The following is a 57,671-nucleotide window of genomic DNA, read 5'->3' as shown; positions in this document are numbered from 1 at the left end:
AATTAAATGTTACCAATAATTTTTCTTACGGAATAAAAAAAGCAATAAAGAACTACTTTTCAACTTCTTACAAAAAAATAAAAAAGCAAAAAAAAGAGGCTGTAATTGGGGATTTACAACCTCTTTATTTTTTTAATACCAAAAGAGAATCGATTTGGGGAAAAATTCTCTTTGGTACTAAATAAAAACCAAAAAAATTAAATTTTTGCAAAAATATTAGTGTAATATTTTTTTCCTGTTGTTTGATTAGATCTAATAGAAATTCCAAAATGAGTATAATTCCCTTCAATATTTTTCTTGTGTGCAGGACTATTCAACCAGGCATTTAAAGCAGATTGTGGACTATTATAATTATAAGCAATATTCTCACCCACTGTTTTAGCTCCTAATAACTTCATAATATTTGTAGAACGATCTACAAAACCATCATGACTTACCACATTATTATCAATCATATAATAATCATGCTCTTCAGATTTATATGAAATATGATTGATAATCTCTAAAGGATTCAAACCAATACTTACTCTATAATCATTAATCAATTTCATAGTTTCTAACTCAGTTGCACTATAGGTATAATTCTCTACAATTACCGCAGAAGTTGAATCAGCAGTTACTTCTGAAGAATCAGATGAACAAGAATCCAATGTAAATATTACTGTTAAAAGCAACATTAATTTGAGTAAATTTACTTTCATAAGCTAGTAGTTTAAGTTTAAAGTAGATTGTGGGGCAAACTCTTTAAATGTGTTAGTTTGTGTTCTTATTTGTTATTCAAACATACAACACTTTATCGGTAAACTACAAAAAAAATCGACGAAATACATCTTTTTTACTTAAAAAAGAAATTTTTCTTACATATCAAGGCGATAATCGTTCTTTTTTCCATGAGTAATCCTCCTGAAGAGAATAACGAATTCTGTCATGCAAACGATTGGCTCTTCCCTGCCAAAATTCAACTTCCACAGGACGAACAAGATAGCCTCCCCAATGTTTGGGTCTTGGAATTACCATACTTTCATATTCACTTTCCAACTGTTTTAAATTTTCTTCTAAAAATTCCCGGGAAGGAATTACTTCGCTTTGATTAGAAACAATTGCTCCTAGTTTGCTTCCATCAGGTCTGGAATCAAAATAATTATCAGAAATAATTTCAGAGGTCTTTTCTGCAATGCCTTTAATGATTACCTGACGTTCGGCCCCATGCCAAAAAAAAGAAAGACAAACATGAGGATTCTTTTCTATTGCTTTTCCTTTTTCCGAATTATAATTGGTATAAAAAACAAATCCTTCTTCATTATACCTTTTCAACAACACCACTCTTGCTTTTGGATAACCATCCAAACCAAAAGTAGAAACCGTCATAGCATTCACCTCTTCTCCTCCACCAAAATCTTCTACCTCATGAAACCAACGATGAAAAAGATTGATAGGATCTTCGGGAATATTAGATTCCAATAATTCACTCTTTTCATAAGATCTTCTATAATTACTTAAATCTTCCATTGTATATTGTAATTAGTATTATAACTATAAATCAAAGCTTACGCCATCATCTGCCAATAAAATAGCAGGAAAAACCGTTTCAGCTTCTTCTTTAAACAAATTGATATTGTCATATCGGGTAGAATAATGACCTAAAATAAGTTGTTTTACCTGAGCTTTTTTAGCAATAGTAGCTGCTTCTATAGCTGTTGAATGCATTGTTTTAGCGGCTAAATTCTCCTCAGATTGCAAAAAAGTAGCTTCGTGGTACAAAACGTCGGCTTTTTCGATTATTAACAAAATAGCTTCATTATAAGCTGTATCTGAACAAAAAGCATAACTTCGGGGAATTTCAGGATCAAATGTCAATTGTACATTAGGAATGAGAGTTCCATTATCCAAAAGAATGTCTTTACCATTTTTTATATTCTGATAATAACATTTCTCGATTTGGTACTTCTGGACCGCTTCAATGTTCAGTTTTCTTTTATCTATTTTTTCCTGAAATAAAAATCCATTGGTATAAATACGATGTTTTAATGGTATGGTTTTCACCAAAACTTTTTCATCCTCATAAATCACTTCACTTTCCTTTGATGTTAATTCATGAAAATGCAGACCAAAATTAGGCCAGGAATTGGATAATCGCAATTGCAACATTATGATTTCCTTAATCCCTTTAGGACCGTAAATATGTAAATCGTTATTGCGATTTAGTAAAGAAAAAGTAGAAATTAAACCGATTAAACCATAAAAATGATCTCCATGCAAATGCGAAATGAAAATTTGGTTAATCTTAGAAAACTTGATTTTGTTTTTCCGAAGTTGGACTTGTGTTCCCTCCCCACAATCAATAAGAAACAATCTGTTTTTTATTTCTAAAATCTGAGCAGTAGGATTGGTAATTGTGCGAGGTGTTGCTGCATAACAGCCTAGAATAGTTAATTTCATTTAAGATTATTAATTTTAGATTGAGCAAGTAACATTTAAGATTCATTCAAAACCTAAAATCTGAACTTTAAAATCTAAAATCCTAAGTCTCTCTCTATTTCTTCCATCTCAATAATATCATGAGCTTCTAACAAAGAGGGAACTACAGTAAATTTTTCAGGTAATGCGTTGTAATCAAAATCTGCTACCACTACAACAAATGATTTTTTGGACTTCTTATGTTTTTTTGACAGAGGCAAAAACAACTTCAACTCGCTTACCGGTATTTCGTCTTTATAACCTAAAAGATCAATAATAATATTATGGTTTTCATAACTCTTATACTGATGTGTAACCTTCATCAAAAAAGAAGTAAAATCACCCTGAGTATCCTTAATTGTAATAGTATGGTCTTTTTGATCTACTTTCATTGCTTTGAAATTTTATTGTTAGATTACAAAAATCTAAAGTTACTAAGTTTTTTTTACTTACTGAATTTTTGATGCCAAAAGATAAATCACCGCCATTCTAATAGCTACTCCGTTTTCTACCTGGTTCAAAATAACCGATTGTCCGGAATCGGCTACCTCAGATGTTATCTCCACTCCTCTGTTGATTGGTCCCGGGTGCATAATTACAATTTCTTTGTTCAAAGACTCTAATAATGCTTTATCAACCCCGTATTGCTGTGCATATTCTCTTGTCGATGGAAAATAATTCACGTCCATTCTTTCGTTTTGAACGCGCAACATATTGGCTACATCACACCATTCTAAAGCTTTTCGTAAATTAGGTTCTACTTTTACGCCAAGAGATTCAATGTATTTTGGAATCAATGTTTTAGGACCGCAAACTTTTACTTCGGCACCTTGCATTCGCAAAGCATAAATATTAGACAAGGCTACTCTTGAATGTAAAATATCCCCAACAATCACCACTTTTTTTCCGGCTACATCTCCTAATTTTTCTCTTATCGAATAGCTGTCTAACAAAGCCTGAGTGGGATGTTCATGAGCTCCGTCACCCGCATTTACAATACTGGCTTTTACATTTTTAGACAAAAAATAAGCAGCACCGGGATTAGCGTGACGCATCACCACCATATCCACTTTCATCGAAAGAATATTATTTACGGTATCAATAAGCGTTTCTCCTTTTTTAACCGAAGATTGTGCTGCCGAAAAACTAATCACATCAGCTGATAATCGTTTTTGGGCTAATTCAAATGACAATTTGGTTCTTGTACTATTTTCGAAAAAAATATTGGCAATGGTAATATCTCGTAACGAAGGCACTTTCTTTATAGGACGATTAATGACTTCTTTAAAATGATCGGCTGTTTCAAAAATAAGGTCAATATCATTTTTGTTGATATATTTTATTCCTAATAAATGATTTACGCTTAATTCGCTCATTGTTTTTTATTTGTTTGTAGTTTATTGTTTTTGGTTTTTAGTTTAAAGTAACAATGAACCATGAACAACAAACGATTCCTTTTTTAACTTAATTAGTAACCAGATAAACGGTGTCTTCGCCATCATTTTCTTTCCAACTCACTTTTACCTTCTCATCATTAATAGCATCCACCTGTCTTCCTCTATAGTCAGGCTGAATTGGTAAATCCCTACTAAAACGACGATCAATCAATGTTAACAATTCAATTCCTGAAGGCCTTCCAAAAGACTGAATAGCTGTCAAAGCCGCTCTAATACTTCTTCCGGTGTACAACACATCATCAATGAAAATAACTTTCTTATTTTCTACGATAAAATTGATATTGGTTTTATTGGCTTCCAATGGTTTTTCGGTTCTTCGAAAATCATCTCTAAAGAAAGTAATATCCAAATAGCCTAATTGTATTTCAGGAGTATTATATTCTTTTTCCAACAATTCCTTAAGACGATTGGCTAAAAAAGTTCCTCTGGGCTGAATACCTATCAAAATAGTATCTTTAAAATCAAGGTGTTTTTCAATTAGCTGACAAGCCAAACGATGAAGAATGATATTGACTTCTTTGGAATTAAGTAAAACTTTTTGAGTCATAGTAAAGTGTTATCTTGGGTCATGCAAAAATAGCACTTTTTTTCAACCCTTTTTTTAATTCTATTCAAAAAGCATAAAAAAACCGTCTCAAATTAGTATCGAGACGGCATCTTCTTATTGTTTTCCCAATCCATTAAAGATTGTACATTTTCTTTCTTTGTTCCTGAATTTTTTCATCATCCAAGTACTCATCAAATGTCATGTAACGGTCAATTACCCCATTAGGAGTCAACTCTACTACTCTGTTACCCACAGTTTGTGCGAACTCGTGGTCATGAGTGGTAAAAATTACAGAACCTTTGAAGTTCTTCAATGAGTTGTTAAAAGCCGTAATCGATTCCAAATCCAGGTGGTTTGTAGGTTCATCCAGCATCAAAATGTTAGCACGTTCCATCATCATTCGGGACAACATACAACGCACTTTTTCTCCTCCTGACAACACATTACTTGTTTTTAAAGCTTCTTCTCCTGAGAAAATCATTTTCCCTAAAAATCCTCTAATAAAAACCTCATCACGCTCTTCTTCGGTTTTTGCATATTGACGCAACCAGTCTACAAGTGATAAATCATTCTCAAAAAACGAATGATTTTCAACCGGCAAATAAGCCTGATTTGTAGTTACACCCCAGTCAAATTCTCCCGAATCCGGTTTTTGATTTCCATTCAAAATTTCGTAGAAAGCAGTTGTAGCACGGGAATCTTTTGAGAAAAGAACAATTTTGTCTCCTTTTGCCATATTCAAATCCACATCTTTGAACAATATTTCTCCATCAATAGAAGCACTTAAATTCTGAACATTCAAAATCTGGTCTCCTGCCTCACGCTCCTGATCAAATATAATCGCAGGATAACGACGACTTGAAGGCTTGATTTCAGAAATATTCAATTTAGAAATCATTTTTTTACGGGAAGTCGCTTGTTTAGACTTCGCCACATTCGCAGAAAAACGACGAATAAACTCTTCCAATTCTGCTTTTTTCTCCTCTGCCTTTTTATTTTGTTGCGCTCTTTGTTTCGCCGCTAACTGGCTAGACTCGTACCAGAACGTATAGTTTCCTGAATAATGGTTTATTTTTCCAAAATCAATATCCGAAATATGCGTACAAACAGCATCCAGGAAGTGACGGTCGTGAGAAACCACAATTACTGTATTTTCGTAATTAGCAAGGAAATTTTCTAACCACGCGATGGTTTCAAAATCCAGGTCGTTAGTAGGCTCATCCATAATCAACACATCAGGATTTCCAAAAAGTGCCTGCGCCAAAAGCACACGAACTTTCATTTTCCCTTCCATATCCGCCATCAACGTATAATGGTGTTCTTCGCCAATACCCAAGTTTGATAACATAGAAGCAGCATCCGAATCAGCATTCCAGCCGTTCATTTCTTCAAATTGCACTTGCAATTCCCCGATTCTGTCGGCATTTTTATCGTTATAATCTAAATAGAGTTCGTCCATTTCTTTCTTAACAGCATACAGGACTTTATTTCCCATAATTACGGTTTCTAAAACCGTATGCTCATCAAACATGTTGTGATTTTGGTTTAAAACCGACATACGTTTTCCAGGCTCTAACTGAACATGACCCGAAGTAGGATCCATATCGCCCGAAATGATTTTAAGAAAGGTAGATTTTCCAGCACCGTTAGCACCAATGACACCATAGATGTTACCGTGAGTAAAAGTGGTATTTACTTCGTCGAATAAAATTCGCTTGCCAAACTGAACTGATAAATTATTTACTGTTAACATGAATATTTTTTATAAAATTTGCTGCAAAAGTACAAAAAAATAGCTATTTATCAGAATGCTTTCTAAAGTTAGTTTTTATCTTTATTTGTAGGAATATTTTAATATATTTGAGAGTTATTAAACTCTATTTCTAAAATTGTATTCCTAAAAAATAACAATCATAATGAATTACTACATCAAGATAATTCTAATCTTAATTTTTTATTGCATAATAAATCCGGTTTTTACATCTTTATATTTAAGTATTTCTGGTTTACCTGGAGGAAACGTGGGAATGATACCTTATGGAATTTTACTAGCTAATATGATTGCCACTCTTATTTCTTTACTGATACTCTACCTAATAAGACTAAAAAAAACGATTGGAATAAATTTATCAATAGCAACAAATAATTTAATTTATATTATCACGCTCATTTATTTTGGACTTAATCCATTTTTTGATGAAATGGGAAAAGATTATGCAAAACTTGATTTCGTAATTCTTTTGTCTTCATTTTTATCCTCGATAATAGCAGTTGTAGTTTTTAAAATAGTACATGCAAGATGCTCAAATTAATTTATACAAAACCAAACTTGTTTAAAATGCTAAAAAAACATCAAAAATTTGCCCTGATTATTTGTGTATTACCAATCTTTGCAAACATCATAGCTCATTTAACACAAAACTACAAATACAATGAAAATCTAAGATATATCTATCTAATTGGAGTTATTACTGTTTACTGTTCTTAGGGAATTTCATTTATATGGGACTTGATAAATTCTGTAGAAATTTCATCCAACAAAAACACTTCAAAATTATTTAAAATAGTTTGGACAACTATTAGCTTAATTCCAATTATATATCTGTTTTCTATGCTATTAATAAGCATAATTTATAAACCTCTATAGCAATGATGTAGTATTCACCTGCTTGCCTAGCTTCAAAATAAAAGCTTTATCCCCGAATGCGCGGAAATTCTTTCCATACCCGCAACGATGAGCAACTTTGTCGAGTTACGTGATGAGATTCCTCTATCGTCGGAATTGACAAAATTGAGGAAGTCTCCCAAAACCAACTTAATTCTCGTCTTTTTTCACAAGAAACACTCAATTGAATATTAAATTAACATTTTTATAAATAATAATTTTCGAATATCAGAAAAATCAGTTTATTTTTTTGTAAATTTACTATACAATATAAAAACACAACACGATACTCATCGTTGTACAGTTTTAAAATACTGGTTTTTCTGATTGAAACGGTTTTTAGGAATGAGTTTTAACTAACAATGAAAGTGCTGAACCGCAACAGAATTTTATGATTTGTTAACCCATAAAACCAATATATCATGAAAATTGCAACCCTAATTATTCGTACATTAATGGGAGCTATATTCCTTTGTACTTCTCTCAGCTACTTTTTTTTACCAAGCCCTGAACCTGTTTCCACAGGTGATTTCAAAGCATTTCAAGTTGGTCTTATTGCATCAACTTACTTGATGCCATTAGCAAAATCAATTGAATTTTTATGTGGACTGTCTTTTCTGTTAGGGAAATTCACCACCTTGGCTAACATTGTAATCTTCCCGGTAATTATTAATATCGTACTCATTAATTACTTTTTAACTCCAAGCAACCTGCCTATCGGTATTGGTATTCTTTTCGGCAACATCTTCTTAATCTATTCGCACTGGGAGAACTATAAAGGATTGTTTAAAATGAATGGTTAAAATAAAAACATAAAAATCGTTTTAAAGACAGAATCCCTGACAAAGAAAGTTAGGGATTTTTTTGAACTAATTTAACAACTTCTCCAAAGGATAATGATCAATTACACTATTTCCATAATGTGCTATTTCAATTTGTTTATCTTTTCCAATTAAAAAATCAGCGGGGATTTGATTGATTGTCCCTTCTACTCTACCCATAATTTTAAATTCATTTTTAAAAGCCAGCTTTAAATTTTGAATTGCTTTTAACGAAAAAGTACGTATTGTTTTAAACCAGGAAGGATGCACTCCATACAAGGTATATAATTCCCTATTTCTATCAGCTATTATTACAAAATCAAAAGAATGACGGTCATAAATACTTGCTTTCAAACTCTCTTCCGAAGATTCAAAAACAGTAATTAATTTCAAATTATGTTTAGCAAAATTTTCTTTTTGCTGCATAATTTTGGCAATTTGAACATTACACATTGGACATTCGGCATACCTAAAAAAACTTAAAATAATTTTTTGATTCTCAATCTGACTAAGATCTATGATGTTTCCAAAAATATCTTTGGTAACAAATAAAGGTGCTTTTTGCCCTGAAACTAATTTCATAATCGATGTTGTTTATATTATACATCCACAAATTTGAAATTAAAACAAGAATTCCTACTTGATTCAAATCAAGAAATTTTAGCCCGAATTCTGCTTAAAGTCTCCGGTTTCATCATCAAATAAGAAGCAATATATTTTAAAGGAATTTTATTTATCAAATGTCCACTTCTTTTAATAAAAACGGCATAACGTTCCTGAGGCTTTAAAGTAAGTAATTCCACCTGTCGTTGAATATGCCCGGTCAATGTAGACTCAAGCATAGATTGATACCATAACGCAATTTCAGAATTGCTTTGAATCAGCGGCAATAAATCCGATTTAGCAATAGCAACTAATTCAGTATCTAAAATAGCTTCTATGCTTATCAACGAAGGCGTTCCTTCAATAAAAGTCTGAAAACAAGTAATCAATGAATTTTCATAACCAAAACCCATATTAATTTGTTCTCCATTTTTATCTATCACAAACAGGCGTACACATCCTTTTTTCACAAAATACAAATTGGAATCTTTTTGCTTAAACCCTAAAAGTAATTCTTTTGTTTTAAGCATTTTATTTTTATTCCAAAACCCTAGTAAAGTCTTCCTTGATTCAGTTCCTAAAATTTTGTTTTCAGACAAAAAATGCGACAATGCTAAACTCATAATAATACAATCCAAAAATTATATTTTAGTAAAAACCAAGCAAACAGGAGCGCACAAATAGATTCTTTTGCCTGTGTCTTCGAGTGCTCCCGTAGTTTTATCAATTTTAAAAATTACTACATCATTCGAATATTGATGAGCAACCAAAAGAAAATTCCCCGAAGGATCAATTGCAAAATTTCGCGGTCCTTTTCCCAATGTACTGTTTTGTCCCAATGATTCCAACTTGCCATTCTTTTTAACTTTAAAAATCGAAATCGTATTGGCTTCTCCTCTGTTAGAAGCATATAAAAATTTCCCGTCAGGCGAAATATGAATATCGGCTGAACTAAAAGTTCCTTTGAAATCTTTTGCCAAAATAGTGGTTTCGTCTATTTTTTTTAATTTTCCATTCAAATAATTAAACGTCGTCAGGCTACCGTCTAATTCTTGCAATAAATAAACGTGGTTTCCGTCATTACTAAACGTTAAATGTCTGGGCCCACTACCTGATTTGACAGCAATACTATCCGAAATCCTCAAAGTTTTATCATTTGAATCCAAATCATAATGATAAGAATACACCTTGTCATTCCCTAAATCATTTACCAAAACAAACTTTTTATCGGGTGAAAAACACACCATATGAACATGAGGTTTCTCTTGTCTTTGTACATTTATTCCTTTACCAAAATGTTGAATTAGCTGTTTAGCGGCTGTAATACTTCCATCTTCATTCTTTCCAAAAACGGCAATATTTCCTCCTGAATAATTAGCAACAATTACATTCTTATCGTCACTAATAATGTAACAAGGATCCGCACCTTTAGAATCCTGCTGATTGATTAAGTTTATTGCACCACTTTTGGCATCAAATTTAAAAGAACTTACTGCACTATTATCGCCATTCTCATTAACAGCATATACAAATTGATTGTCCTTAGAAACCGTCAAATAACTGGGACTAACAACTGTTGAAGAAGTGTTTTTAAAACTAAATTCAGCTATATTTGTATCAAAATCATAAACATAAATACCTTTGCTTTCACAGCTGTTAGTATAAGTTCCTATGAGTAAATTCAATTTATTTTCCTGAGCCTGAACCCCAATACAAAACAATACTATAAATACAATTAGAAGGTCTTTTTTCATTTTCTTATTTTTAGTGAATGCTAAAATACATATTAATCTGTGTAATCTGTCACTAAAAAAATCTCAGAAGCGAAAAGCAAAGTGCATAGTTTTAACTATTTTTGGATATTAAATAAAACCCAAAACAAGAATGCAATTCAAACATCCCGAAATTTTATACTTTCTGTTCTTATTGATTGTACCTGTTTTGGTTCATTTGTTTCAATTTCGTCGGTTTAAAAAAGAATATTTTACCAATGTTCAGTTCTTAAAATCGATTTCCATCCAAACCCGAAAAAGCTCCCAACTAAAAAAATGGTTGCTGCTTTGTTGCCGATTGTTATTGCTTGCTTGTGTTATTTTGGCCTTTGCCCAACCTTTTTTTGATGCTAAAGACCACAACAATCGTTCGAATGAAATGTATATTATTCTGGACAATTCTTTCAGTATGCAAGCCAAAGGAAAAAAAGGCGAATTACTTAAAAGAGCCGTACAGGAATTACTCGAAGAAACTCCCGAAAACACTAAGTTCTCATTGCTTACCAATACCGAAAGCTATTGGAACACCGACATCAAATCGATTAGAAATACACTGCAAAATCTAAAATACAGTGCCATACCGTTTGAATTAGATCATTTGTTAGCCAAAATAAATGCGCATCCTACCAATGCAAAAAAGGACATTATCATTATTACAGATGCTATAGGAATTAACCAAAAACAACTCAAAAGCATTTCTAAAAATGATGTCAGTTATTTTATAATTCCAAAATCGGAACAAAAAAACAATGTGGCTGTCGATAGTGTTTTTATCAATGAAACTACTACTGATTTCTATGATATCAATGTGGCTTTATCAAGTTATGGCGAGGCGATAAAACCGGTTTCTGTTGCCATTTACAATCAAAACAAACTGATTGCTAAAACGGTTTCTAATTTAGAAAGCCCGAAAAAATCATTGCATTTTAGCATCCCTAAGCAAGCTTTTCAGGGTTATGTTTCCATTTCTGATAATAGTCTGGCTTATGATAATAACTTTTATTTCAGTATTTCAAAAGTCAAAAAAACAAATATCATCAGCATTGGCGAAACCTCCAAAAGTAGCTTTTTACAACGCATCTACACCAATGATGAATTCAATTACAGCAATTCCGAATTGGCTCTGTTAAACTATAATAACATTGAAAAACAAGACGGAATTATCTTAAATGAATTAGACGAAATCCCACAGGCTTTACAAATTACCTTAAAAGCTTTTGTTCAAAAAGGCGGTAATCTTATTGTTATTCCTTCGGCAAAAAGTTCGATTACAACACTAAATTCTTTTTTGGGGAATTTTGGAAATATTCAATTCAAATCTTATCAGAATACCGAAAAACTAATTAGTAAAATAAACTTCAATCACCCTTTATTTTCAGATGTTTTTGAAAACAGGATTAGTAATTTCCAATATCCTTCTACCAAAGCTTCGTTTAGATTTTCGGGTTCCAGTCCCGCAGCTTTGTTTTATGATGATCAAAGTGCTTTTCTATCGGCGATGTTTAATCCCGTGTCGGCTGTTTCTGTTTTTTCGGCACCTATAAATACCGAAAATTCCAACTTTCAACAATCGCCATTAATTGTTCCTACATTTTATAAAATGGCATTGTACAATCAAAACAATGGTGTAAACGCACTGACTATTGGAAACCAAACTCCTTTTATCGTTGATGCCACGTTATCAAAAAATGCTATTTTAGAAGTTAAAAATTCGAACGAACAATTTATTCCTATTCAGCAAATCATGAATACTAAAGTCAAAATGACTTTTAATGATTTGCCTTTGGAAGCAGGAAATTTTGAAATTTACAATCAAAAACAATGGGTAGAAAACATTAGTTTTAATTACAACAGAAGCGAAAGTAATCTAAACCCATTGGACAACAACTTCCTATCCCAATACAACACCGCTGAATCTATTGAAAGTGTTTTTCATAGCCTACAAACCGACCGAATGGATAATCAACTTTGGAAATGGTTTGTTATCTTTGCACTGCTCTTTCTGATATGTGAAATGGCAATTATAAAATTCCTGAAATAAAATATTCTCTATATATGAAACTAATTATCCGAAACGCCAAAATTATCGACCCTCAAAGTTCTTTTCACAATCAAACGGTAGATATTTTAATTGTAGATGGATTAATTGAAAAAATCGGAGCTTCTTTACCCAATCCAGAGCAGGTAGAAGAGCTAAAATTAGATAATCTTCATGTATCTCAAGGTTGGTTTGACAGCAGCGTTTCTCTGGGCGAACCTGGTTTTGAAGATCGCGAAACCATCGCAAACGGATTGCTGGTTGCTGCAAAAAGCGGTTTCACCGGAATTGGTTTACAACCCAATTCTTTCCCTGTAATTGACAATCAATCCCAAATTAATTTTGTAAAAACCAAAGCTATTGGTCACGCAACAACACTTTTTCCTATTGGCGCCTTAACTAAAAATGCCGAAGGAAAAGACATGGCTGAATTGTTTGACATGAAACAAGCCGGAGCGATTGCTTTTGGAGATTATAATAAAAGTTTTGAAAATGCCAATTTGTTAAAAATTGCTTTGCAATACACTCAGGACTTCAACGGATTAGTGATTGCTTATTCTCAGGATTCTAATATAAAAGGACAAGGTGTGGTGAACGAGGGAGTAGTTTCTACACGATTAGGGCTGAAAGGGATTCCTAATCTTGCCGAAGAATTACAAGTTGCCCGAAATTTATTTTTACTAGAATATACCGGTGGAAAATTACACATTCCAACAGTTTCCACAGCAAAATCGGTCGCTTTAATCAAAGAAGCTAAAGCCAAAGGATTGAATGTAAGTTGTAGTGTAACGGTTCATCATCTAACAATGACCGATGAAAAATTAGACAGTTTTGATACCCGTTATAAAGTGACTCCTCCTTTAAGAACAGAAGAAGACCGACAATCATTATTAGCCGGAATTCTCGATAATACCATCGACTTGATTACAACCGACCATAATCCTATTGACATTGAGCATAAGAAAATGGAATTTGATATGGCAAAAAACGGAACCATTGGTCTAGAAAGTGCTTTTGGAGCTCTAATGAACGTATTGCCTTTAGAAAAAGTAATCGAAAAATTAACCAGCGGGAAAACGGTATTCGGTATAGAAAGTCCTGCTATCAATGAAGGTGCTACAGCCAACATCAGTTTGTTCAATCCTGAAGGAGAAAGTACTTTTACAAAAGCTGCTATTTTATCGAAATCTAAAAACTCAGCCTTTTTAGGAATGCAAACAAAAGGAAAAGCATACGGAATTGTAAATCAAGGTCAATTAATTTTAAGATAAAAACATCATGAATCCAGATAAAGAAGGTAAAAACATAGCCATCATTAGCTATTTCACTATTATTGGAGCAATCATTGCTCTTTTTATGAACGCCGATAAAAAAAGTCCTTTTGCTTCTTTCCATATCCGTCAGGCCTTAGGCATCTTTTTATCCTTTTTTTTAATTGGATATTTTATTGGGTATTTTGATAGTTGGACTATTTCATCCGCTTTTTATTTGTTTTATTTCATCCTTTGGATCTATGGATTTATGGGAGCCTTACAAGGACAAATGAAACCAATTCCAATTTTAGGAGAACAATTCCAAAAAATATTTAAAAACGTTTAATCTAAAAAATGAATTTATCCCTAGAATACCTCATCAGAGAGCCTAAAATAAAATTAGATAAAAACCCTTTATTGCTTTTATTACACGGTTACGGAAGCAATGAAGCCGACTTATTCTCCTTTGCCTCTGAATTACCGGAAGAATATTATGTTATTTCGGCTCGTGCTCCTTATGACTTGCAATACGGAAGTTATGCCTGGTATGCTATTAATTTTGATGCCAATGAAAACAAATTCTCTGACCACGAACAAGCAAAATTATCTCGTGATTTAATTGCAAAATTCATCGAAGAATTAGTTGCTAATTATCCTATTGATGAAAAGAACATCACTCTTTTAGGCTTCAGCCAGGGTGCTATTTTAAGTAATGCTATAGCATTGTCACACCCTGATAAAGTTCAAAAAGTAATTGCTTTGAGCGGTTATATTAGCGAACCCATATTTGAAGAAAATTATAAAAACAATGATTTCTCTAATTTAAAAATATTCGCAGCCCACGGAACAGTCGATCAGGTAATTCCAATAGAATGGGCACGAAAAACCAAAGCTTTTTTAGACAATTTAGCAGTAAAATCTGTTTATCACGAATATCCAATTGGTCACGGAGTTTCACCTCAGGAATTTAACGACTTTAAAAACTGGTTGATAAAGGAGTAATTCTATAAAGCAGCAATTCCATAAAAAAATCCCGTTTTGTTCATCAGTACAAAACGGGATTTTTTCTATTTGATAAAGCTAGATTTAGTGACAAGCTGAATCTAAATGCTTTTTCTTTCTGCTTGAATTAGTTGTATTCCCACTACAATCAGGAATTGATGCAAAAGGAGTAACAACACCATTTATTGTTATTTCTGATCTGGTAGTAAATTTATCTCCATCATCATCAATATCTAAATAATCAGGAATGCCGTCTTTATCAGAATCATCAGTTTCAGTAACTCTTAAATAGCCATCACCATCAATATCTTCTAGATAAGAAGGAATTCCGTCATTATCTAAATCAGATCTTTTAACTGCGTACAATTTAAAACTAAAAACCAATGGAGAATAACTTGGTATAGACCCTTGCCCTGAACTGTAATAAGCTAATCCCGAAGGCAAAAACATCACTCCTGCCCCATAATTAGTATGCGTTACTGTTCCATCTCCATTTGAAACAGGAGTATCTCCCGTTCTAAATTCTGGAAAAACTTCGCTCCAACCCGTTATAACACCTGTTAAATTAAAAAAAGATTGCGGATATCTTAGTACTTCAAATTGACTTGCTAAAAGCTCAGAAGGCACAGCTGGTTGTGCTGGAGTATCACCTGAAGCAGGCACAGCTTCTTTAGCAACTGTACGATACAAATAATCTCCTCTGTAGGATGTCAAAACCTCATCGACATTAGTTGGTTTCTCTCCTACTCCTTCTCTTAAAACTAGATAATAGATTTCGTATGTTATTTCGTGTAATTCAACAGTTTTTTTCAATAATTTAGGAAAAGTACTGCTGTTCAAATATGACATTATGGATGGTTGAGTATCCGAATTTGTAATTTTTTTAATTATTACATCATTATCTGCAAAATTAGGATCGGCAATATCTATATAATAAGTCTCCAAGTATTCTTTGATAGCAATACTATCTATTGTAAACTGTTCTTGAAAATCTCTAAGAGGTACTTCTTCAATAGAAGAATTATCGTCTTTCGAACATGAAAATAAAGAGAGGCTTGTAATTATTAAAATAAAATAATACTTAAATTTGTTCATTATAGCTGAATTTTAAGTGCGCAAGATACAATATTGATTTATTTTTGTAAACTATTTAACTCTGATTTTACAATTTTTATGCGAATAGATAAATATTTATGGTGTGTCCGATATTACAAAACCCGAAATATGGTTACGGAGGCCTGTAAAAAAAATCACATCACTGTAAATGGCGTGGTTGCAAAACCCTCAAAAGAAGTTTTTCCTACCGATAAAATCACTTTTAGAAAAGACCAAATTACACAAATCATCACAGTTCTAGACATTCCCGAAAATCGTGTGGGTGCAAAACTCGTTGATATTTATCGAAGAAACGATACGCCTGCCGAAGTCTATCAGCATTTGGAATTATTAAAATTATCCAAAGAACATTATCGAAAAACCGGAACAGGACGACCAACTAAAAAAGACCGAAGGGATATTGATGACTACGGAAACGAAATTCATCATGAAGACGAAGAAGATTAAAATTACAAATTCAAACTTTTAGAAACGTATATACAACTTTGTTTTTTTATCCTGAAATTTGGGAATTTGGGATTTAAAAATTGGAATTTAAATTTACCTATATTAGCAAAAAAAATAAATTTATGAGCAAAAATATCATTCTAACCAATCTGGAAATTAAACACAAAACAAAACGTATTGCTTACCAAATCTATGAAACCTTTATAGACGAAGAAGAAGTGGTACTTGCCGGAATTGCCAGTAATGGCTATATATTTGCCGAAAAAATTGCTCAGGAATTAAAAACTATATCCGACTTAAAAATCCTATTGTGCGAAGTGCACATTGATAAACAAAATCCTAATCAAGCCATAACAACTTCCATTCCCGCCGAAAACTATGCCAATAAAGGTTTGATTCTTATTGATGATGTGTTGAATTCTGGCACAACCTTAATTTATGCAGTAAAACACTTTTTGGATGTGCCATTAAAAAAATTCAAAACAGCGGTCTTAGTCGATCGAAACCATAAAAAATATCCTGTAAAAGCCGATTTTAAAGGAATTTCTCTTTCTACTTCTTTATTAGAACACGTTAGAGTAGAATTTGACCAGGACAATGATAATTATGCCTGGTTAAGCTAAAATTGCCAAAATATCCTCCACTGTCTGCGCAATAGTTCTTTGATCTACAACAACACTATGTTGCGCCTGATTGTAATAATAACTTCTTTCAAATAAATGAGTAGCAATAAACTCTTTCATCTCGACATCGTTTTTGTTTGCGATAAGGGGTCTATTGCTTTTATTTAAGGATAATCTACCTACCAGGGTATCTATAGAGGCTTTTAGGTAAATAGACTCTACATCTTCTCTTTTTAATAATTCATGATTATTGGCATAACAAGGGGTTCCCCCTCCTAATCCGATAATAACTGCTTCGGGAAGATTCAGTAATTCCACAAAACATTCATGTTCTAATTTCCTAAAATGGATTTCTCCCTTTTCGGCAAATATGGTTTTGATGGTCATTTTTACCTTTTCTTCGATAAATTCATCCAAATCGATAAAAGGAATCTCCAGTTTTTTAGACAATTCTTTGGCGATAGTTGACTTTCCGCAACCCATATAACCCAACAGTATAATTTTCTTCATAGAATAAAACCCTATAAACTAAGGTGTTAAAATTTATTATTAAAAAAAGACAAATTTATAATAAAATAGCTTGGAAATAATAAAAAAAACGCCTTATATTTGCACCCGCAATCAGGGAACGATGCAAGACTCGATAGCTCAGTTGGTAGAGCACATCACTTTTAATGATGGGGTCCTGGGTTCGAGCCCCAGTCGGGTCACAAATTAAGTGATTCACTTGAAAAACGTTTTCTGATGCATTTGACTCGATAGCTCAGTTGGTAGAGCACATCACTTTTAATGATGGGGTCCTGGGTTCGAGCCCCAGTCGGGTCACAAAAGGTTAAGTAAATATTTACTTAACCTTTTTTACTTTTAGGCCATGTGGAGAAACGGTAGACTCGCCATCTTGAGGGGGTGGTGCTCGCAAGGGCGTGAGGGTTCAAATCCCTCCATGGTCACTTTCAAAAAAAGTGTTAAATCAATTGATTTAACACTTTTTTTTATATTGAAAAAAATATAATTTACCTACAAATACCACGCGGTTCAATAATTCCTGCAAAGTGACAAGACAGGAATTGAACCACTAATAATTATCCCTCTTAAAAGTACTAAATAACAGAATTACATCTACATTCTTAAACATCTCAAGAAACCTTTAAAGGTCAATTAACATCAAAAAAGATTATGGTTTTAAAAAACACACCCTTTCATTATCGCCTAATACAAGACCTTATATTTTTTCTATCAGTTCCGTCAGTTATCTTCCTAATCCAATTTGTAGAGACCTATTATTAACTTAAATTTGCAGTTATTCAATTAGCAAAAAAGACCATGGATATTTTAGATTTAATTCAACGAAGATATACTGCCAAGCAATACAACGCTACTAAATCCATTCCGCAGGAAAAAATAGAGAATTTAAAAGAAATTTTACGCCTTACCCCTTCTTCCATCAACATCCAGCCCTGGAAATTTACTTTTGTACAAAATACCGAAATAAAAGCTAAATTAGCTGCTGTTTCGATGCACAATACCGAGAAAATCAACCAGGCGCAATTGTTAGTCGTTTTTTCGGTGGCAGATGATTTGGACGTTTTTCAAAAAGTAGTGGATAATGAATTGCCGGCATTTAGAAGAGACTGGTACAACCAAATGAAAGCAAGCATGCCGGAAGCCGATTTAAAAACCTGGCTGGCCAAACAAGTCTATATTGCTCTGGGGGTAGGTTTAACTGCCAGTGCAGCATTAGGACTGGATTCGACTGCTATGGAAGGTATTGAAGCAGATAAATACAAGGACATTCTCAATATGAGCAGCTACCAGCCTCTTTTTGCTATGGCCGTAGGTTACGGTGCTGAAGAGGATTTCAACCGATTAGAAACAACACCAAAATCGAGAAGATTGCTGGAAAGTGTAATTGAATCAATCTAAACCGTTATCTGTACCAAAAATACTAAGAGCTTTTTAATTTAGTTTTGTCAGCATGTGCCGAATTTTCGGAATGTCGAGGACTCCGCTTAGTGAATAAATAAGCACTTCGACAAGCTCAGTGTAACAAAAAATAGAATACAAAAATTATAACAAACGATTTAAACCCAATTGTCATGTCTAATATCAACCTCATTATCGAAGAACGCGCTGCCGATATAGGCAATTTTCTGGTAGGCCGATTGCTGCCTTTTCGCCAAAAACGCATGGTGGGTCCTTTTATTTATATCGATCACATGGGTCCTGTAAAAATGAATGAACGCCAGAATTTTGATGTTTTGCCTCATCCGCATATTGGTCTTTCTACACTTACCTTTTTATTCGAAGGCTGTATTATGCACCGCGACACTCTGGGGAATGAAGTCGAAATAAAACCGGGCGAAGTCAACTGGATGACCGCAGGAAAAGGCATTGTACACTCCGAACGCACTCCTGAGTATTTACGCCATTCCGAAAAAAACATGCACGGCTTACAAATTTGGGTTGCCTTACCCAAACATTTAGAGCAAATGGAACCGGAGTTTTTTCATATTGACAGCAGCGAAATTCCTTCGTGGAAAGAAGATGATGTCGAATTCAAATTGGTTGCAGGAGAAGCTTTTGGCAGAAAATCCAATGTACCGGTCTATAGCCCGATGTACATGCTGGAGATAAAATCGGTTACAGAGAAAAAATTAAATATTGGGCAACATCTGTATGGTGAAGCCGGTCTTTATATTCTGAAAGGCGGAATTGAAAACGACGGTAGCGAATACGGTCCTAAACAAATATTAGTGGCAAAAAACAGTAGCCTTTGTGAATTTACCATAAAACCCAATTCGACTATCTATATTTTTGGTGGTGAAGCCTATCCCGAAGAACGATTTATCGACTGGAACTTTGTTGCAACAGACAAAGCATTAATTGAGCAAGCCAAACAAAACTGGACGGAACAAAAATTTGATAAAATAAAAGGCGAAACCGAATTTGTTCCTCTTCCTGTGTATCCTAAAAAGTAAAAAGCGAATGTCGAAACGAGATGAATTAGAACAATTTCCTTTGTATCAAAAAGCAGAGCAAATTTATAAAATTACCCAAGGATTAATAGAAATTATTCCTGCTGACAATGAATATCTTCAGGAAACCACGGTTCGATTTATGATGGAAAACGCCATGATAATCCCTGCTAAGATTGCCGGAGCTCAGGCAATGGAGTTGTATGATTTGAAAATGGAAAACGCAACTATCATTCGGAAAGCTGCACGGGAACTTTATGTTCAGGCAGGAAGTTTGCGCTTTGAAGAAGCTATTTCAGACCAGGATTACATTCATTTATTAAGAAATGAGATCGATGAATTCCGACTCTTGTTTATTGACTGGGTTGCCGGTTTTGATGTTTGGAATTACATCAAAGACGATTGGGGTTTATTCAATCCGCCGGGAGTAAGTGCTCATGACAAAGATCCGGATGACGACATTTCTTTTAATCCAGATGATTTTCTAAATTTTGATGACGAAGAGTAATTTTACATTAAAATTCAATCAAAAAGTAGTAATTTCGCTCTAATAAATAAACAAAAAAAAATTTATGGCATCAGGTTTTTTCGCACTATTAGATGATATCGCAGCAATTATGGATGATGTTGCGGTGATGAGTAAGGTGGCAGCTAAAAAAACAGCCGGTATTTTAGGCGATGATTTAGCAGTAAATGCCGAAAAAGCTTCGGGATTTGTTTCGTCAAGAGAACTTCCTGTTTTATGGGCTATTGGTAAAGGTTCCTTTATCAACAAATTAATTATTTTGCCCATAGCCTTTCTGTTAAGTGCTTTTTCACCAATGGCTATCATTATCATTTTAGTAATTGGAGGACTTTATCTGGCTTACGAAGGTGCCGAAAAAATATATGAATTTCTATTTCATCGCCACCACAGCACAGCGGCCATTACGGACGAAACCCTGAGCGAAGAAGAAATTTTAAATCTTGAAAAAGGAAAAATAAAATCGGCTATTGTAACTGATTTTATTTTGTCGGTCGAAATTATCATCATTGCACTAGGTACTGTAATTGGAGAACCTTTGAGCAAACAAATAATTGTGGTTTCTATAATTGCAATAGTTGCAACCATTGGGGTTTATGGTATTGTAGCGTTAATTGTCAGAATGGACGAAGCGGGTTTAAAACTAATTCAACTGAGTTCAAAAGAACAAAGCTTTACAAAATCCTTAGGTACTGTTCTGGTACAGGCTTTACCAAAAGTTATCAAAAGTTTATCTGTTATTGGAACTATTGCTTTACTTCTAGTTGCTGGCGGTATTTTTGTACACAATATTGATTTTTTACATCATTTTGCTCCACAATTACCAGCAATAATCAAAGAATTTACTGTTGGATTAGTCTTTGGATTTGTAGTATTAGGAATTGTAAATCTGTTGAAAAAAATCTTTGGCAAAAAACAATAAGTAACTGGAATGAAATAATGTCGTTTTTTTTAAACCACATAAGTCATATAAGTTTTTTACTTTATTCTAGTATCTCATTTAATAACAAATAAGACCATATAAGGTATGGCGGTGTTTTATATGACAATAAATTATTCTTATTACTTACTTCTTTATTATCTTCCAATATAATTAGGGCAACCAAAACACTTTTTGTCCAAATTAAACTGATAAGTCAAAGACAATTCATAAACACCACCTGTCTTTCCTATTTTGGTAGTATTCATATCATACGAAAGTCCAAATCGTAAGTGATCGTACTGCAATCCTGTAAAGAAATTCATAGAAGTTAACAAATGACCGTCTATGCCATTTTTAGCAGGATTAGTAACCGCAGTAGCACCAAAAAACATCTTTTCAAATAATATGGAAGCACCTATATCTAAACGATTGTAACGACCTTGCTGCATATAGTTAGCCGTTGCAAACATCTTAGTAGCATAAGGAAAAAATTGGACGTCGATATAATCTGCCAAAAGAAATTCGTATCCTGTACTCAATGAGAAAAAGGTATTCAAAGGTACGTTTCCATCTTTATTAAAAGCAATGTTGGGTTTATTGAGGTGTTTCATAGAAAGACCAATCCATAAATCTTCGGTGTTAAAAACCATAGCTGCTCCAATATCAAAAAAACCTACCTTATCATTTCTTAATGCCAGATCTATTGAAGTTGAATTGTTAATCCCGGTTCGAATATTAATTTGGTCTTCTAAAAGTAAATTCTGAAAAGCAAAAGATTTGAATCCAAATCCTACTTCGATTGCAGGTCTAAAATCCCATTCGTCACTTACTCGAACTCTGTAAGCATAGTTAGCATTCAACTGCGAGAAATTATAATTGGTAGCACTCTCCCTTTGGTTTAAAAAACTAACTCCCAGTCCGCTGTTCATTTCGTCGCTCCAGGTATTGATAAACGCATAATCGGTATCAATTTTTAAATTCAAATCAGGCCATTGTTCTCTGTGAATAATTCCCATGTAAGTAGTTTCCATATAGCCGGTAAAAGCCGGATTTAAGGTTTCAGGAACTAAAAAATATTGAGTAAAAACAGGATCCTGTGCTTTAACATTCGAATAAAAGAAACACGAAATCAAGATAATAACTAATTTAATTTTCATTTGTAATTGTACTCTTTTATTTGATTAATGTAACTGTACCTTCCTGAGTAATGGTATGATTGTAGAATGTTTTTCCCATCATTTTGAAATAATAATTCCCATTTTCGGCATCTAAATCTTTTACTTTTCCATTCCATCCTTTGATGGTTTCTCCTGTTTCGCTGTAAATCATACTTCCCCAGGTGTCATAAATATGCAAAGTCACCTCAACAAAACCTAAGAATACAGGCGCAAAACTATCATTAGTTCCATCATTATTAGGAGTAAAAGCTGTTGGCATTTCGACACTATAGCCTTTTTCTACCTTTATAGTTGAATTATATTCATATTTGCACCCAAAAGGATAAGTCACTATTTGTTTGACTGTATAAGTCCCTACTCGGGTATAAATATGGGACGGATTTTCTTCGTCAGAAAAATTACCATCACCAAAATTCCAAGAGATATTGGTATAATCTCCTGTTGCTAAATTGGTAAACAAAATAGGATCAAAAATAGAATACAAGTTGTAAACATCATGTCCATAAGAAGCAAAAGAAAAATTAGGATTCCCTAAAACAGGTGTATTAACACTAAAAGAGAAATCTTCTTTACAGCCAAAACTATCTTCAACACTAAAAACAATCAATCCGTTGTTATTCGTATTCATGATTTGGTTATTGCTTCCGCTAACCACACCGTCAGACCAACTGAGTGTATAAGGCGGAATTCCTCCCTTTACACGACCTACAAAAGTTTGCTTTACAAATTTAGTATCACAATCATAATCGGTTATCGTTTCCACGGTAGGTGTTAATTGTTCAAATCGGGTGATTTTCCATGAATTGGTAGCTTTACAACCATTGGCATCTATAACATTAACAATATAATTATCGGGTGGCAAATTGATTAAATCTTTGGTTGTAGCTCCATTAGACCAAGCATAAGTAAATGGTGGAGTTCCTCCTGTAACAATTAAATTTATTGCTCCGGTATTTGCATTATTACAACTCAACGGATTGGAAACATCAGCCCTTAACTCAATAGGCAAAGGTTCATTTATAATAAAGCTTTGTTCAATCTTACATAATTTTTTATCTGTAATAACTACGGAATATCTTCCTGGAGGTAGATTGTTTCGTTCTACACCGGCAGTTGAATTATCACTCCAAACTAATTTTATAGGAGCCACTCCTCCTACTAAGTTCAATCGGATGTGACCGTCTTTAGCTCCAAAACAGCTAATTTGTTTCACATCGGGTGTAATCGAAAATTCAGGAACATTCTCAATAATAACGGGAAATACTTTTGGACAACCTAAAGCATCTTCTACAGTAATAATATAAGTTCCTGCCGATAAATTATTTTGTACTCTTCCTGTCCCTAAATTACTCCATTTAATAATATAAGGCTCCCCTGTTGTAAACGGAACACCTCCTGTGATATTAGTAATCGTGATAGAAGCATTGGCATCATTATAACAGGCGATTTCGGTTTTAGTATATGTTAATTTTATTTCACTATTTTGAGTCAAAACAACCACTAAATCATCAGTACAGCGCGAATTATCAGTAACTCTTAATCGATAAGTTCCTGCGGGTACATTGCGTAAATTCTTAGCCGTACTGGTAAATCCGTTAGGTCCCGTCCAGAAATAGCTATAATTAAAAACTCCCGGACTCGTTTCTACCGCTCTTCCTCCTGCTATATTGACATCAATTTCTCCTGTAGCATAACCATAACACAGAATATCCTGCTGTCTGGCCAAAGTAACATCCAATAAAGGCGGATTAACAATGGTATAAGTATCTTCAAGAACATTGCAATTTCGAACCTCAGTAATTTTTACGTGATAAACACCTTCTGCTAAATTTCTAAGATTGTTTGTTCCCGGAAATGGATTTCCGTCTTTAGTCCAGACATAGGTATAAGGTGCTGTGCCTCCGCTTACATTCAAATTAATTTGTCCGTCATTCATATTATGACAAGAAATATCTGTTTTAGAAGCTGTAAAAGCAAATTGGTTTGGCTGATTGACTACATAAGTTGTTGAAAACGGACAATTTCCATTATCAGTAATAGTCAAATTATAAGTTCCGGCTACTAAATTTGAAATATCCTCATCAGTACTTGTAAATCCACTAGGACCAGTCCAAGAAAACTGATAGGGATCTCCTGTAGTAAATGGAATTCCTCCTCTTACTGTTAAATTAATGGCACCATCATTGGCACCAAAACAAGTCGTATTTCTAATAACAGGATTGGAATTAATCAAAGGATCTACAGTTATGGTTACTGTAAAATTTGGTCCGGGACAACTTCCTGCTGTAGGTGAAACAGTATAAGTAACAGTAGCCCGATTACTGGTATTGTTCGTTAATGCCTGACTTATATTGGTTCTGGGACTTGACTGCGCCGATGCACCACTAATTGCACCTAGAGGTGAAACTGTAGGTGTTGACCAAGTATAAGTTGTTCCAGCGGGTACATTATCGCCTCCTCCACTTCTTGGAGTAATTGTAAAAGAACTACCACTACAGATTTTATCTGATTTAGCAGCAATGATAGGCGACAAAACGGTATTTACAGAAAAAGTTCTCGATTTTGTATCTGAACCACAGCTATTGCTTACTGTTAAAGTAGCGGTATAATTTCCACTGCTTGCATAATTAATTGGCCCCGGATCTAAAGAAGTAGAACTCGACGGTGAACCTCCGGGAAAACTCCATAAATAAGTCAACTCCGAATTTGGTGCACAATTTTCAACTACTTTTGCCACAGGTCGTATCGTAGCCGAATTACAAAAATCAGAAATAGGATCTAAAGTAATGATTGGTGGTTTCTTGACCTCAATGATTTTTCTCATTTCCCTTTCAATACCACATGAATTTACCGTTGTTAATCGCAGGGTGAAAGTTCCTGAAACAGTAAAATTAATTACCGGATCTTTTGACCTTGAACCTGTCCCTGCAGTAAAATACCAACCCGGATTTTCATTTTTACAATAAGGATCATAATAATTTATTATATCCCAATAATAACTCTGAGGCCCACAAGCCTGACTTGTATCAGTAGTATTGGTTATTTGCGTATTCGAATTAACACAGGCACTCCCAAAGGTAAAATTAGGTTGTAAAACAGGTTCTACACAAACAGTTCTAGTAAATCTTTGTCCTACTCCACAAGGTGTTACGGCGTCTAAAGTCACAGTATAAGTACCGGGACGAGTGTAAACATGAGCAGGACTAACTTCTCTTGAAACAGCTGTTCCATCACCAAAATTCCAGGTGTAAACATTTTGAGTACTACAACCATTGGTGTAACCTGCAACGGTAGTATTACTAAAAAAAACAGCTGAATTAACACAGGCAATATTGGTTGTACTAAAACTTACTACAGGTTTGTCTAAAATAATAATAGGCCCTGCGGTTAAATTAGTACTTCCACAAGAATTAGAGATTGTCAAAATAACAGTATTTCCGCCAGGACAATTAAAACGGCTAAAAGTATGCGGAATGGGAAAGTTTCTTGAAGCAGTAGGATTTGCAGCATTATAATATACTGAACTTTCTAAATCCGATTGGGTAAAGTTCTTTGCTGTTCCGTCTCCATAACTTATCTGATATCTTGTGTCGGAAGGATTCAATGCCCAGGATCCAATAGCAAAATCCATCGGAGCATCTAAAGGCACACAAAAATTGGTTGTATTTCCGGGAGAAATCAAAGCTCCCACAGGATTATTGGAATTCTTTACAATATACGAAATTCGATTGTTACATCCGCTTGCTCCCACAGCTGTAATCACCATATTAAATGAACCTAATTTAGTGTAAGTATGTTGCTTAGGAAAACCAACATTAGTTTCTGTACTTCCATCGCCCCAATCAATATTATAAGAAGTAATACAAGCCGTGGAAGCTGACCTGTTATCTACATTAATTGTGTAATTGGGATTCGAATTATTATCTCCACATCGCTCAAAATTTGACGAATTTAAGTTAACAAACCTTAAATCGGGCTTTTGCTGTACTGAAACAGATTTAGTAACTGAATTATCAAGTCCGTTTCTATCCCTAACCGTTAGTTTGACACTAAAATTTTGAATTCCACAACCTAAAGCAGTAAAACTATGCGTGGGATTACTATCAACAGACGTGGTTCCATCTCCAAAATCCCATAAATACGTATATGGAGCATCGCCAGTTACGATAGGATTAAAAGTGATTGGCGTATCTGAACAGCTGTTATTATTAGTAAAACTAAAATCGACTGTAGGAGGTGCTAAAACCGTAGTTTCCACAACAGGACTTAGATTACTGGCCATTAAAGAATTAACTCCCGGCATTGTAATTAACACTACTAAAACAGCTGCAATTCGATATATTTTGAGCATAAAAAACAAAATCTATAATTTTCTGACAAAATTATATATAATTTTGAATAACTACACATTTTTAAAAAATAAATGTAAAATCCACTTTTTATTGAAATTCAAATCTCGCAATCCTTAGCAATAGGAACTAAATTTTCATTTCTACTCTTCATAAAAATCCCTACTTTTGCAATCTAAAATTTTTATCGATGCCAAATAAAAAATACAAAATAGCCGTTATTCAGTTGAATTTGAATGATATTGCCGAAAATAACCTAAAAAAATGTATCAGTTGGGTTAGAGACGCAGCCGCACAAGGTGCCGAAGTGATTTCTTTACCTGAATTATATAGCAGTCATTATTTCTGTCAAAGTGAGGATGTTGACAATTTTGCATTAGCAGAACCATTGTACAGTACTTCTTTCATTGCTTTTAGCCAATTGGCAAAGGAATTAGGAGTGGTGATTATTGTTCCTTTCTTCGAAAAAAGAATGGCTGGAATTTACCACAACAGTGCGTACATCATCGATACCGATGGAACAGAAGCTGGTTTGTACCGCAAAATGCACATTCCGGACGATCCTGCTTTTTACGAAAAATTCTATTTCACTCCGGGTGATTTAGGTTTTAAAAACAATCCAACCCAAAAAGGAAATATTGGAACATTAATCTGTTGGGATCAATGGTATCCAGAAGCAGCTCGAATTACCGCCTTAAAAGGTGCCGAAGTATTGTTTTACCCAACAGCAATTGGATGGCATCCACAGGAAAAAGAACAATATGGCGAAAACCAATATGGTGCCTGGATGAACGTTATGAAAGGACATGCCGTAGCCAATGGCGTTTATGTAGCTGCGGCTAACCGAATTGGTTTAGAACAATATTTACCAAATACTCCGGGAATTGAATTTTGGGGAGCTTCATTTATTGCTGGGCCACAAGGTGAAATTTTAGCACAAGCCTCACACGACAAAGAAGAAATTCTAATTGCCGAAGTCGATTTAGACTTACAAGAAAATGTGCGTCAAAACTGGCCTTTCTTTAGAGACCGAAGAATTGATGCTTTTGGAGATATTACTAAAAGAGCGATTGATTAATTTCTTTTATAACAAACAAAAAAATCTACCAATTGTAATTACTTACTTTTGGTAGATTTTTTTTACGAAGCTAAGATACTAAGGCTCTAAGTTTAAACTAAAGCCAAATATAATCTTAGCAACTTAGCATCTCAGACTCTTAGCAACTTTCTTTAATTCAAATCAGGTTGGAAAAACTTCACTGTTCCATCCCCTTCACTACTTACCACTAACAAACTTCTTTTGTTTGGACTTTTAGAAGCAGGAATAAACAGCAAACCTTCTGGAGCATCACCTGTTTTTATACTTTGTAAATATTGTGGTGCCGATGGATTAGTAATATCATACACCATTACCGTATCGGTTCTTTCAAGACCTACAAACAAAATATTTTTGTTTCCCATTTTGGCTACTACCACAGCTTCAGGTTCTGAACCTTTATCATCACTACGAGCGTCATCATAAGTACCAAAATCATTTGAACGTTTATCCAAATCATTTTTACTATCAAAAACCAAACTTCCGGAATTTCCGTTCCAAATAGTAAATGAACGTGCTCCAAAACTAATTAACTCGTCTAAATCTCCATCATTATCTGTATCACCTTCTGTGGAAACTAAATTCAAACGTCCCATTTTAGCATCGGTTTTCAAAGTGGCTGCATCAGGAAAAACAGTTGGATCTAAAGTCAATGATTTTAATCTGGCAACATCCGAATAACCATTATATTCTCTGGCATCACCTTCGTTGGCAGTAATAAAATATGGCGTTCCATTTACTATGTAACTTGCAACAGCATCAGGCATGAACAATCCTTTTAGTTTCCATGGTGTAAATGCAACAGCTAAATCTTTATCACTAACATCAATTCCGTTTTCGACAGTGTTGAAATCTTTGTAACCTAATCCAAAAACAGAACTTATCGTTTTGCTTGCCAAATCAACTTTAGCCACTCCGTTATTTTCTTGTAATGTAACCCAAGCCGTTTTAGAATCATCTGAAATCGTAATGTATTCCGGCTCAATATCGGCAGCAAAACTTTTAGTTGTTTTCGAAACTCTAAATCCTTTGGTTTTCAAGGTAGCTAACTGACTTTCGAAAGCAGCAAAATTTAAAGTTGTTACCGCATAATTATTAGTAACATCAATAATCGAAATTGTCCCATCAGGATCTACCGAATAATCAGCATTAGGTTCACCTTCGTTAGCAGTCATAATATATTTCCCGTCAGGCGAAAAAGTAACCATATCAGGCAACGCTCCCACAGTAATTTCTTTAATTAAAGTATAATCAGAAGTATTAAAGACCAGAACTTTTCCATTTGCTTGCTTATTAGTTGTCGATTCTAAGGCTACAGCCAGCTTACCACCGTAAACAGCCACACTATTAGAAGCTCCGTTGTAATCAGACAAATAAATCGATGCAATTTTTTTAGGACTCGTAGCATCCGATAAATCTATAATGTCAATTTGATTCGTTGCGCTGTTGTTTACTGTAAAAAGTCTTTTAGTTGTTTCGTCATAAGCACTAATTTCAGCCGCTGCTTCACCACCTATTTTTAATGAACCTACTTCTTTAAAACTTGCCACATCTTCGTTAACTTCAATTTCCTTGTTGTTGTCAGCTTTATCATTTTCGCAACTACAGAAAATAAAAAGAGTAGCCAATAATGAAATTCCAAAATTTTTCATGTTTTATAATTTATTTGTTTGGAGCAAAAATATATTTCGAACAAAGCTTTTGAATTAAGCCATCATTATGAAATCTTTAATTTAAACAGGAAAAACAGCAGCTAAAACCTGCTTTAATGTTAAGATATCAGAAACTAATGAAAAAATAAGGTGCAAAAAAAAGGCTGTTTCAACTTTACAGTCAAAACAGCCTTTTTATTATTTAGTTGTAAAAATTAATTCACTTTAAAAGTAACTCTTCTTACGATTTGACGTGCTTCAGCAGAATTTTTATTCACTGATGTATCTTCTCCATTCCCTTTCACAGTTAATCTTGAAGCGTCAATTCCAGCATTAGTTACAATATTTTTAACCGCTTCAGCTCTTTTTTGAGATAATTGTTGGTTATAACTTGTATTACCTACCTCATCTGCATATCCTATGATATCCGCTCTTTTAGATGGGTTATTTTTCAAATATTTAACTAAAAAGTCAACTCCTGATAATGAAGCGTTTGTTGGTTTAGCTGAATTAAAATCAAAATATACATTTACGTATCCTCCATTAATTAACTCTTCAACAGTACTGTTAGTAAGATTACTATTCTTTTGTGCGTATCTGCCATCTAAATAACTTTCCATTTCATCCGGAACTCCATTTTTATTATTATCAATAGATTGTCCTTTTGTATTAACGGCTACACCTGCAATAGAATTTGGTTCCAAATCATATAAATCCGCTACACCGTCTTTATCAGAATCAATAAGAGCTGTTTCGATTAAAGATACTCTATTTTCTAAAGCATCAAATCTGTCAGCTTCACCAATCCAGTCAGCATGTCTTTTATTTTTACCTAAGTAAAAAGTAAGACCTAACGATGCGTTAAAAATACTTCCGTTAAATGCTTTTGCGGTTGTTTGTGACATCCCGTCAAAATTATACGTTTGATTACCATTGATAATTCCTGTGAAATCTGCTGTTAAAGCAACTGAATTAGATAAACGAACTTGAGTAGTTAATCCCGCAATTCCATTTGCCATATAATCTTCACCATTAAATCCATCTGATGTAAGCATTGAAACTCCAAAACCTCCATGCCCTAATAATCCTATTCTATTAGTCCATGTTTCAAAATTCAAAACTCTTCCTAAATTGATTACCCCTTGTAAATCAGTTCTGAAATAATTAGAATCAAAAGCAAAAGACTCTTTTCCTTCTTTTAATTTATCGTATCCAAAATCTAACTTCAAACCAAATTTTGGGTTAAACATATACCTTACTCCTAAATCTGCATGAAATAAATTAGGTGTATCTGTATAAAAACCTGCTGTCATTGCACCAGTTGTTTTATTAATACCACCATTTAATTCGATAGACCATTTGTTATAGGCACTTACATCAACAGTTTTTTCAGTAGAAGCTGTTCCCACATTTTGTGCACTAGCAGCAAATGAAAGTACGAATAAGGATAAGGTTGCAATTTTCTTTTTCATGATTATTTAATTTATATTCTGTTTTTAAAATTTAGCACAAATATAAATCATATTATTCTTATAGTTGTTATTTTAAAGTTATATAATCCCAATATTTTATGGATTCTTCTTCATCTCTTGACCTAATTGGATACATAAAAAAGTAGCACCAATCTGACTACCAAAAAGTTAAATCCCAAAACAACATAAGCTTACAATTTCTTAAAATATTGTTATTTTTAAATTTTGTAAGCTAAATTAGCCTCATCATTTTAAATTCCCATTGAATGTTTATATTTGCGGTCATTAAATTTTAGCTTTTTTATGACAACTACAAACAGAAGATTTCCCGCCGAATGGGAAAAACAAGAGGGAATTTTACTTTGTTTTCCGCACAATGGAAATGATTGGCCTGGAAAATACGAAGCGATCCAATGGGCATTTGTAGAATTCATCAAAAAAGTGGCTACTTATGAAAAAGTGTTTTTGGTTGTTATTGATGAAAAACTAAAAGCCAAAGTAACCGATATGCTCGATAGAGCAAGAGTAAATCTGGAACAAGTTTCATTTATCATCCAAAAAACAAATAGAAGCTGGATGCGTGATTCAGGTCCTATCATAGTGTATAATAACGGAAAAAGAGAGGGATTAAACTTTAACTTCAATGGCTGGGCAAAATACAAAAACTTCCAACTGGACAAGCATGTTCCTACTATTGTTTCAGATTTCTTAAAAATACCATTAACACAAGTAACCTATAAAGGAAAACCAGTAATTGTAGAAGGTGGTGCCATTGATGTAAACGGTCGTGGAACGCTATTAACTTCAGAAGAATGCCTGATGCACCTGAGTATCCAGGTACGTAACGCCGGTTTTACTAAACAAGATTACGAAGCTGTTTTTAAAGAATACTTGGGTGTCACTAATGTAATTTGGTTAGGCGATGGAATTGCAGGAGACGACACTCATGGACATATTGATGATTTAGCTCGATTTGTAAACGAAGACACTATTGTAACCATCGTAGAAACTGACCCGAATGATGCTAACTACAAACCTTTACAGGACAATTTGAAGCGTTTACAAAATGCCAAGTTGGAAAACGGAAAACCACCTGTTATTGTAGCTCTACCTATGCCAAAACGCCTGGATTTCGAAGACTTAAGATTACCGGCTAGTTATGCTAATTTCTTAATTTTAAACAATTGTGTTTTAGTACCAACTTTTAATGACCCAAATGATAGAAAGGCTTTAAATATTCTGGCGGAATGTTTCCCGGACAGAGAAATCATAGGCATAAGCGCAATTGATTTAATTTGGGGATTCGGAACCTTACATTGTCTAAGTCAACAAATTCCAGAATAATTTTATTTTAACCCACAAATTTTAATCTAATCAATATTTACAATTTGTCAGAATCTGCTAAATCTGCGTGAAAATACATAAGCACGCAGATTTTCACAGATCATAAAAAACTTTGCGAAACTTCACATAAATCTTAGCATAACTTTGCGGTAAAATTTACTATATCTGTAAAAGTCCCTTATAAAGCATCGCAAATAAAATTCCGAATCCAAAACTCAACAAAGTTCCTATCAAAATATATTCGGTCAAACGAACGTCTTTGGATTCTTTTAAATCACCAAACCTGAAAATAGATTTCGCAGCCAATAAAAAACCGATTCCTTCCCAAAAATTCATCACCACAAAAAAGAAAATAAAAAGTCGTTCCAGAATTCCAATGTATTTCCCTGCATTATTGGTATTATCATCGGTTTTAATAAGTTGGTCACTCCATTTAGACAACAGTACTTTTAAAACAATAGCACTCACATAAGTTACCGAAACTAAAGCCGTAATCAAAGCTAAATTTTGCTGTGAGTACAAACTTGTTATAGAAATTTCAACTGGAAAATAATAAAATACTACTACTGCAATCACCACCAAATGCAACAGCTGATCGACAAAAAACCAAAGTTTTTCCGTTTTCTTTTTTTCAAAATACAATTTGGCACAATCAATCCCAAGGTGACTCAAAGTCACAAAAGCAACTCCTAATAAATAATCGCTGTTAAACTGAGTTGTAATCAACAATAATATAAAATGTAATCCTACATGAAAATACAAATACTTCGATTTGATTTTTTTCTTCTTCTTGTCTTTTACCCAGGCAGTTGGCTGCAACAAAAAATCACCTAACAAATGAGCCAAAAGCAAACTTAAAAATAATGCTACCATTGTTTTTTGATTTCTTGTTTATAAAATGCAATCATATTTTTCAATTCTTCATGAGCTGCTCTTTTTAACGAAGCACTTATCGAACTTTGGCTTTTTTTATTCAGCACCGTAGCCAATTGATTTTGATTTATTTCAGGATTTTCAAATGCTTTTTTAATAACCTCCGCAGATGTACTTGTCCAGTTATCAACAATCATCAGCATAAAAGAAAGAATAACTTCAAAAGTGGAATTAAATTCTATCCAAGGCGTTTGTATTCCTAATGTTTCTTTTTTCAAACCTTCAAAACATTCCCCTGAATTGATAAAAGCAGTACCATTCGATTCGGTTATCTTATCAGCACTATAATCAACATTACCCACACCTATTGCCATTCGAACATCAAGCGCTTTGTGTTGTTTGATTGTAGCTTTAATCAATAATGCTATTTCGAGGGCATCTTCGGCGGGTACAAGCAACTGAAAACTATCTCCTCGATAAATTTCCCAATCTTTAGGTTCATTGCCATAATTCTTCAAAACTGCCTTCAAATCAGTCAGCCATACTGACGAAAGAACTTTTCTGGAGTGCATAATATCCCCTGTAATTACTGCTTTCATATTTTAAAATTTGATGCAAGATACAAAATTATCGCCAAATAAAACGATATTTTAAATTATCACCAAATAACACGATAATTAAAATTATCATCAAATAAAGCGATAATAAAACCAAAATTTGCATTTTCAGAATTCCCAATTATAAACTATCTTCGTCTTAAAATTGAAAGATGCGACTTTGACGAATTGAAGATTTCTAAGAAATCTAAAATCTAAAATCAGCAATCTAAAATCTAAAATCAATTCATGTCCTCTAACAATCTCCTGCTCACTCCTATCGAATACTTAAAAGGCGTTGGTCCTAGTCGGGGCGAATTGCTTCGAAAGGAATTGGGGATTCATAAATATGCAGATTTACTCAATTTTTATCCAAATCGCTACATCGACCGAACCCGTTATTATAAAATCAACGAGTTACAAAATAATGTAGCCGAAGTACAAATCATCGGGAAGATTATCAATATAAAAACCGTAGAATTTGCCAAAGGCAGGAAACGTCTCGTGGCTACTTTTATCGATGATACCGGTCAGATGGAATTGGTATGGTTTCAAGGGCACAAATGGATCAGAGAATCCTTGAAATTAAATCAAATTATAGTGATTTTTGGAAAATGTACTTCGTTTAACGGCATGTACAACATGGCTCATCCCGAAATCGAATTGTGGAGCGAACACGAACAAAGTTTGCGTTCAGCGATGCAACCCGTTTATCCTTCGACCGAAACCCTGACTAATCGGGGGATTTCAAACCGGGTAATCAACAAAATGATGCAACAATTGTTTTTGGAAACACAAGCCTTGTTTACAGAAACCCTGCCTGATTACTTAACGCAAGAGTTGAAGTTAATTCCGAAGAATGCCGCCTTGTTTAATATCCATTTTCCTAAAAGTGCCGATGCCTTGGCAAAAGCTCAATTTCGATTAAAATTTGAAGAATTGTTTTTCATCCAAATCCAACTGATTATGAAAAACCTGATTCAAAAACACAAAATAAAAGGACATTCATTTACCAAAGTAGGCGAATTTTTCAACGAATTTTACCAAAATCATCTGCCTTTTGAACTGACTAACGCTCAAAAAAGAGTGATTAAAGAAATCCGAACCGATATGGGAACCAATGCCCAGATGAATCGTTTATTACAAGGCGATGTAGGTTCGGGAAAAACCATTGTAGCTTTTATGAGTATGTTGCTGGCGATGGATAACGGTTTTCAGGCTTGCTTGATGGCACCAACAGAAATCTTAGCCAATCAACATTTTATCGGACTTTCTGAGTTAGCTAAAAAACTGAATTTAAATATAAAAATACTGACTGGTTCAACTAAAACTTCAGATAGAAAAATCATCCATGAAGAACTGGAAAATGGTAGTTTACAAATCCTTATTGGCACACACGCTCTGCTGGAGGACAAAGTAAAATTCCATAGTTTGGGCTTAGCCATTATTGACGAACAACACCGTTTTGGAGTAGAACAACGTTCCCGATTGTGGAAAAAAAACGATATTCCGCCACATATTTTGGTAATGACCGCCACTCCTATTCCGCGAACTTTAGCGATGAGTTTGTATGGTGATTTAGATATTTCGGTTATTGACGAATTGCCTCCGGGACGAAAACCCATTCAAACCGTACATCGTTATGACAGCAACCGCTTAAAGATTTGGAAATTCATTCGGGACGAAATCGCTTTAGGCCGTCAGATTTACATTGTCTATCCATTGATTCAGGAATCGGAAAAAATGGATTACAAAGATTTAATGGACGGTTACGAAAGTATTTCCAGAGATTTTCCACTACCAACTTATGCTATTTCTATTGTTCATGGCAAAATGAAACCAGCGGATAAAGATGCCGAAATGAAACGCTTTGCCGAAGGAAAAACCAATATTATGGTGGCTACAACTGTAATTGAAGTGGGCGTAAATGTTCCTAATGCTTCCGTTATGATTATTGAAAGTGCCGAACGTTTTGGACTTTCGCAACTGCACCAATTGCGGGGTCGCGTAGGACGTGGTGCAGAACAAAGTTATTGCATCCTAATTACAGATCATAAACTGAGTTCCGACAGCAAAACCCGAATGGAAACTATGGTTCGCACTAATGATGGTTTTGAAATTGCCGAAGTCGATTTAAAACTTCGTGGGCCAGGAAACCTTATGGGAACCCAACAAAGTGGCGTACTCAACCTTCAAATTGCCGACATTGTTAAAGACAGAGAAATATTATCGCTCGCCAGAGCACATGCTATAAAAATTCTATCAGACGACGCACCTTTACAAAAACCGGAACATACTGTTTTGAGAGCAGTCTATATGGAATTGACTAAGAAAAAAAATATCTGGAATTATATTAGTTAAAAAACTAATAGAATACAACTTAACAGTAATAATACAAAATAACAGCACTTTTTTTTAGTAATTTTAAAAAAAGGAAATAAACCTTTCTTTAAAACAAATGTCATATTAAGATGCGATAATTAAAAACACACTTTCTACTTGTTAAATTTTGTTTAAAATAAAATTGTTGTACCTACAAATATCAAATTTACTTTTAACTTGCAAAGTCTAAAGATTCCCATTAAGAAAGTCTTTTTGACCACAAAATCTACTTTTATGAAAATTAAAAACATAGTTTACGCTTTATTAATCATCGGATTAGGTTCGTTCATTACTTATAGGGTCATCGAAAACAAAAGCGACTCTGAAAACGGTAAAGACAAATCAGATAAAAAAAGTCCAATTGCAGTAAATGGAATTGTAGTAAAACCACAAACTTTTGAGAACAATCTTTCGTTATCAGGTTCTATTGAAGCCAATGAACAAGTAGAAATTCGCTCAGAAGTTTCAGGAATTGTAGAAAGTATTAACTTCAAAGAAGGGAGTAATATCAGTAAAGGACAACTGCTTTTTAAAGTTAATGATTCTGAACTAAGAGCACAATTAAGTCAAACAACTACTAAAGAAAAACTGGCAGCCGAAAATGAAAGAAGAGCTAAGCTTTTGCTACAAAAAGAAGCAATAAGTCAGGAAGAATACGATATTGCCCGAGCAGAATATGCTTCGGCTAAAGCACAAAGTCAATTAATCAAGGCTCAAATTGCTAAAACTGCAGTAAGAGCACCTTTTTCGGGAAAAATCGGATTGCGTTCCATTTCACCGGGAACTTACATAACTCCTACCGTTTTAGTTGCCAAATTAGTCAATGTCGAAAAAGTAAAAATCAGTTTTTCGATTCCTGAAAAATATGCGGCACAAGTAAAAATGGGTGCTGTAATCGATATTAATGTTTCAGGTTCTACAAATAAATATACCGCAAAAATATACGCTATTGAACCCGAAGTAGAAATTACAACTCGAACGTTGAAAATTCGTGCTATTGCTGATAATACTGATGGGAAACTATTCCCTGGAACTTTTGCTGATGTAAATTTACCATTAAGCACCATTAACGATGCTATTGTTATCCCAACAGAAGCTATTGTACCGGTACAGAATGGTAAAAAAGTTTTTATTTCAAATATGGGCAAAGCCAAAGAAGTCATGATTGAAGCTACTACCAGGACCGATTCTTCAATTTTAATACTTTCAGGATTAAATGCAGGAGATACTTTAATAACCAGCGGTGTGATGTCATTAAAAGATGAGGCTCCAATAAAAGTAAAAGTAAGAAAATAGAAATTTCATTTATGTGTTGGGGTTATGATTTATACATCTAAACTCTAAAATCATAAATCATAATTCTAAAATCATAAATCTACAATCTCACATGAGTTTATCCACCACAAGCATAAGAAGACCTGTTTTGACAATAGTTTTGAACCTTTTAATCATATTATTTGGTTTAATAGGATACAGCTTTTTGGGAGTTCGCGAATTCCCTTCGATTGATCCTGCACAGGTTTCTATTCGCACGAATTATACAGGAGCCAATTCGGATATTATTGAATCCCAAATTACCGAACCACTCGAAAAAGCGGTCAATTCCATCGATGGTATCCGAAACATTACTTCGTCCAGTAATCAGGGAAGCAGTATTATTACCATCGAATTTAATTTGGACAAAGACCTTGAAAGTGCTGCCAATGACGTGCGTGACAAAGTATCTCAGGCTGTTCGAAATTTACCCAAAGACATTGATGCTCCACCAGTAGTTTCTAAAGCAGATGCTGATAGTGAGTCCATTATTTCGATGACCCTTCAAAGTGACCGCAGAAACTCATTAGAATTGAGCGATTATGCCGAGAATGTTATTTCGCAACGATTAGAAACCATCCCGGGAGTTAGCGGCGTTCAAATTTGGGGACAAAAACGCTATGCCATGCGTTTGTGGATTGATCCCATAAAATTAGCCGCTTATGGCTGTACTGTTGCCGAAGTTCGCGATGCCTTAAATGCACAAAATGTAGAATTACCATCAGGAAAACTAACCGGAAGCAATACCGAATTAGCCGTAAAAACCATTGGAAACTTATCCAGTGCCGAAGAATTCAACAACATCATTATTAAAACCGAAGGAGACAAAATTGTTCGTTTTAGTGATATAGGAACAGCCAGTCTGGGAGCCGAAAATATTGAAACACAACTAACATCATCAGGACTTCCAATGATTGGTATGGCTATTGTGCCTATGCCGGGAGCCAACTATTTAGATATTTCAACAGAGTTTTATAAAAAATATGAAGCCTTAAAAAAAGATTTACCCGAAGACATCAAACTCAATATTGCACTGGATAACACTGCTTTTGTAAAAAAATCAGTGCTGGAAGTTGCCGAAACTTTAGGGATTTCTATCATTCTGGTAATCATTATTATCTACTTGTTTTTTAGAGATTGGGCCATTGCTTTCCGACCTTTGATTGATATTCCGGTTTCGTTGATTGCTACCTTTTTTATTATGTGGCTTTTTGGTTTTTCAATAAATGTCCTAACCCTTTTAGCAATTGTTCTAGCAACCGGACTTGTAGTTGACGACGGAATTGTAGTTACCGAAAATATCTTTAAGAAAGTCGAAGAAGGTATGTCGCCGATTGAAGCAGCTATAAAAGGTTCTAACGAAATTTTCTATGCCGTAATTTCGATTTCGGTAACTTTAGCAGCGGTATTTTTACCTGTTATCTTCTTAGAAGGTTTTGTTGGGAGACTATTCAGGGAATTTGGGGTTGTCATTGGTGCAGCAGTACTCATTTCGGCATTTGTAGCCTTGACTTTAACCCCTATGCTAAATGCTTATTTGATGAAAGGAGGCGAACAGAAAAAATCCGATTTTTATGTTAGAACCGAACCTTTTTTCGAAAAATTAAATAACAGTTATGCTAATTCGTTAAAGGCCTTTATGGATAAAAAATGGATTAGTTTTCCAATTTTGATTGCTTGTTTTGGAATTATTTATTTATTCTACACTTTGTTACCTAAAGAAACTGCGCCTTATGACGACCGAAGTTCGATTACCATGCGTATGACCACACCTGAAGGTTCTACATACGAATATACCGATCGTTTTATGCAGGAAATTTCAAAATTAGTAGATGATTCCATTCCTGAAAAAAAAGTAAGCTTAGTGATATCATCTCCCGGATTTAGTTCGGCTTCTATTAATAGTGGCTTTGTCAGACTCACCTTGAAAGATGTTACCGAAAGAGAAGCTTCGCAAAAAGATATTGCCGATAAATTATCCAAATGGACTAAACAATATCCAAACGCTAAAACATCGGTTATCCAACAGCCTACAATTGCCGTAAACCGACGTGGTGGTTTGCCAATTCAATATATTATTCAGGCTCCAACATTTGAAAAATTGCGTGAAAAAATTCCCGTTCTCATGGAAGAAGTGGGCAAAAGTGATGTTTTTTCGATTACTGATGTCAATTTAAAATTCAACAAACCCGAAATCAATGTAACTATCGACCGCGACAAAGCCGAAAGTTTAGGCATTTCGATACTTGATATTGCCCAAACCTTGCAACTATCCTTAAGCGGACAGCGTTTTGGTTATTTTATTAAAAACGGCAAACAATATCAGGTTATTGGTCAATTTGACCAAAAAGACCGCTCAAAACCGCTTGATTTAACTTCGATATTTGTTAAAAACAACAAAGGCGAATTGATTCAGATGGACAATGTGGTAAGTGTTGAAGAACAAAGTAACCCTCCACAATTGTATCACAATAACCGCTATATGTCGGCAACAGTTTCAGCCGGTTTGGCTCCCGGCAAAAGCATCAGCGACGGAATTGATGCTATGAACGAAATAAAAGCAAAAGTTCTTGATGATAGTTTCACCACCGATTTAGGAGGAGAATCCAGAGATTTTGTCGAAAGTAGTTCCAATACATCTTTCGCTTTCGGACTGGCTTTATTATTAATCTTCTTGATTTTAGCAGCTCAATTTGAGAGTTTTGTAGATCCGTTAATTATTATTCTTACTGTACCAATGGCGGTAGCCGGAGCCTTATTTTCATTATGGTTATTTGACCAGACCTGGAATATTTTTAGCCAAATTGGAACAGTAATGCTCATTGGTTTAGTAACTAAAAACGGAATTTTAATTGTCGAATTTGCTAATCAATTGCGGGAACAGGGAAAATCCAAATACGAGGCCATTATGGAAGCTTCGGAAGCTCGTTTAAGACCTATTTTAATGACGAGTTTAGCCATTGCGCTGGGAGCTTTACCTATCGCAATGTCGCTTGGAGCAGCTTCTACCAGTAGAATTGGGATGGGAGTAGTTATTGTAGGAGGAACTATATTTTCACTAATATTGACCTTATTTATTATTCCAGCACTTTATTATATGTGGTCCCGAGCTAAGAAACATTATCCTGAATTTGACCGTATTGACGAATACGAAAAAGCTAGTAAATAATTTATTGGTCACAAAATCCTGAAATTGTGGCAAAAGGAAAACATAATATGAATACAAAAACAGTAATCCGTAGTCTCATTTTATTCTTGATTTGCATTGTAAAAACAAATGCTCAGGGAGTATTAACTATTGAAGATGCTCTAAAAACAGCATTAGAAAACAATTACGACATTAAAATTGCGGCTAACAATTTGAAAGTAAACCAAACCAATAATACTATTGGAAATGCAGGAATGCTTCCTACGCTAACCGCAAATGTAGTTGACAACAACAACATTCAAAACCTGTCCCAAATTCGTCTTGACGGAACAGAAAACAGTTTAAACAATGCTAAAAATAACAGTCTGAATTATGGTGTAAGTCTAGGCTGGACTATTTTTGACGGTATGAGTATGTTTGCCAAAAGAGAGCAATTTCAGGAACTTCAAAAACTCGGAGAATCGCAATTAAAACTAAGCATTTTAACTAAAATTGCCGATGTTTATGCCACTTATTTTGATTTAGTACAACAACAACAGCAATTAGCTGCATTAGACTCAACACTGGTTATTTCTAATCAACGATTAACTTTAGCACAAAACCGATTTAGCATAGGTAAGGCTTCAAAACTAGAGGTCTTAAACGCTCAGGTTGATTTGAATACCGACAAAGTAACGCTGTTAAAACAAAAAGAATTATTTGCCAATACTAAAATTCTTTTGAATCAAATACTAGCCAGAGATACTAAAATAGATTTTCAGGTAAGCACTATTTTTAACGTGGATGCTCATTTAAAACTGGATGAATTAAGTAATTTGGCACAAAAACAAAATCCGCAACTGCAGGCACAAATTATCAACAAAAGAGTAGCCGAATTACAATTAAAGCAAGTAAAAGCTACCCGATATCCTACAATAAGAGTCAATACAGCTTACAACTTTAGTGAAACCGAATCCAGTTTAGGTTTTGTCACTCAGTCTTCTTCAAGAGGATTTAATTATGGGTTAAGCGCTTCCTTAAATTTGTTTGATGGTTTTGCCCAACATCGTAATGAAAAAATAGCCAATCTGGCAATTGAAAATGCCAAATTACAAATTGAACAACAAAATCTAAATTTGGAAACCCAATTAGCAACTGCCTACCAAACCTATTTAACCAATTTAGAACTTATTAAATTAGAAGAAACCAATCAAGCAATTGCCAAGCAAAATCTGGCAATTACACTGGATAAATTTCATATTGGCACCATAACCACATTAGAATTCAGAACCGCTCAATTAAATTTTGTAAATGCTACTGTGCGATATACTAATGCACAATTTCAAGCCAAATTATCCGAAATTGCACTAAAAGAATTAGCCGGAAATATGAGTTTTTAATTTATTTTTGTCAAAAAAAATACATCAATGACTTCATACAACCCAAAAGATTGGATTCGTTTTATCTTTTTTATCAGTAAGGCAGATACCATTCGAAAATTATTCCCAATAATGGTCCTTATCGGAATATACTCTGGAATTATTGGCTATTTAGAACTCGTATATTGGCATTTACCCGAAAACAGTTATGTAAAAAACATTTCTGTGATGCACAGTATGCTAGGTTTTGTCATTTCATTATTGCTGGCTTATCGAACCAATACAGCTTATGACCGCTGGTGGGAAGGACGAAAAATGTGGGGGGCTCTGGTAAATAGTAGTCGAAATTTAGCCTTAAAACTATCGGCAATTTTAACTACCGAAAGTGACCGTAGTTTTTTTAGAAAAATAATTCCCGGCTATGCTTCTATTTTGCAGAAACATTTAGACGATAGTGATACCGCAAAACAATTGTTTGATGATGTTGATTTAGAAATTAACCATCACAAACACAAACCTAATCAACTGGCTAAAATGTTGTTCCAAAAAGTCAATGATTTATATGTTACCAAAAAAATTACCGGCGACCAGTTAATCATTATCAATAACGAACTGCAATCTTTCACCGATATCTGTGGGGCTTGTGAGCGAATTAAAAACACCCCCATTCCCTACTCTTACAGTGCATTTATAAAAAAATTCATTTTTATTTATGTACTTACCCTGCCTTTTGCTTATGTTTTTATTTTGGGATATTATGTTATTCCTGTAGTGGTTTTTATATTTTATGTCTTGGCAAGTTTAGAATTAATTGCCGAAGAAATTGAAGATCCTTTTGGATCAGATGCCAATGATTTGCCAACCAAAAAAATATCTGAAAACATTAAAAAACATGTAGAAGAAATAATTTAAAATTATAACATAAGCTTATTAATTACTATAAATTATTTTTATTAAATTTAAGGCACACTTGAAAAGTTTTAAACTTATGAACACCAATCGTGCTTTAATTACTCCTCCCAAATTATCGAATGAGAAATCATTGAAAACTTTGATTGAAAACAGAACCGTTTACAATCTAAATCACTGTGAATTAAACTTATTTGAAACTTATAAATCCTCTACGTTAGTTCCTTTAAAATTTAATGATTTAGTGGTTACAAGTATGTTGAGAGGAAAAAAAGTAATGCATCTTTTTGATGATCCTGGTTTTGAATATTTACCTGGTGAGACAGTAATGATTCCGTCTAATGTAGAAATGAAAATTGATTTTCCTGAAGCTACTAAAAACAATCCTACGCAATGTTTGGCTCTAGCAATTGATCAAACTAAAATTAACAGTACGTTACAATTCTTAAATGAACGTTATCCTAAAGAAGGAAACAATCAGTTTTGGAAATTAAATTACCAAAACTATTATTTTTACAACAATACAGAATTAGCCACAACAATGAATAAACTCATCAAGGAATGCATGAGTACATCAGTTACAAAAGACGCTCTTGCCGACTTAACTTTACAAGAATTATTAATTCGAATAGTCCAAACACAAACAATAAAGTCCATAGATGATGGTGTTTACTCTGAACCAAATTCTCCAATTAATGAAGTTTTAGAATACATTCGATCGAATATTAGAGAGAATATAAATCTCAAAAAATTAAGCGATACAGCCTGTATGAGTACCACTTCTTTTTCTCGATTGTTTAAGCGAGAATTGGGTATAAGTCCCATTGAATTTGTGATTAATGAAAAATTAAAACATGCTAAGCAATTACTTAAAAATCCAACAATACAAATAAATGAAGTTTGTCACATGGCGGGATTTGATGATAGTAATTATTTTAGTCGTTTGTTTAAAAAACATGAAGGTATTACTCCTAAACAATACCAACTGCTCTATATAAATTAGCTTATTCAATATATTTTACGGGTTCTAAATTCAGCTCTTCTTCTGGTGTAAAAATACGATATTCAATTTGGAATGTTTTTTTCAAAGGTGTTTCTAATGAAAATCCGCCTACACCAAAAGCATCAATCACTTTCAAAGTAAAATGAGCATGTTTCCAATATTCGAATAAATCTTTATCAACCCAAAATTCGGTACCTTCAATTGTTCCAATACATACATCCCCCATACGTTGATAAAAACCTCCTTTTTCAAAGCATTGGGGTTGCGTACCTTCACAACAACCTCCTGCCTGATAAAACATAAGTTCTCCATGTTTTTCTTTTAGCGTTTGGATTAATGCAATAGCTTCTTGGGTAGCGTCAATTCTTTTTATCATGGTTTGTGAAATTTATTTATAAAAAAAGGCAAGTTCGAAAACTCACCTTTTTTCAATTAACAACTATTATTAAAAAAATCCTAGTTTATTTTTATCATAAGAAATCAACATATTTTTTGTTTGGCGATAATGACCTAACATCATTTTATGATTCTCACGACCTATTCCCGATTGTTTATATCCCCCAAACGGAGCTCCCGCTGGATAAGAATGGTACTGATTAATCCAAACACGACCCGCTTGAATTGCTCTTGGAACTTGATAAATTTCGTGTGCATCGCGAGTCCATAAACCTGCTCCTAAACCATACATGGTATCATTTGCAATAGCTATGGCTTCCTCGGTAGTTTTAAAAGTAGTCACCGCTAATACTGGTCCGAAAATTTCTTCTTGAAAAATTCGCATTTTATTGTTTCCTTTAAAAATAGTAGGCTGAATATAATATCCCCCTTCAAGATCTCCTCCCAATTTATTCTCATCACCACCTGTCAATAATTCGGCTCCTTCTTCTTTGCCTAATTTAAGGTAAGACATAATTTTTTCTTTTTGTACTAATGAGGCTTGTGCTCCCATCATGGTCGTCTTATCTAACGGATTACCCACTTTTATAGCAGCGGTTCTTTCGATTACTTTAGCAATAAATTTATCGTAAATATCTTCATGAACTAACAAACGAGAAGGACATGTACATATTTCTCCCTGATTTAATGCAAATAAAACAGCACCTTCAATGGCTTTATCAAAAAAAGCATCGTCAGCATCAGCTACTGATTTCATAAAGATATTAGGCGATTTCCCTCCTAATTCTAAGGTTACAGGAATTATATTTTCGGTAGCATATTGCATAACCAAACGTCCTGTTGTTGTCGAACCTGTAAATGCAGCCTTAGAAACTTTTTTATTGGTTACCAAAGCTCTTCCTAATTCAGCTCCAAAACCATTAACAATATTTACTACTCCTGGAGGAAGAATATCCCCAATTAATTCCATTAAAACTAATATAGAAATTGGGGTGCTCTCGGCTGGTTTTAAAACCACTGTATTTCCTGCTGCCAATGCTGGCGCTAATTTCCAAACAGCCATTAAAATCGGAAAATTCCAAGGAATAATCTGAGCAACAACTCCTAAAGGTTCACTTAAAGCAATGGAAACGGTTTGAGAATCTAATTCAGTTATCGAACTTTCTTCTGCTCTAATTACAGAAGCAAAGTATCTAAAATGGTCTATCGCTAAAGGAATATCTGCAGCCAAGGTTTCTCTAATGGCTTTTCCATTATCAATGGTTTCTACGGTAGCAATATATTCTAAATTGTCTTCTATAACTTGAGCAATTTTATTTAACAAATTACTACGTTCTGTAGACGACGTTTTTCCCCAAGTTTTAAAAGCTTCATCAGCAGCATTAACAGCTATTTCTAAATCCTCCTTAGTAGAATGTGCTGCTTGCGTAAATACTTTTCCATTTATTGGTGAAACCACATCAAAATAAGCACCATTGACAGGAGCTACAAATTTTCCTCCAATATAATTATCATACTTTGCCTTAAATTCAGGTCTTTGTGCTATATCACTCATATTATTTATATTTTTTAATTCTTTCAAATTTACTTTTATAGAATTCATAAGAGTAGCACAATCTTTTCAACTAACAGCACAAAACGAACATATTCTCTTTTTTAACTTAATTTTATTATACAATTCACAAAATATTAAACTTAAAAAAACCAATTACATAAATACGCTCCCAAATACAACAGACACAAATAACATTAAAAAACCAAAAAAATTGTTTCTTTCTCCAAACTGCAATCCTTATATTTGCACCTCATTAAAATTTACAAATGAAAATATCATACAACTGGTTAAAACAATTCATTAAAACCGATTGGAATTCAGAAGAAACAGCAGCATTACTCACTGATTTAGGACTTGAAGTAGAAGTTGTTGAAAAATATCAATCTGTAAAAGGAGGATTAGAAGGTATTGTAGTAGGACATGTATTGACTTGCGAACCGCATCCAGATGCCGACAGACTAAAAGTAACAACTGTTGATGTAGGAAATGAAACCCCAATACAAGTAGTATGTGGAGCTTCTAATGTAGCAGCAGGACAAAAAGTGCCTGTAGCAACTATTGGTACTGTATTATATGATAAAGAAGGAGGTTCATTTAGCATAAAAAAAGGGAAAATCCGCGGACAGGAAAGTCACGGAATGATTTGTGCCGAAGACGAATTAGGTCTTGGAACTGGTCATGACGGAATTATGGTTTTGGATGATGCCTTAGTTCCTGGAACTCCGGCAGCCAAAGTTTTCAAAATAGAAAATGACGAAGTTTTTGAAATTGGCTTAACGCCAAATCGCGCCGATGCCATGAGTCATTTAGGTACAGCGAGAGATTTGAGAGCCGGATTATTACAAAACGGGGTTAGTGTCGAATTAATTACGCCATCTGTAAGTAATTTTAGAGTAGACATGCGTACTTTAAAGATTGACGTTAAGGTTGATTCACCTGCATTAGCACCTCGTTATTGTGGAGTTACCATTTCGGGTATTACGGTAAAACCTTCACCAGCCTGGTTACAAGATCGTTTAAAAGCTATTGGGATCAATCCAAAAAACAATATTGTCGATGTAACCAATTATGTTTTACATGATTTAGGACAACCTTTACACGCTTTTGATGCAGCAAAAATCAACGGAAAAATTCATGTAAAAACGGTCGAAGCTGGAACAAAATTCACCACTTTAGACGATGTTGAAAGAACCTTACACGAAGAAGATTTGATGATTTGTGACGAAAAAGGTCCAATGTGTATTGCAGGGGTTTTTGGTGGTCAAAAATCGGGAGTGACTGATAACACGACTTCTATCTTCTTAGAAAGTGCTTATTTTAATCCTGTAAGCGTTAGAAAAACTGCAAAAAGACATCAATTAAATACCGATGCTTCTTTTAGATTTGAAAGAGGAATTGATCCTAGTATTACTGCTTATGCCTTAAAACGAGCGGCTTTATTAATCCAGGAAGTTGCCGGAGGTCAAATCACTTCTGATCTTATCGATATCTACACTAAAAAAGTGGAAGATTTCTCAGTATTTGTAAATTTTGATAAAGTAAATAAAATTATTGGACAACAAATCTCAAAAGACATTATCAAAAAAATATTAGCTTCATTAGATATTAAGGTAAATAGTGTTTCGGATGCCGGTTTAGGTTTGACTATTCCTGCATATCGCGTGGATGTTCAAAGAGAAATTGATGTTATTGAAGAAATCCTAAGAGTTTACGGTTACAATAAAATTGATTTTTCGAACAAACTAAGCGCTACTGTTTTTAACGCGCCAAGGAACGAAGATTATAAGTTGCAAAATATCGTTGGAAATCAATTGAATTCACAAGGATTCCACGAAATAATGGCTAATTCATTGACTACAGCTTCTTATGTTCAGCTTTCAGAAATGCTAAAAGAAGAGCACAATGTAACAATGTTGAATCCATTGAGTAATGATTTGGCAACTATGCGTCAATCTTTATTATTCTCGGGATTAGAAGCTATTGCTTACAACATTAACCGTAAAAATGCCGATTTAAGATTGTTTGAATTTGGAAAATCATACCATAAATTCCTTTCCGGCTATGAAGAACACAAACATCTTACTTTGTTTTTAACCGGAAACAGAAACCAGGAAAACTGGACTAATCCACAAAAACCTTCTGATTTCTTTTTATTCAAAGGTTATGTAGAAGGAATTTTTTCGAGACTGGGAATTCAAAAAACACAAAACACTCCTGTAAAATCGGATGTTTTCTCTGAAGGAATTGCCATTGGAACAACTCAAAATACGTTGGTAGAATTTGGTGTAGTAAAAAAATCAATTCTAAAACACTTCGCAATCAAACAGGAAGTTTTCTATGCTGATTTTAATTGGGAAGCTATTTTAAAAACCATTCCTAACAAAATTAAATACACTGAAATCACTAAATATCCTGAGGTAAGAAGAGATTTAGCTTTACTGATTGATCAAAATGTAAACTACGACAGTATTTACGCAATTGCCAGACAAACAGAGAAAAGCCTATTGAAAGACATCAACCTTTTTGATGTTTACGAAGGTAAAAATCTGCCTGAGGGTAAAAAATCCTATGCATTGAGTTTCATTCTTCAAGATGATTCAAAAACGCTTACCGATGCTCAAATTGACAAAATCATGAGCAAATTACAGAAGAATTTTGAAACAGAACTTGGAGCAAGTTTGAGATAAAAGACTAAAAAACATCAATAGAAAAAAGCTAACTTAAGAAATTTAAGTTAGCTTTTTTTATATAATGTTGTCCCGTCTTGAAACAGCCCAAAACCAAACAAGTCTCTTTTAGCTTATAAATACTTACGATTAGTACACTAAAATCACACTAAACAAAAAAAAGCTTAGTCAAACTATATGTTTAACTAAGCTTTTTCTATTTTATATTATTGTATTTATTATTATATACAATAAATTATCAATGTAGTTGACTACAAAAATTCTCCGTGTTGAGAGATGTCTAATCCTAACTCTTCTTTATCCTCACTAACTCTTAATGGAGTAATTTTGTTCACAATAAAGAATAAAGCATAAGAAGCACAGAATGCAAAAACAGATACAATTACTAAAGCTGTTAATTGGTTGATGAATAATGTTGATTCACCAAAGATAAGACCTTGGTCAACAACAGCTGGGTTAACATCTTTAGAAGCAAAAACTCCTGTTAACAACATACCTACCATACCTCCAACACCGTGACAAGCAAATACGTCTAAAGCATCATCAATTTTTCCTTTAGGGAATTTACTCACCAAAATATTACTTACAATACTACTAAACAATCCAATGAAAATTGCATGAGGAATACTAACAAAACCAGCCGCTGGAGTTATCGCTACTAAACCTACAACAGATCCAATACAAGCTCCCATAGCAGATAATTTATGACCTAATATTTTATCCAAAAATACCCAAGCCATACCTGCAGCAGCAGCAGCAACTGTAGTTGTTCCTAAAGCCTGAACTGCTAATCCATTAGAACCTAAAGCTGAACCTGCATTGAATCCAAACCATCCAAACCATAATAAAGCTGTACCTAATAATACGTAAGTGATACGAGCAGGATTCACTTTTTGTACTTTTCTTTTTCCTAAAAAGATTGCACCTGCAAGAGCAGCCCATCCTGCACTCATATGTACTACTGTACCACCTGCAAAATCCAATACTCCCATTTTAAAGAAATATCCATCAGAATGCCAAGTCATGTGACATAATGGAGTATAAATAAATAGAACAAATAAAACCATAAATAACATATACGCCCAAAAACGAACTCTTTCAGCAAAAGCTCCTGTAATCAAAGCTGGCGTAATAATAGCAAATTTAGCCTGAAACAATGCAAACAACATAAAAGGAATTGTTCCCCAGGCTGTTGAAACACCTACATTTTGAAACATTAAAAACTCTGATGGATCTCCAATAACTCCTCCTATAGAAGTACCAAAAGATAAACTGAATCCAATAACAACCCATAAAATTGTTACAATAAGCATAGCAACAAAACTTTGTAGCATTGTACTGATTACATTTTTTTTACCTACCATACCTCCGTAGAAAAATCCTAATCCAGGAGTCATGATTAATACTAAAGCTGTTGCAACAATCATCCAGGCTGTATCTCCTGTATCAAATTTTGCTGCCTCTGCAGGAACTGTAACTCCAGTTAAAATAGAACTTGAAAATAGTGTAACGACTAATAACGCAATCATTATCACACTTAAACTAATTTTTCTCATATTGTTTTGGTTTAAATTTTTACCAAAAATATAAAACAACTAACATACCCCCTAAAAAACAACAGTAAATGTTTTTACTTTTATTATTAATTCATTTTAGACCCTATAATTTTATGGGTACTACCTCCAAAATATGCAAAAAATAACGATTTGTTAAATTCCGACACTTACTTTTTTAAGATTTTCTCAGCAAAATTAAATTTTACCCGATATTTTTTAGCGTAAATTCTTATTGTTTTTTATTTTTCGCAAAATAAAATCCGTTTAACCAATTATTACATTGCCAAAATCGAAATTTCAGAAACAAATTGCATCAAATATTTAAACCTCTTGATAATAATTAAATTATAGTCTCAAAATAAAACCAACAAAGCACATTAACAAGCATTTACATTTTTTTTAATTAAAATCTAAGACCACAGTATTCTTGTATTTTAAAATTTATTATTTTTAATAAAAAATATCCTATATGCTAGTAAAAGTCTATGGAAGTGCCGTTTTTGGTGTAGAAGCCACAACTATAACAGTTGAAGTAAATATAGATAAAGGAGTGGGCTACCATTTAGTTGGTTTACCTGACAATGCGATAAAAGAAAGTAGTTACCGAATTGCCGCTGCATTAAAAAACAATTCTTATATGCTACCCGGTAAAAAAATTACCATTAATATGGCTCCAGCCGATTTACGCAAAGAAGGTTCAGCTTACGACCTTACTCTTGCTCTGGGTATTCTTGTTGCTTCAGGACAAATTAAAGGAGAAGAAATTGACCAATACATTATTATGGGCGAATTATCACTTGATGGAAGTTTACAACCCATAAAAGGAGCTTTACCCATAGCTATTAAAGCAAAAGAAGAAGGTTTTAAAGGTTTCTTTCTCCCGAAACAAAATGTAAAAGAAGCCGCCATAGTAAAAGGACTAGATGTTTATGGTATTGAAAATGTACAGGAAATCATTGATTTCTTTGAAGGAAAAGGCAATTTGGAACCCACAAAAATCGATACCAGAGCCGAATTCTATAAAGATTTAGATTTCCCGGAATTTGATTTTTCTGATGTTAAAGGACAAGAAAGCATTAAAAGATGTATGGAAATTGCCGCTGCCGGCGGACATAATATCATATTAATTGGCCCTCCGGGAGCAGGAAAAACAATGCTCGCAAAGCGTTTACCAAGTATTCTTCCACCAATGACTTTGCACGAAGCACTGGAAACCACTAAAATTCATAGTGTAGCCGGAAAACTCAAAGAAGTTGGATTAATGAATCAAAGACCTTTCCGCAGCCCGCACCACACGATTTCAAACGTAGCGCTAGTTGGCGGAGGCAGTTATCCGCAACCGGGAGAAATATCGATGGCACATAACGGCGTTTTATTTTTAGATGAATTACCCGAATTCAAACGCGATGTTCTTGAAGTAATGCGCCAACCTCTGGAAGATAGGGAAGTAACTATTTCGAGAGCCAAATTTACAGTAACTTATCCTTCTTCATTTATGTTAGTAGCCAGCATGAATCCGAGTCCTAGTGGATTTTTTAATGATCCAAACGCCGCTCAAACCGCTTCGCCTTACGAAATGCAACGGTATTTGAGTAAAATTTCGGGGCCTTTATTAGATCGAATTGACATTCATATTGAAGTAACGCCGGTTCCTTTCGAAAAATTATCGGATAATCAAAAAACCGAAAACAGCATGAGTATTCGAAAAAGAGTGACTGCAGCGCGCGAAATTCAATCTACCCGATTTGAAACAATGGACAATATTCATTATAACGCCCAAATGAATACCAAACACATCCGCGAATATTGTGTTCTGAACGAAGACTCCAAAACTTTATTAAAAAACGCCATGGAACGTTTGAATCTTTCGGCGCGGGCCTACGATCGAATTTTAAAAGTAGCACGCACCATCGCCGACTTAGAAGCCTCTGAAGATGTAATTTCTAATCACATTGCCGAAGCCATTCAATACCGAAGTTTGGATAGAGATGGGTGGTTGGGGTAATTAGATTTTTGAATGCGGATTAACGATTCTTGATTTCAGATTCTGTGTTAGTTATAAAAATAATTTGTTTTCAATGACTATAAAAATCTGAAATCAAGAATCGTTTAATCAAAAATCTACAATCATTTTATTTAAACTTAGCTATTCCAGCTTTCAACCAATTGTAATATTCTTCGACACCAACATAACTAATCGTTGGATTTTCAGTATTTAAACTATTACCTTCTAAATCGGTTAATACATACAAAGGCTGCGTATTGGTTTTGTATTTAGAAATCATAAAATCAGTCCACTTCTCTCCTATTGTTTTTATTTCTTCACCAGTACTTGGCGAAATAAACTGCTGCTCTTTAGGTAAATCCCTTTTATCATCTACATATAATGATATGAGAACAATTTTATCTTTTAAAATTGGTAAAACTTTGGCATCTGACCAAACATTGTTTTCCATTTTTCGACAATTCACACAAGCAAACCCTGTAAAATCAAGCATAATCGGTTTGTTTACTTTTTTGGCGTAAGCCAATCCATATTGGTAATTATCAAAAACAAGCAACCCATGAGGACCTATTTTTCCACCTTCAGGCAAATCAATTTTAGCCGAATTTCCACCCGAAACACTTAATCCCATTGGACTTTCGCTGTATTGCATTGGTGGTGGAAATGCGCTGATTATTTTCAAAGGTGCTCCCCAAAGTCCCGGAATTAAATAAATAGTAAAAGTTAACACCAACAATCCCATGCCTAATCGTCCAACCGAAATGTGCGTAATCGGGCTATCATGCGGTAAACTTATCTTTCCAAATAAATACAAGGCTAAAGCTCCAAAAATAGCTATCCAAATAGCTAAAAATACTTCTCTTTCCAATATATGCAATTGCAAAACCAAATCGGCATTCGATAAAAATTTGAAAGCCAAAGCCAATTCTAAGAATCCTAAAAATACTTTTACCGTATTCAACCAGCCTCCCGATTTAGGTAACGAATTCAACCAACCCGGAAACATAGCAAATAACATAAATGGCAAGGCCAAAGCCAATGAAAAACCAAGCATTCCTATTATAGGTGCAATTCCTCCATTGGAAGCAGCTTCAACCAACAATGTTCCTACAATAGGTCCTGTACAGGAAAAAGAAACTACCGCCAAGGCTAATGCCATAAATACAATTCCAATAACTCCGCCTTTATCAGCCTGACTATCCACTTTATTGGCCCAGGAATTAGGTAACATAATTTCGAAAGCTCCTAAAAATGAAACCGCAAAAACTACTAATAACACAAAAAATAACAGATTAAACCAAACATTAGTTGACAAAGCATTTAACGCATCGGCACCAAAAATCCATGTGATTAAAATTCCTAATAACACATAAATTACAATAATCGAAATTCCGTAAATAATAGCATTTCGAATTCCTTTGGCTCGTGTTTTACTTTGTTTGGTAAAAAAACTAACCGTCATAGGAATCATCGGAAATACACAAGGTGTCAATAAAGCTGCAAATCCGGATAAAAAAGCAATGATAAAAATGGACCAAATACTTCTTGGAGTATTTTCGGGAGCTGTTGCTACAACTTCTTTTTCAGATTTTTCAATAATATTGCTCTCGCCGAGACCAGGAGTTATCGAGTCTGTTTTTATTGTATCAACTGCTTTTTTATTCAAAACTACTTTATCCAAAACCTTCTCTTCTTGTCCCGGAGTTACAGCAACAATTGCATTAGCGGGAATTTGGAAAGTAAATTTCTTAGATTGATTAATACATACTTCTTTACATACCTGATAATTCAATTCCGCTTCAATCTTGTTTAATTTTGGATTGGTTAGTTTAATTTCTTGTTGAATTTGGGCTTTTCCTTCAAAAAAAGTTTCGTTTACTTCAAAAACATCGTTATAAGCCGTTCGGGTTTTACTTTCTTTGGCTTTGCCAATTAAACTAAAATTTCCCGATTGATTTTTAAAAACAACCTCCATAGCCAGCGGCCCTCCATCGGGAGTAAACTGCGAATACATGTGCCATTCTTTCTCAATTACCGCATTAAAAGTCAACACAAAAACACCTTCTGATTTTTGTTCTATTTTAGTTGTCCACTTTACAGGATCTAAAATTTGTGAATTGACATTGGTAAAAACCAAAAAAGCGATAAGTAGAAAGAATAGTTTTTTCATTATTGCAATGCTATTTTTAATATATTTTTTGTAGAATTATCAATTTTAAATCGTTCATCTTGTCGAATACCAAGCACCCAGACAATTTGATTTGCCGACCATAAAACCCAACAATTTTCTTTTTCTAATAAAGATATTTTTTCGTCTTTAAAAAGTTTACTTAACTTTTTAGACTTTCCATTCATTCCAAAAGGCTGAAAAGAATCCCCTTCTTCCCATCGTTTCAAAATCAATGGATAAACCAATTTATCCTGGTCAACAAATATAATTGAATTTGAAGCTCCTGAAATGTCGTCTGCTCTAGAAAAAGTAAGATTTAAGGGAAAATTAACTTCTCTAACATTTTTTTCTATAAAATACACCTCAACTTCCTTTTCCTGAAGAATCGGACTCAACATCAATACTTCTCTATCTTTCAACAAACGATAATTTGGAGCATAAACCTGCTTCCCGGATTGACTTTCGACCAAAGCATAAATATCTTCCCAAGCAGTAAAGCCAAATTCATGCAACCATTGGTACAAATAGGATCTATAATTGGGTAATCTTAGCAACTGATTCAAATCAAAAACTATGGTTTCACCTTCTTCTCTTGCTACTTGCTGGTACACCATAATAGCAGCATCTTCAACTAATTCCTGAGATTCTTTTAAATGCGATTGCGTTTTTTGAAAAGATTCCATAAACTGTGGATTCAATTCTTTCAACAAGGGAACTAAATGATGTCTGATTTTATTTCGTAAATATTTATCCGAAGCATTGCTGCTGTCTTCTCGCCATTGAATGTTATTTTCTTTGGCATAAACCAAAATTTCTGCTCTTGTAAAAGGCAAAATCGGACGTACAATTTTATCGTTTTGAGCCGGAATTCCAAGCAAACCTTCTAATCCGGTTCCGCGACTCAAATTGATTAAAAAAGTTTCTATAGTATCATCGGCATGATGTGCCGTTAAAATGTAATCGTAATTTTCGGTTTCTAACAATTCGTAAAACCAATTGTAACGCAATTCCCGGGCTGCAATTTGTGTTGAAAGTTTGTAATCTTGAGCAAAAGTTTCGGTATCAAACTGAGTCAAAAAAAGCGGAATTTCATTTTCATTAGCATATTCCTGAATAAAATTCTGATCACCAAAACTCTCTAATCCTCTTAACTGAAAATTACAATGTGCTAAAGCAATAGAATAGTGTAATTCTCTAAACAAATGAACCATAACCATACTGTCAATTCCCCCGCTGGTAGCCATAAGTAGTTTGCTCTTTTCTAAAAAAGGAAAATTTTGACTGATATGTTTTTTGAGTTTGTCGAGCATAGTATTTATTTTAAGACTTCAAACATGGCCTTGGCTTTGAGTAAACATTCTTCATATTCTTTCTCAGGAACAGAAAGCGAAGTAATGGCACTTCCTACCGAAAAAGACAAATACTGATTGTGCTGATTGTACAAAATACTTCGAATAACCACATTAAAATCAAAATTGCCTTCGGGAGTAAAATAGCCCACTGCTCCACTGTACAAACCTCTTTTAGTTTCTTCCAGTTCTTCGATAATTTTCATCACCGAAATCTTGGGTGCTCCTGTCATACTACCCATTGGAAAAGTATGTCTTAAAGCATCTACAGCAGCGTATTGTGCATCTAATTTTGAAGTAATGGTAGAAATCATTTGGTGCACTTGCAAGAAAGAGTAAATACCACACAATTCAGTTACTTGCACCGAACCTTTTTGTGCCGTATGCGATAAATCATTGCGAACCAAATCGGTTATCATAATATTCTCGGCACGTTCTTTAGCATCGGCAGCTAATTTATTTTTTGATTCTTCATCTTCAATGGGATCCAAAAATCGTTTTGCCGTTCCTTTTATAGGCTGAGAAATAAGCAACTCCCCTTCTTTTTTCAAATAGCGTTCTGGCGAAGCTGACAATAAAAATTGCTTATGATTTTTAAAAAATACGGCAAAGGGTGGTTTCGAAATTTCATTCAGCTTTAAAAAAGTTTCTATGGGTTCAATTTGCGCATTTTCAGCATAGAATTCCATACAAAAATTAGCCTCATACAAATCGCCATGATGAATGTGTTCCAGCATTTTAGACACTTTTTCGCGATATGCCTCTGCGGAAATTCGTTGTTGAATTGTGATATTGGTTTCTAAAGTCTCAAAATTAACCGCAATACCTCTAATTTCTTCCCAATCGGATTCAAATTCATCATCACAAAAATGCAAATAACGAATTTCAAGTTGTTTTCCTTTGGCTAAAAATAGTTTTTTGGGCTGAAAGAAAAACAAATCAGGAAATTTTAATCCATCAAAATTTTTCGAAACTAAGTTCTCTGTATCATTTTTTAAATCATAAGACAAATAACCAAATAACCAATCTTTGCTGGTTTGTTGGTACTGCTTTAAATCTTCAAAAGCATTAAAATAGTCTGTTTTGATCGAAGTAAAAGCATCAACAGCCAGAATCCAATCGTAGCTGGAATAGTCTTGCTGGTACTGGTTGCTATCCATAAAAGTCACTTCCCTAAACTGTTGTGACCACAATAAAAGCTGTTTTTTTATATCGACGAGATGCGTTATGTCTTGTAAAAAGGATGTTCTCAAAGCAAAATTTTAAAAAGTAAAATTACAATAAAAAAAAATAGTTTCTCCGGAAGAAATTACACAAAACTTTTGCTTAGTTAAACAAATATTAAAAAAGATTTTTCTTACTCAAAAACCTTATATTTGATATGAAATTCAGTACAAAAATTTCAAGAAAAACCAATCAAAAAAACATCCACTTTAAAAGTATAAATCTATGAACCAAATTGTAAAAAGTAGCTTGCTATTATTCACTTTTACGACATTATTGATTAGCTGCAAAAAAGCTGAAGCACCAGAAGAACTCTCAACAAACGATGTTACTCCAGAAGCAGCAATTTCTTCTTCTGCCGCAGTAGAAAAAAAAGACAGTACCCGAAAATTTGTGCGTACTGCCGACTTAAAATTCAAAGTGAAAAATGTTCCTCAAACTACTTATGAGATTGAAAACATCACCAATAAATTTGATGGCTTTGTAACCTATACCAACTTACAAAGTAACATTATTGATGAATTTGAAACTAAAATAAGTCAGGACAGTACCCTTGAAACCACCCGCTATAATGTGGAAAACAACATCACTATCAGAGTACCTAACAAACGTCTGGATACAGTAATCAAGTGCATTGCTAAGCAAATTGATTTTCTGGATTATCGCATTATTAAAGCAGATGATGTTTCTCTAAAAATACTTTCAAACCAACTCGCTCAACAACGAAGTACTGCTAAAGAAAAAAGAGTTGAAAAAGCCATTGACAGCAAAGGCAAAAAAATCAATGATGTTATGGAAGCCGAAAATAATTTGGCAAACCAAAAAGAACAAAAA

The 57,671-nt window shown here is 34.0% G+C and carries 47 protein-coding genes and 3 tRNA genes (1 of these 50 cut by a window edge); 26 read left to right on the top strand and 24 right to left on the bottom strand.

What is annotated here, in order from left to right; all coding sequences use genetic code 11:
- Positions 1–197: 197 nt before the first annotated feature.
- The 7 genes from FDM27_RS12725 to FDM27_RS12695 all read right to left on the bottom strand — a co-directional run bounded on the left by FDM27_RS12725 (position 198) and on the right by FDM27_RS12695 (position 6,214).
- Positions 198–701 (bottom strand): CAP domain-containing protein, encoded by a 504-nt coding sequence (locus FDM27_RS12725; RefSeq protein WP_071183324.1) that lies wholly within the window; start codon positions 699–701, stop codon positions 198–200.
- A gap of 163 nt (positions 702–864) precedes the next feature.
- A complete protein-coding gene (gene pdxH, locus FDM27_RS12720; RefSeq protein ID WP_140486950.1) occupies positions 865–1,509 on the bottom strand; it encodes a pyridoxamine 5'-phosphate oxidase in 645 nt (214 codons plus the stop codon).
- Between the two features lie 24 nt (positions 1,510–1,533).
- Positions 1,534–2,439 (bottom strand): ribonuclease Z, encoded by a 906-nt coding sequence (locus FDM27_RS12715; protein ID WP_071183326.1) that lies wholly within the window; start codon positions 2,437–2,439, stop codon positions 1,534–1,536.
- A gap of 74 nt (positions 2,440–2,513) precedes the next feature.
- Positions 2,514–2,849, bottom strand: a complete 336-nt coding sequence (locus tag FDM27_RS12710; protein WP_071183327.1) for a ribonuclease Z — start codon at positions 2,847–2,849, stop codon at positions 2,514–2,516.
- A gap of 57 nt (positions 2,850–2,906) precedes the next feature.
- Complete coding sequence (locus tag FDM27_RS12705; protein WP_140486948.1) at positions 2,907–3,833, bottom strand: aspartate carbamoyltransferase catalytic subunit; 927 nt, start codon at positions 3,831–3,833, stop codon at positions 2,907–2,909.
- 88 nt (positions 3,834–3,921) lie between these two features.
- Positions 3,922–4,461, bottom strand: coding sequence for a bifunctional pyr operon transcriptional regulator/uracil phosphoribosyltransferase PyrR (gene pyrR, locus FDM27_RS12700; protein WP_071183329.1), 540 nt, complete (start codon positions 4,459–4,461; stop codon positions 3,922–3,924).
- A gap of 133 nt (positions 4,462–4,594) precedes the next feature.
- Positions 4,595–6,214: an ABC-F family ATP-binding cassette domain-containing protein gene (locus FDM27_RS12695; protein WP_071183330.1), complete on the bottom strand. Its 1,620-nt coding sequence runs from the start codon at positions 6,212–6,214 to the stop codon at positions 4,595–4,597.
- 163 nt (positions 6,215–6,377) lie between these two features.
- Between FDM27_RS12695 and FDM27_RS12690 the strand changes: the two genes are divergently transcribed.
- Positions 6,378–6,773 (top strand): hypothetical protein, encoded by a 396-nt coding sequence (locus FDM27_RS12690; protein ID WP_071183331.1) that lies wholly within the window; start codon positions 6,378–6,380, stop codon positions 6,771–6,773.
- Between the two features lie 775 nt (positions 6,774–7,548).
- The gene (locus tag FDM27_RS12685; protein ID WP_071183333.1) at positions 7,549–7,929 is read left to right on the top strand and encodes a DoxX family membrane protein; all 381 of its coding nucleotides are present in this window, start codon (positions 7,549–7,551) and stop codon (positions 7,927–7,929) included.
- A 66-nt stretch (positions 7,930–7,995) separates the two neighbouring features.
- Here the strand turns inward: FDM27_RS12685 and FDM27_RS12680 are convergent, their stop codons facing one another.
- From FDM27_RS12680 to FDM27_RS12670, 3 genes are all read right to left on the bottom strand, one after another.
- On the bottom strand, positions 7,996–8,529 hold the full coding sequence (locus tag FDM27_RS12680; RefSeq protein WP_140486946.1) for a redoxin domain-containing protein: 534 nt from the start codon (positions 8,527–8,529) through the stop codon (positions 7,996–7,998).
- A gap of 68 nt (positions 8,530–8,597) precedes the next feature.
- Positions 8,598–9,080 carry a Crp/Fnr family transcriptional regulator gene (locus tag FDM27_RS12675; protein WP_181161666.1) on the bottom strand — a complete coding sequence of 161 codons (483 nt, stop codon included), beginning with the start codon at positions 9,078–9,080 and terminating at the stop codon, positions 8,598–8,600.
- Between the two features lie 111 nt (positions 9,081–9,191).
- Positions 9,192–10,304, bottom strand: a complete 1,113-nt coding sequence (locus FDM27_RS12670; RefSeq protein ID WP_140486942.1) for a lactonase family protein — start codon at positions 10,302–10,304, stop codon at positions 9,192–9,194.
- 130 nt (positions 10,305–10,434) lie between these two features.
- Here FDM27_RS12670 and FDM27_RS12665 point away from each other — a divergent pair, with 130 nt between their 5' ends.
- The 4 genes from FDM27_RS12665 to FDM27_RS12650 are packed head-to-tail and all read left to right on the top strand — an operon-like array spanning position 10,435 to position 14,615.
- The gene (locus FDM27_RS12665) at positions 10,435–12,363 is read left to right on the top strand and encodes a vWA domain-containing protein (protein ID WP_140486940.1); all 1,929 of its coding nucleotides are present in this window, start codon (positions 10,435–10,437) and stop codon (positions 12,361–12,363) included.
- 14 nt (positions 12,364–12,377) lie between these two features.
- Positions 12,378–13,631 (top strand): dihydroorotase, encoded by a 1,254-nt coding sequence (locus FDM27_RS12660; RefSeq protein WP_140486938.1) that lies wholly within the window; start codon positions 12,378–12,380, stop codon positions 13,629–13,631.
- Positions 13,632–13,638: 7 nt separating this feature from the next.
- Positions 13,639–13,959 (top strand): DUF4870 domain-containing protein, encoded by a 321-nt coding sequence (locus FDM27_RS12655; protein ID WP_071183339.1) that lies wholly within the window; start codon positions 13,639–13,641, stop codon positions 13,957–13,959.
- A gap of 8 nt (positions 13,960–13,967) precedes the next feature.
- Positions 13,968–14,615: an alpha/beta hydrolase gene (locus tag FDM27_RS12650; RefSeq protein WP_140486936.1), complete on the top strand. Its 648-nt coding sequence runs from the start codon at positions 13,968–13,970 to the stop codon at positions 14,613–14,615.
- An 84-nt stretch (positions 14,616–14,699) separates the two neighbouring features.
- On the opposite strand, the gene FDM27_RS12645 is transcribed toward FDM27_RS12650, so the two are convergent.
- Positions 14,700–15,710, bottom strand: coding sequence for an FKBP-type peptidyl-prolyl cis-trans isomerase (locus tag FDM27_RS12645; RefSeq protein WP_140486934.1), 1,011 nt, complete (start codon positions 15,708–15,710; stop codon positions 14,700–14,702).
- Positions 15,711–15,788: 78 nt separating this feature from the next.
- Here FDM27_RS12645 and FDM27_RS12640 point away from each other — a divergent pair, with 78 nt between their 5' ends.
- On the top strand, positions 15,789–16,178 hold the full coding sequence (locus FDM27_RS12640; RefSeq protein WP_071183342.1) for an RNA-binding S4 domain-containing protein: 390 nt from the start codon (positions 15,789–15,791) through the stop codon (positions 16,176–16,178).
- A gap of 122 nt (positions 16,179–16,300) precedes the next feature.
- A complete protein-coding gene (locus tag FDM27_RS12635; RefSeq protein ID WP_071183343.1) occupies positions 16,301–16,801 on the top strand; it encodes a phosphoribosyltransferase family protein in 501 nt (166 codons plus the stop codon).
- On the opposite strand, the gene FDM27_RS12630 is transcribed toward FDM27_RS12635, so the two are convergent.
- The gene (locus FDM27_RS12630) at positions 16,793–17,311 is read right to left on the bottom strand and encodes a shikimate kinase (RefSeq protein WP_140486932.1); all 519 of its coding nucleotides are present in this window, start codon (positions 17,309–17,311) and stop codon (positions 16,793–16,795) included. The genes FDM27_RS12635 and FDM27_RS12630 overlap by 9 nt on opposite strands.
- Before the next feature lie 127 nt (positions 17,312–17,438).
- Here FDM27_RS12630 and FDM27_RS12625 point away from each other — a divergent pair.
- The 7 genes from FDM27_RS12625 to FDM27_RS12595 all read left to right on the top strand — a co-directional run bounded on the left by FDM27_RS12625 (position 17,439) and on the right by FDM27_RS12595 (position 21,221).
- A tRNA-Lys gene (locus tag FDM27_RS12625) sits at positions 17,439–17,511 on the top strand.
- Positions 17,512–17,553: 42 nt separating this feature from the next.
- Positions 17,554–17,626 (top strand) — tRNA-Lys (locus FDM27_RS12620).
- Between the two features lie 42 nt (positions 17,627–17,668).
- Positions 17,669–17,751 (top strand) — tRNA-Leu (locus FDM27_RS12615).
- Between the two features lie 373 nt (positions 17,752–18,124).
- Positions 18,125–18,724 carry a nitroreductase family protein gene (locus FDM27_RS12610; RefSeq protein WP_140486930.1) on the top strand — a complete coding sequence of 200 codons (600 nt, stop codon included), beginning with the start codon at positions 18,125–18,127 and terminating at the stop codon, positions 18,722–18,724.
- Positions 18,725–18,897: 173 nt separating this feature from the next.
- Positions 18,898–19,779: a pirin family protein gene (locus FDM27_RS12605; RefSeq protein ID WP_140486928.1), complete on the top strand. Its 882-nt coding sequence runs from the start codon at positions 18,898–18,900 to the stop codon at positions 19,777–19,779.
- Positions 19,780–19,786: 7 nt separating this feature from the next.
- The gene (locus tag FDM27_RS12600) at positions 19,787–20,284 is read left to right on the top strand and encodes a hypothetical protein (RefSeq protein ID WP_255510531.1); all 498 of its coding nucleotides are present in this window, start codon (positions 19,787–19,789) and stop codon (positions 20,282–20,284) included.
- Positions 20,285–20,348: 64 nt separating this feature from the next.
- Positions 20,349–21,221 (top strand): DUF808 domain-containing protein, encoded by an 873-nt coding sequence (locus FDM27_RS12595; protein WP_071183348.1) that lies wholly within the window; start codon positions 20,349–20,351, stop codon positions 21,219–21,221.
- Positions 21,222–21,376: 155 nt separating this feature from the next.
- Here the strand turns inward: FDM27_RS12595 and FDM27_RS12590 are convergent, their stop codons facing one another.
- Positions 21,377–22,378 (bottom strand): type IX secretion system membrane protein PorP/SprF, encoded by a 1,002-nt coding sequence (locus FDM27_RS12590; RefSeq protein WP_140486926.1) that lies wholly within the window; start codon positions 22,376–22,378, stop codon positions 21,377–21,379.
- 16 nt (positions 22,379–22,394) lie between these two features.
- The gene (locus FDM27_RS12585) at positions 22,395–26,750 is read right to left on the bottom strand and encodes a PKD domain-containing protein (RefSeq protein ID WP_140486924.1); all 4,356 of its coding nucleotides are present in this window, start codon (positions 26,748–26,750) and stop codon (positions 22,395–22,397) included.
- A 188-nt stretch (positions 26,751–26,938) separates the two neighbouring features.
- Between FDM27_RS12585 and FDM27_RS12580 the strand changes: the two genes are divergently transcribed.
- Positions 26,939–27,826, top strand: a complete 888-nt coding sequence (locus FDM27_RS12580) for a carbon-nitrogen hydrolase (RefSeq protein ID WP_140486922.1) — start codon at positions 26,939–26,941, stop codon at positions 27,824–27,826.
- A 152-nt stretch (positions 27,827–27,978) separates the two neighbouring features.
- On the opposite strand, the gene FDM27_RS12575 is transcribed toward FDM27_RS12580, so the two are convergent.
- Together FDM27_RS12575 and FDM27_RS12570 are read right to left on the bottom strand one after the other, a co-directional pair.
- A complete protein-coding gene (locus FDM27_RS12575; RefSeq protein ID WP_140486920.1) occupies positions 27,979–29,496 on the bottom strand; it encodes a choice-of-anchor I family protein in 1,518 nt (505 codons plus the stop codon).
- Positions 29,497–29,711: 215 nt separating this feature from the next.
- Positions 29,712–30,968 (bottom strand): OmpA family protein, encoded by a 1,257-nt coding sequence (locus FDM27_RS12570; RefSeq protein WP_140486918.1) that lies wholly within the window; start codon positions 30,966–30,968, stop codon positions 29,712–29,714.
- 303 nt (positions 30,969–31,271) lie between these two features.
- Here FDM27_RS12570 and FDM27_RS12565 point away from each other — a divergent pair, with 303 nt between their 5' ends.
- Positions 31,272–32,312, top strand: coding sequence for an agmatine/peptidylarginine deiminase (locus FDM27_RS12565; RefSeq protein ID WP_140486916.1), 1,041 nt, complete (start codon positions 31,272–31,274; stop codon positions 32,310–32,312).
- A 159-nt stretch (positions 32,313–32,471) separates the two neighbouring features.
- Here the strand turns inward: FDM27_RS12565 and FDM27_RS12560 are convergent, their stop codons facing one another.
- Together FDM27_RS12560 and FDM27_RS12555 are read right to left on the bottom strand one after the other, a co-directional pair.
- Positions 32,472–33,185, bottom strand: coding sequence for a DUF3307 domain-containing protein (locus FDM27_RS12560; protein WP_140486914.1), 714 nt, complete (start codon positions 33,183–33,185; stop codon positions 32,472–32,474).
- Entirely contained in the window at positions 33,179–33,784 is a 606-nt protein-coding gene (locus tag FDM27_RS12555) for a transcriptional regulator (RefSeq protein ID WP_140486911.1), read from the bottom strand. Before FDM27_RS12555 ends, FDM27_RS12560 begins: the two co-directional genes overlap by 7 nt.
- 246 nt (positions 33,785–34,030) lie before the next feature.
- Here FDM27_RS12555 and recG point away from each other — a divergent pair, with 246 nt between their 5' ends.
- The 6 genes from recG to FDM27_RS12525 all read left to right on the top strand — a co-directional run bounded on the left by recG (position 34,031) and on the right by FDM27_RS12525 (position 43,895).
- Positions 34,031–36,142: an ATP-dependent DNA helicase RecG gene (gene recG, locus FDM27_RS12550; protein WP_140486909.1), complete on the top strand. Its 2,112-nt coding sequence runs from the start codon at positions 34,031–34,033 to the stop codon at positions 36,140–36,142.
- Between the two features lie 255 nt (positions 36,143–36,397).
- Positions 36,398–37,459 (top strand): efflux RND transporter periplasmic adaptor subunit, encoded by a 1,062-nt coding sequence (locus FDM27_RS12545; protein ID WP_140486907.1) that lies wholly within the window; start codon positions 36,398–36,400, stop codon positions 37,457–37,459.
- A gap of 91 nt (positions 37,460–37,550) precedes the next feature.
- Positions 37,551–40,646 (top strand): efflux RND transporter permease subunit, encoded by a 3,096-nt coding sequence (locus FDM27_RS12540; protein WP_140486905.1) that lies wholly within the window; start codon positions 37,551–37,553, stop codon positions 40,644–40,646.
- A gap of 47 nt (positions 40,647–40,693) precedes the next feature.
- Positions 40,694–42,004, top strand: a complete 1,311-nt coding sequence (locus tag FDM27_RS12535) for a TolC family protein (protein ID WP_140486903.1) — start codon at positions 40,694–40,696, stop codon at positions 42,002–42,004.
- A gap of 27 nt (positions 42,005–42,031) precedes the next feature.
- A complete protein-coding gene (locus FDM27_RS12530) occupies positions 42,032–42,895 on the top strand; it encodes a bestrophin family protein (protein WP_140486901.1) in 864 nt (287 codons plus the stop codon).
- 76 nt (positions 42,896–42,971) lie between these two features.
- Complete coding sequence (locus tag FDM27_RS12525; RefSeq protein ID WP_140486899.1) at positions 42,972–43,895, top strand: AraC family transcriptional regulator; 924 nt, start codon at positions 42,972–42,974, stop codon at positions 43,893–43,895.
- 1 nt (position 43,896) lies between these two features.
- Here FDM27_RS12525 and FDM27_RS12520 read toward each other — a convergent pair whose 3' ends face one another.
- Positions 43,897–44,271, bottom strand: coding sequence for a DUF779 domain-containing protein (locus tag FDM27_RS12520; RefSeq protein ID WP_140486897.1), 375 nt, complete (start codon positions 44,269–44,271; stop codon positions 43,897–43,899).
- Positions 44,272–44,340: 69 nt separating this feature from the next.
- Positions 44,341–45,846, bottom strand: a complete 1,506-nt coding sequence (locus FDM27_RS12515) for an aldehyde dehydrogenase family protein (RefSeq protein WP_140486895.1) — start codon at positions 45,844–45,846, stop codon at positions 44,341–44,343.
- Between the two features lie 266 nt (positions 45,847–46,112).
- Between FDM27_RS12515 and pheT the strand changes: the two genes are divergently transcribed.
- Entirely contained in the window at positions 46,113–48,533 is a 2,421-nt protein-coding gene (pheT, locus tag FDM27_RS12510; RefSeq protein WP_140486893.1) for a phenylalanine--tRNA ligase subunit beta, read from the top strand.
- A 251-nt stretch (positions 48,534–48,784) separates the two neighbouring features.
- On the opposite strand, the gene FDM27_RS12505 is transcribed toward pheT, so the two are convergent.
- Positions 48,785–50,089 carry an ammonium transporter gene (locus tag FDM27_RS12505; RefSeq protein WP_071186042.1) on the bottom strand — a complete coding sequence of 435 codons (1,305 nt, stop codon included), beginning with the start codon at positions 50,087–50,089 and terminating at the stop codon, positions 48,785–48,787.
- Positions 50,090–50,558: 469 nt separating this feature from the next.
- Between FDM27_RS12505 and FDM27_RS12500 the strand changes: the two genes are divergently transcribed.
- Positions 50,559–52,094 (top strand): YifB family Mg chelatase-like AAA ATPase, encoded by a 1,536-nt coding sequence (locus tag FDM27_RS12500; RefSeq protein ID WP_140486890.1) that lies wholly within the window; start codon positions 50,559–50,561, stop codon positions 52,092–52,094.
- Between the two features lie 127 nt (positions 52,095–52,221).
- Here the strand turns inward: FDM27_RS12500 and FDM27_RS12495 are convergent, their stop codons facing one another.
- From FDM27_RS12495 to FDM27_RS12485, 3 genes are read right to left on the bottom strand one after another with little or no spacing between them, the layout of a single operon-like run.
- Positions 52,222–54,264, bottom strand: a complete 2,043-nt coding sequence (locus tag FDM27_RS12495) for a protein-disulfide reductase DsbD family protein (protein ID WP_140486888.1) — start codon at positions 54,262–54,264, stop codon at positions 52,222–52,224.
- Positions 54,264–55,574, bottom strand: a complete 1,311-nt coding sequence (gene tilS / locus FDM27_RS12490) for a tRNA lysidine(34) synthetase TilS (RefSeq protein ID WP_140486886.1) — start codon at positions 55,572–55,574, stop codon at positions 54,264–54,266. The genes FDM27_RS12495 and tilS overlap by 1 nt, the downstream gene beginning before the upstream one ends.
- Before the next feature lie 5 nt (positions 55,575–55,579).
- Positions 55,580–56,866 (bottom strand): anthranilate synthase component I family protein, encoded by a 1,287-nt coding sequence (locus FDM27_RS12485; protein WP_140486884.1) that lies wholly within the window; start codon positions 56,864–56,866, stop codon positions 55,580–55,582.
- A 196-nt stretch (positions 56,867–57,062) separates the two neighbouring features.
- On the opposite strand from FDM27_RS12485, the gene FDM27_RS12480 reads away from it, so the two are divergent.
- Positions 57,063–57,671 carry the 5' portion of a DUF4349 domain-containing protein gene (locus tag FDM27_RS12480; RefSeq protein ID WP_140486882.1) on the top strand. It continues 282 nt past the right edge of the window, so only the first 609 of its 891 coding nucleotides appear in the window; the start codon lies at positions 57,063–57,065; its stop codon lies beyond the right edge, outside the window.

This window comes from Flavobacterium sp. GSA192 (assembly GCF_006386525.1).
Taxonomy (GTDB): Bacteria; Bacteroidota; Bacteroidia; order Flavobacteriales; family Flavobacteriaceae; genus Flavobacterium; species Flavobacterium commune.
The sequence above is the reverse complement of the archived record's forward strand: the minus strand, read 5'-3'. Positions and strand labels throughout refer to the sequence as shown.

Coding starts and splice junctions, on each gene's coding strand:
- FDM27_RS12725 (WP_071183324.1), bottom strand. CDS start 701: ATGAAAGTAAATTTACTCAAATTAATGTTGCTTTTAACAGTAATATTT.
- FDM27_RS12655 (WP_071183339.1), top strand. CDS start 13,639: ATGAATCCAGATAAAGAAGGTAAAAACATAGCCATCATTAGCTATTTC.
- pdxH (WP_140486950.1), bottom strand. CDS start 1,509: ATGGAAGATTTAAGTAATTATAGAAGATCTTATGAAAAGAGTGAATTA.
- FDM27_RS12630 (WP_140486932.1), bottom strand. CDS start 17,311: ATGAAGAAAATTATACTGTTGGGTTATATGGGTTGCGGAAAGTCAACT.
- FDM27_RS12670 (WP_140486942.1), bottom strand. CDS start 10,304: ATGAAAAAAGACCTTCTAATTGTATTTATAGTATTGTTTTGTATTGGG.
- FDM27_RS12495 (WP_140486888.1), bottom strand. CDS start 54,264: ATGAAAAAACTATTCTTTCTACTTATCGCTTTTTTGGTTTTTACCAAT.
- FDM27_RS12580 (WP_140486922.1), top strand. CDS start 26,939: ATGCCAAATAAAAAATACAAAATAGCCGTTATTCAGTTGAATTTGAAT.
- FDM27_RS12505 (WP_071186042.1), bottom strand. CDS start 50,089: ATGAGAAAAATTAGTTTAAGTGTGATAATGATTGCGTTATTAGTCGTT.
- recG (WP_140486909.1), top strand. CDS start 34,031: ATGTCCTCTAACAATCTCCTGCTCACTCCTATCGAATACTTAAAAGGC.
- FDM27_RS12690 (WP_071183331.1), top strand. CDS start 6,378: ATGAATTACTACATCAAGATAATTCTAATCTTAATTTTTTATTGCATA.
- tilS (WP_140486886.1), bottom strand. CDS start 55,574: ATGCTCGACAAACTCAAAAAACATATCAGTCAAAATTTTCCTTTTTTA.
- FDM27_RS12560 (WP_140486914.1), bottom strand. CDS start 33,185: ATGGTAGCATTATTTTTAAGTTTGCTTTTGGCTCATTTGTTAGGTGAT.
- FDM27_RS12500 (WP_140486890.1), top strand. CDS start 50,559: ATGCTAGTAAAAGTCTATGGAAGTGCCGTTTTTGGTGTAGAAGCCACA.
- FDM27_RS12590 (WP_140486926.1), bottom strand. CDS start 22,378: ATGAAAATTAAATTAGTTATTATCTTGATTTCGTGTTTCTTTTATTCG.
- FDM27_RS12540 (WP_140486905.1), top strand. CDS start 37,551: ATGAGTTTATCCACCACAAGCATAAGAAGACCTGTTTTGACAATAGTT.
- FDM27_RS12710 (WP_071183327.1), bottom strand. CDS start 2,849: ATGAAAGTAGATCAAAAAGACCATACTATTACAATTAAGGATACTCAG.
- FDM27_RS12635 (WP_071183343.1), top strand. CDS start 16,301: ATGAGCAAAAATATCATTCTAACCAATCTGGAAATTAAACACAAAACA.
- FDM27_RS12515 (WP_140486895.1), bottom strand. CDS start 45,846: ATGAGTGATATAGCACAAAGACCTGAATTTAAGGCAAAGTATGATAAT.
- FDM27_RS12645 (WP_140486934.1), bottom strand. CDS start 15,710: ATGAACAAATTTAAGTATTATTTTATTTTAATAATTACAAGCCTCTCT.
- FDM27_RS12565 (WP_140486916.1), top strand. CDS start 31,272: ATGACAACTACAAACAGAAGATTTCCCGCCGAATGGGAAAAACAAGAG.
- FDM27_RS12650 (WP_140486936.1), top strand. CDS start 13,968: ATGAATTTATCCCTAGAATACCTCATCAGAGAGCCTAAAATAAAATTA.
- FDM27_RS12525 (WP_140486899.1), top strand. CDS start 42,972: ATGAACACCAATCGTGCTTTAATTACTCCTCCCAAATTATCGAATGAG.
- FDM27_RS12640 (WP_071183342.1), top strand. CDS start 15,789: ATGCGAATAGATAAATATTTATGGTGTGTCCGATATTACAAAACCCGA.
- FDM27_RS12610 (WP_140486930.1), top strand. CDS start 18,125: ATGGATATTTTAGATTTAATTCAACGAAGATATACTGCCAAGCAATAC.
- FDM27_RS12575 (WP_140486920.1), bottom strand. CDS start 29,496: ATGAAAAATTTTGGAATTTCATTATTGGCTACTCTTTTTATTTTCTGT.
- FDM27_RS12605 (WP_140486928.1), top strand. CDS start 18,898: ATGTCTAATATCAACCTCATTATCGAAGAACGCGCTGCCGATATAGGC.
- FDM27_RS12680 (WP_140486946.1), bottom strand. CDS start 8,529: ATGAAATTAGTTTCAGGGCAAAAAGCACCTTTATTTGTTACCAAAGAT.
- pyrR (WP_071183329.1), bottom strand. CDS start 4,461: ATGACTCAAAAAGTTTTACTTAATTCCAAAGAAGTCAATATCATTCTT.
- FDM27_RS12685 (WP_071183333.1), top strand. CDS start 7,549: ATGAAAATTGCAACCCTAATTATTCGTACATTAATGGGAGCTATATTC.
- FDM27_RS12675 (WP_181161666.1), bottom strand. CDS start 9,080: ATGCTTAAAACAAAAGAATTACTTTTAGGGTTTAAGCAAAAAGATTCC.
- FDM27_RS12715 (WP_071183326.1), bottom strand. CDS start 2,439: ATGAAATTAACTATTCTAGGCTGTTATGCAGCAACACCTCGCACAATT.
- FDM27_RS12600 (WP_255510531.1), top strand. CDS start 19,787: ATGTCGAAACGAGATGAATTAGAACAATTTCCTTTGTATCAAAAAGCA.
- FDM27_RS12595 (WP_071183348.1), top strand. CDS start 20,349: ATGGCATCAGGTTTTTTCGCACTATTAGATGATATCGCAGCAATTATG.
- FDM27_RS12660 (WP_140486938.1), top strand. CDS start 12,378: ATGAAACTAATTATCCGAAACGCCAAAATTATCGACCCTCAAAGTTCT.
- FDM27_RS12535 (WP_140486903.1), top strand. CDS start 40,694: ATGAATACAAAAACAGTAATCCGTAGTCTCATTTTATTCTTGATTTGC.
- FDM27_RS12555 (WP_140486911.1), bottom strand. CDS start 33,784: ATGAAAGCAGTAATTACAGGGGATATTATGCACTCCAGAAAAGTTCTT.
- FDM27_RS12545 (WP_140486907.1), top strand. CDS start 36,398: ATGAAAATTAAAAACATAGTTTACGCTTTATTAATCATCGGATTAGGT.
- FDM27_RS12695 (WP_071183330.1), bottom strand. CDS start 6,214: ATGTTAACAGTAAATAATTTATCAGTTCAGTTTGGCAAGCGAATTTTA.
- pheT (WP_140486893.1), top strand. CDS start 46,113: ATGAAAATATCATACAACTGGTTAAAACAATTCATTAAAACCGATTGG.
- FDM27_RS12585 (WP_140486924.1), bottom strand. CDS start 26,750: ATGCTCAAAATATATCGAATTGCAGCTGTTTTAGTAGTGTTAATTACA.
- FDM27_RS12570 (WP_140486918.1), bottom strand. CDS start 30,968: ATGAAAAAGAAAATTGCAACCTTATCCTTATTCGTACTTTCATTTGCT.
- FDM27_RS12665 (WP_140486940.1), top strand. CDS start 10,435: ATGCAATTCAAACATCCCGAAATTTTATACTTTCTGTTCTTATTGATT.
- FDM27_RS12530 (WP_140486901.1), top strand. CDS start 42,032: ATGACTTCATACAACCCAAAAGATTGGATTCGTTTTATCTTTTTTATC.
- FDM27_RS12705 (WP_140486948.1), bottom strand. CDS start 3,833: ATGAGCGAATTAAGCGTAAATCATTTATTAGGAATAAAATATATCAAC.
- FDM27_RS12520 (WP_140486897.1), bottom strand. CDS start 44,271: ATGATAAAAAGAATTGACGCTACCCAAGAAGCTATTGCATTAATCCAA.